Below are 55879 nucleotides of genomic sequence, written 5' to 3' on the forward strand. Positions count from 1 at the left end.
CCAGAGTCGCGCCACCATGGAGGCGGTGAACGCCAAGGCCACGGAGGGAGGCCTTGCCACGCCCACCCGGCCCCCGACCGCCCCGGACGATTCCATCCCCAGCGCCAGTCAGTTCAATGAGGGCTATGTCAACCAGTTTGCGTTTGCCACCAACAACGACGGCAAGACCTACATCTGGCGCTGGGACGAATCCGCCGGACGCTACTGCGCGGTCGGTGAAAGCCAGCCCGAAGAGGGTCACTTCTATTGGTACAACACCAGCGAATACCAGACCAAGAACAGCGGACCGAATGCGCTCGTGATGAGCGGCTCGCCGATGCGCGCACCGGTGGCGGATCCTGCCCATCCCGAGGCGGTGGAGACCGGCAACACCGAGATCCGCTTTGTGCAGGACGACAAGGCCGGTGAGTACGGCAACGGAGCCGAGAAATGGGGCAAGCCCATCTACATCATTGACCGCGATACCGGCCACAAGGTCTACATCGGCGTGCAGGTCACCAAGGACGGCAAGACCTCGGAGTACTACTTCGACAACGTCCACATGAACCTCTACAACGATACCGAGACGATCAACGGCAAGACCTACTTCAAGGCGAAGGATCTGAGCACCGTCGACGACAAATACACGCGCGAGAACGAAGGGCAGCACTGACCGGCGGGGCTCCCGCACCACGGTTCTCTGTCCCGCAAGCTCCCAGGGACCGGCCGCGCGATGGCGCCGCCGGTCTCTCTTTTTTTGTGGACGGTGTCGGCGCGTTCATGGGTGCACGCTGCACGGATCCCAAGTCTCCGTGCAGATTCCCGGCACTTGAATTCCATTCCTTGTGAGGTCGTTCAAGAGGATGCATGGAACGCCATGGATACACGATGAAATCGGACCTCTCGTCGATTCGAAGGGCTGGCACGGCTGTTGCGAATGGACCCTCCATCCGACCGCTTTCGAGGTTGTTCATGGAGTTCCTCATGTCCCTGGAGATCGCCCCCATCGATCGACCACGCGCCCATCCCATGCTGACCGTGCAGGACCTGGAAGCGCTGGTCCATGTGCATGGTCGCCGGCTGCGCAACTTCATCAGGCGTCGTGTGGCCAACGCGGCCGACGTCGAGGACCTGATGCAGGACACCTATCTGGAGGCACTGCGCTGCCTGGGCCGTTATGAAGGCGCGTCCCGTCCGGAGACCTGGCTGTTCGGCATTGCGCTGAATCTGGTGCGCACCCATTACAAGCGCGCCGCCCATCGCCCGCTGCTGGAGGACGAGATCACCCACGATGACCGCGAGCTGGACACCGCCCCATCCCCGCTGGAAACCGTGGAGCGGCTGCAGACCATCCACCACCTGGAGCGTGCGGTGGCGCGGCTGCCGGTGGAGTCCATGTCCGTGCTGACACTGGTGCTGGATGAACACATGACGTATGAGCAGGTGGCCGTGCGGCTGCAGATTCCGGTGGGCACGGTGCGCTCGCGCCTGTCACGGGCACGGGCGCTGCTCAAGGGTGTGGAACAACGCGTGGGAGGACTGTGATGAATCCGACAGCCGTTTCCCGTTCGGCGTCCAGCGTGGCCGCTCGCCCGAGCGCGGGCGCCCTGATGATGGCCGTGCTCCAGAAGGTGCCCTCGCGGGTGGAGGCGATCCTGGCGCTGGCAGTGGTGGGGGTGATCTTCCTGCTGGTGCTGCCGGTGCCCGCACCGGTGATGGACGTGCTCATTGCCATCAACCTTTTCATCTCGGCGCTGCTGATCTCGCTGGCGCTGTATGTGAGCAGCCTGACGGCGTTCTCCACCTTTCCCGTGGTGCTGCTGCTGTCCACGCTCTTTCGCTTGGGCATCAGCGTGGCGACCACGCGCCTGATCCTGCTCGACGGGCATGCCGGCTCCATCGTCGATACCTTCGGGAATTTCGTGGTGCGCGGGGACGTCATCGTCGGTCTGGTGATCTTCACCATCGTGACGGTGGTGCAGTTCCTGGTCGTCACGAAGGGCGCGGAGCGGGTCGCGGAAGTCTCCGCGCGTTTCTGTCTGGACGCGATGCCGGCCAAGCAGCTGGCCATCGAGAACGAACTGCGCTCCAACCTCATCGACCAGGCCGAGGCCAAGCGCCAGCGCAACCTGCTCAACACGGAAAGCCAACTGCTGGGCGCCATGGACGGTGCAATGAAGTTCGTCAAGGGCGATGCCATTGCCGGCATGGTGATCTTCGTCATCAACCTGGTGGGCGGCCTGGCCACCGGCATTCTGGTGCATGGCCTGTCGGCGAAGGAGGCCATTGCGCATTATTCGGTGCAGTCGGTGGGGGATGGGCTGGTGGCCCAGATTCCTGCGCTGCTGACCTGCCTGACCGCGGCCATCCTGGTCACGCGGGTGGATGCGGTGGGCAAGCCGTCCGACAAGAACGGGCCCGCGCGCAGCTTCGGCCGGGACCTGCTCGGTCAGCTGGGCGCGTATCCGCGCGCGCTGTGGGGGTTGAGCGCGGTGATGCTGCTGTTCGCCCTGATCCCTGGCATGCCGCCCCTCGTGTTTGGCTTGCTGGCCGCCGGCGCTGCGGGCCTGGCCCTCATGACCCAGCGCCAGGCCCGCCGTGAGGCAGACAGCAAGGCCGCTGACGTTGGCAAGGGCGAGGTCGCCGATGCCGCCATCGTCCACGAATTCACCCAGATGGAGCCGCTGCTGATCGTGTTGCCGGACGGGGTGCAGGACCTGCCGCAGGTGCGCGCGCTGTGCGCGGAGATCAACGAGGCCCGCAATGAGCTGGTGCGCGGGCTCGGCATGTCGCTGCCTGGCTTTGCGTTCCAGTATGACCCGACCATGGCGAAGGAAGCGCTGGAGCTCCGGGTCTACGAGGTGCCGGTGATGCGCATGCCCATGAAGCCCACGCGTGTGGCCATCACCGGGCGGCACGCACCGCAGGCGGCGCCGCTGTCGCAGGAGGTGGAGGAGGGCGCCGGGCCCGCCGGCACCGCCATCGTCTGGCTGGAACCGGAGCAGCTGGCCGGCCGTGAAGACCTGCAGCAGGTGGCCATGAGCTGGTCCAACTGCCTGCGCGACCGGGTCAAGCGCAAGCTGATGCGCTACGGGCCTCGTTTCACCGGCGTGCAGACCGCGCAGAAGTACATGACCTGGATGGAAGGCTGGATGCCGGAGCTGGCCAAGGAACTGCAGAAATCCCTCACCACCGGCAAGCTCGCGGACATCACTCAGCGGCTGCTGCGGGAAGGGGTCTCGATCCGCAACATGCGGCTGATCATGGAGACGCTGTCGGACGTCGGCCAGCGAGAGCGCGAGCCAGCGCTGCTGGCGGAATTCGTGCGGCATGCGCTGCGTGAGCAGATCTGCCACGAGCTGGCGCCGCGCGGGAAACTCGCGGTCTTCGTGCTGGACCCCGAGCTGGAAGACCTGCTGACGCAGAGCATCCGCCAGGGCGCGGCGGGCAGCTTCCTGGCGCTGAGCCCATTTGAGTCCAGCCGCATTGTCGACGCCATCCGTGAGACGCTGGCCCAGCACCAGGATCGCAACAGCCCGCCGGTCATTGCCTGCGCGCAGGACGTGCGGCGCTTCCTGCGCACGCTGCTGGAGCCTGACCTGCCGGACGTGGTGGTGCTGTCGGTGGGAGAACTCAGCCCCGAGGTGGCGGTGACGGTGCGCGGCACCGTTGAGCGGCCCAAGGACATGGGCTGATGCGGCGGCGCGGCCCCTTCATGACATGGCCGGTCAGCACGATGGAACCGGCACCTGTTTCAGTTCACCTATCAGGCGCCCCTCCGCGCGCCTGAGCGGGACGGATCAACGCAGAGGTCACCATGGTCAATCCAGTAGTCTCCAGCATGCCCTCGGTCACCACCGAGTTGCGCATGGGTCCCCAGCACCCGTACCCGGAGCCGACACCGCAGCCGGTGCGGCCGCACACCGAGCGAAGCACGGCGCCGGTGGTCAATGCCTTGCGGATGAGTGCGCCGCTGAGGGCCTTCAACCAGACGCTGCAGCGGGAGTTGGGCCGCACCTCATCCACCATGGAGCTGCTGCTGGGCCGGACGCTCAGTCCGCGCAAGACGCTGGAGGCCGCGCTCAAGGCCGCGGGCAAGGGCGCGGGAAAAGGCGCGGGAAAAGGCGCGGGAAAGGGCTGCAGCGTGCGCCGCGTCGCCAAGGACAAGGGCCGCGACCTCTACGACACTATCCACGAACACCAGGGGCCGGTGATTCTGCTGGGCGTTCATGGGGGCCCCGAGTTCGTCTTCGAGCGTCACGACGACGGCACCTGGCAGGGCTACCACGCCAATGGCCATGAGCCGCTGCCACCCGGGGTCGGCCCCAAGGAGAAGGTGCTGGAGCAATTCCACCGGCATCACGGCCTGATCTACAGCCTGTTCGCGGTGGGAGGGTGGGAGGGGCGGAGTACGCTGACGTCGCCGTCGGACATCCTCGTGATGCGGCCGGCCACGGATGGACGTAGAGATTGGCCGATGCCGCCCGAAGCCCGGTCCAATCGCCGCTCCGGCGATGGTGATGACGACGGCGATGACGACGGCGGCCTCCGCGCAGGCCGGGATTCCGCGCCGAACGTCCTGCAGCGCCGGGTACGGGCGACGCACTCGATGGATCACACCGACGAGCGGCCCGACCCCATTCCTGCGGATGACCGCGACGATGAGAGCGACAGCTCGTCAGTCGTGCGGCCGGCCTCCGTCCGGAGCCGATCTACGCATCGGGAGGAAGGCCATGACGACGGCGACCATGCAGATGTCGACGCTGCATCGACGCTGTCGATCAACGACGAGCCCGACAGAACCTCTGAAGACCAGCAGCCGCATTAAGGGGGAGCCCCATGTCCAACGCGCTTTTGTCCTCCTTTCGCAGCCCCGCATGCCACAGGCCGTCGGCGGTCCGAGCCGCGCTGGCGTGGAGCCTCTCCTGGCTGGTTCGCAGCATGTGGCTGATGACCCTGCTGCTGGCCGGGCTGGCCATGGCCGCCCCCCCGCCGTCCTGGAAGGACAGCGGTTATGCCTACAACGCCCAGGGCGTTCCGCTGGCCAAGGTGCTGTCCGACTTTGCGCGCAGTCACGGTGTGGAGCTGCGGGCCTCTGCAGGCCTGATGGAACCGGTGAACGGCTCCATCAAGGCGGCCAGCGCCACCGACTTCCTGGACCGGCTGGCCGCCACCTGGCGGTTCCAGTGGTTCGTCTACAACCGCGTGCTGTATGTGAGCCCGGCGGCGGACATGGTCAGTGAACGGCTGGAGATCTCGCGGGACGCGATGTCGGACGCCAAGACGGCCCTGACCGGCATCGGCCTGTTCGAGGCACGCTTCGGCTGGGGCGAGATGCCGGAGAGCTCCGCCGTCATGGTCTCCGGCCCTTATGAATACCTGCGCCTGGTGCGTGAGGCGCTGGCGGAACGGGACCGCGCCAGCGACTATGAAGCCATGGTCTTCCGGCTCAAGAACGCCGCCGTGGATGACCGCACGGTGACCATCCGCAATCAGACGGTGGTGACACCGGGCGCCGCATCGCTGCTCAAGAGCATGATCAGCGGCGGCAACGGCACGGGACGGTCCATCATCGGCGCCTCGGGCCTGATGAACGACATGGCCACCAAGTCCACCGGCGGCATGCCGCCGATGTTCACGGCCACGGGCAGCAGCGGCGATGCGGGGTCCACGGCCACGGTGGGCACCAACCTGCCGCAGCGCTCCAACGGGTCACGCTCGAACACCGGCGGCAACCGGAGTGTCTCGCTGGAAGGGGACGTGCGGACCAATTCCGTGGTCATCTACGACATGGCCAAGCGCCGCCCCTACTACCAGCGGCTGATCGATGCCATCGACGTGCCCCAGCACCTGGTGGAGATCGAGGCCTACATCATCGATGTGAACCGAGACCGGGTGTCCGAGCTCGGCTTCGGGCTGGATGCCAAGGGCGACCATGTGCACGCCATCATCGATCCGGCCGGCGTGCTGGCGGCGCCGCTTACCGGGGGCAGCTCGCTGGTGGTGTCCAACGTCGACCGGTTCTTCTCGCGGCTCAGCCTGATGGAGCGTGATGGAGAGGCCAAGGTGCTGGCCAAGCCCAGCGTGCTGACCCTGGAAAACCTGGTGGCGGTGCTGGACCTGAGCCAGACGGTCTACATCCGTGCCACTGGAGAACGGGTGGCGAGCATCGAGCCGGTGACGGCCGGCATGCTGCTGCGCGTGACGCCCCGCGTGGTGAAGGACCGAAAGTCCACCCAGGTCAGCCTCACCGTGGATATTGAGGACGGCAAGGTGCTGGCCGCTGCCTCCAGCGAAGAGACGCCGGAGGTGCAGCGCAGCACCATCAGCACGCAGGCGATGCTGCTGGACCGCCAGTCGCTGGTGATCGGGGGCTACAACACCGACAGCACCAGCAACAAGGACGCGTCGGTCCCCGGACTCTCCAGGATTCCGCTGATCGGCAAGCTGTTCTCCGGCACCCGCAAGGAGAGCCAGAGCCGCCAGCGCCTGTTCATCATCACGCCCCGACTGGTGAAGGTCGGCGGCGCTTCGTCGACCTGAAGTTTCGCGCCCTGGGAGCAACATCATGCAACTCCGAGTACTTACCGGCCTTCACCGCGGGGCCGTTCTGGATCTGGACGAGGAAGCGGGCTCGCTGACCCTGGGCCAGTCGCCCATGGCCGATGCGCCCATGGCGGATGCCGGCCTGGCGGACCTGCATTGCCGATTGCAGCTGCAGGACCGGCAGTGGAGCCTGGCGCCAGCGGATGGTCAGGTCCTGGATGCGCGCGGTCAGGCGCTGCGGGGGCCGGTGGTCCTGGCGCAAGGGGACTGCTTTCAGCTGGGAGACGTGTGGATGGCTTTTCAGGCCGCGGAAGATGCCTGGATGGAGGCGCCGACGCGCACGATGGGCAAGCGCACGGGAGGCGCCCGGGGCGATGCGCGGGGCAAGGGCGGGGCGCCTGGCCAGCACGCCAGCGTGGGGAAGGGCCGCAAGGGCGGCGGTCGCGGCCTGCTGGGGAGCCTGGGGCTGGGCGGCGAGGCGGCAGCAGCCTCGGCCTCGGCTGCGGCCCAGACTCACGGGCGGGCCCCCGGCGCCGCCACCTATCCCCGCATGCGGGCGTCACTTGCCAGCGGTGCACTGGTCGTGGTGATGCTGCCGTTTGCCGCCTGGTTCGTGTCTTCCGCGTGGGGACGCGCAGAGCAGCGCGCGCCCGGGCTGCCGCCGGCGGGCGCACCCGCGCTGTCTGCCCTTGCCGCGTCCACGCCAGCAGGGACGCAGGGGACGTCCTCCGTCTCCGCCGCCGATCTGGCCGAGGAATTCACGCACGGGCTTGCCGAGCGCGAGCTGGTCGACAAGCTGGACCTGACCCTGAAGCCGGACCGCTGGGAGATCCGCGGCAGCCTGGACGCCGAGGAACAGCGGCGTTTCGAGCGCCTGCTGGTGCGCTTCACCGAGCACCGGAAACCCGCCTTCCCGATCGACGTGGCCCTGGTCACGCCGGCCGAGCTGCTGCCGTTCAAGGTGGTGGAGATCGTCAGCGGCAAGAACGCGGTGATCGTGACGGACGGTGGCGCCCGGCTGTCGGTGGGTGATACGGTCGAGGGCTACAAGCTGGCCACGGTGGAACCCGGCAAGGCGGTCTTCAGCGGCAAGCGTCGCATCGAGGTGCTGCTGTGACCGGGTGGCCGACGCCGCCCGCCCTGCGCTCTGCCGATGGCCTGGCCGCCGCGCTGGAGCGCCAACGACAGGCGGTGGGCCGCGCGGCGCTGGTCAGGGCCAGCGGGCATGTGCTGAAGGTCAGCGGGCCGCTCATCCAGGCGGCGCTGCCCAGCGTGCGCATGGGCGAGATGTGCAGCATCGGGCCGCTGCCGCAGAGCGGGGCACGTCTGTCCGCCGAGGTGATCGGCTTCCAGGACCATCATGCGCTGTTGTCGCCGTTCGGCGCCACGGACGGCGTTGGACCGGGGACACCCGTGCAGCCCCTGGGGCGCCCGCAGGCGCTGAGGGTGGGGCGGCACCTGCTGGGCCAGCTGCTGGACGGTTTCGGGCAGCCGGTCGCCGGTGCGCTGGTGAGCGGACCTGATACGGTGGAGGTGCCCGTGCGTGCGCCGGCACCGGCCGTGCTGGAGCGCCAGCCCGTCACCGAGCCGCTGCCCACCGGCGTGCGCGTCATTGACGGACTGTTGACCCTGGGACGCGGCCAGCGCATGGGCGTGTTTGCCGGACCGGGCTGCGGCAAGACCACGCTGATGAAATCGATCGGTGCGGCGGTGCAGTGCGATGTGGTGGTGTATGCCCTCATCGGCGAGCGCGGCCGCGAGCTGGCGGAAATGGCCGACATGCTGCATGACCCCGCCCTGCGGGAGCGCGTGGTCATCGTCGGCGCCACGTCGGACCGCTCCGCCGGCGAGCGCATGCGCGCCGCCTACACGGCCACGGCCATTGCCGAGGGCTTCCGGGCCCAGGGCAAGAATGTGCTGCTGCTGGTGGACTCGTTGACCCGCTATGTGCGGGCGGTACGGGAGACCAGCATCGCGGCGGGTGAACCTACCGGCCGCACCGGCCTGCCTGCATCGGTCTACGCGGAGCTGCCGAGGCTGGTGGAGCGGGCAGGCAATACGCGCCAGGGGTCGATCTCCGCGCTCTACATGGTGCTGGCGGAAGGGGCCGTGCGCGACGATCCGGTGGCGGACGAAGTGAGGTCCTTGGTGGATGGGCACATCGTCCTCAGCGCTGCGCTGGCGGAGAAAGGCATCTTCCCCGCCGTGAAGGTGCTGGAGAGCCTGAGCCGGCTGATGCCGGACATCGTTTCTGCGGAGCATCAGCAGGCGGCGCGGGAGGTGCGTCGGCTGATGTCACGCTATGAGGACATGGAGCTGCTGATCCGGCTGGGTGAAGTCAAGCCCGGCGCCGACCCGGAGACCGACCGGGCAGTGGCCGCCCATGACGACATCCTGGCCTACCAGCAACAGCGCCTGAAGGCGCCGGGCGGGTTCGAGGCGGCAGTCCGGCAGTTGTCGGACATCGCGCGGCGCTACGCCGCCTGAGGAGCGCCGCTTGGCCTGGTCCCCCCTCATGATGAAGCGGATGTCGCAGGTGCGCGACCTGCGCATGCGCATGGCGGAAGTCCATCTGCTGCGGGAAGAGCGTGCGCTGGAAGAGCGGCGCAGCGAGCAGGCCCAGCGGCGGCAGGACCTGGCCCGCACGGAGACCGACGCACGCGATGCCGCCCGCAAGGCCAACGAGACGCTGGTGGGCCGCACCACTGGGGGCCGCAGCGGCATCACGCAGTGGGCACTGGACCGGCAGCAGGCGCGGCGGGACGTGGCGCAGGCCCATGCCCTGGTGGAGGACGCGGTGGCGGCGCAGGCGCGACAGCAGCGTGTGTGTGAGGACGCCCGCCAGCGGTGGCGCGGCACCCGCTTTGACGTGGAGCGACTGCGACTGCTGACCGAAGCGACCCCGGACGACTCGCGGGACTGACCCGCAGCTGATCCCGCCGCGGCGGGTGGAGACACGTGACATGGTGGAGAGCCTTGATGGTGGGCGGTTCCTCGCGGGACGTGAAGCAGGCGGAGGCATGCCGAACATGCCGCCCGGCGCCTTTCCTGGCAGGGCGTTCCCGGCGAGGGATCGCACAGGTGCCGATCGTGCCGACGGCGGAACTCGCCTGGCACGGGATGATGCACCGGGCCCAAACGGTCGAGGCAGGGATGCTGACCCACAGGCAGCGGAAGCCGAGGGCAGCGGCCCGGGTCGCGCCGAGCCTGCCGACCGCCATGAACGCCAACCCGCCGTCGACCGGGCCGAACGGGCCGACCCGCAGGCCCGAGTAGACGCGATCGACGAGCGGCCGCCGTTCGACCCCTCGGATCCGTTCGACCAGGCGGTTCCACTCCTGTCCCCCGACGTCCAATTGCCCTCCAGCTGGTGTCCTGAGGACACCGCCGACCTGGGGGACGCCGTTCGCGAGTTCCGCGCGGCGCTGGAGTCGCCGCTGAGCGCCGACATGCCGCTGCAACACCTGGCGGGCGAGATCGGCGGGCATCTGGACAGCTCCATGGAAGAAGCCCGCTGGCTGCAGGGTCTGCAGGCGTCGCCCACCGGTCAGGGCCTGCAGTTCGAGTTCTCGGTGGACGTTCCCGGCATGGGGCCGCTCACCGGACGGATGGTGATCGGCAAGGGCCGCGCAGAGCTGGAGCTGCAGGCCCACCGGCCCGCCACGGCTGCGGCCCTGCGGGCGCAGGCCCCGCAATTGCGGCAACTGGTGCAGCGGCACTCCGAAGGTGATGTGGAGCTGTGGGTGCTGTGAGCCCCCGGCCAGAACTGACAAGGAATTCAGGCATGACAAACACCGGCACACTGACCGATACGCGCGGCCACGCGGGCGGCGGCGCACGCGCGAGTGGGCAGCCGTCCCGACGCGGCGAATCATCCACCCAACCGCTCCCGCTGCACCAACCACACCAACCGCGCACGGTGGACGCCGCAACGGCCCGACTGGCAAGCCTGCTCGGCGCGGGCCGACGCGGATGGCTGCGGCTGGCGCAGACCCGTCTCTCGCTCACGCTGTCCGGCATGACGCCGTCGACGCCCAGCCTGCCCGCCAGCCTGGACGCACAGGTGGACGGCCTGCGCATGCAGACCGCGTCGGGTGTGCTGGTGGTGTCGCCGGCACAGCCGCTGCTGCGCGTGCTGACCCAGATCGACGTCCCCGAAAGCGGGCCGCTGCAACGCCTGCTGCTGGACCTGGCGGTCCAGACCCTGCCACCTGGCTGGATGAGCCTTTTTGGGGACCCCGTGCTGTCGATCACGCACGGGCGGGAAGCCAGCGGGCATGAGCCCGGGATGTTCACGCTGTCGCTGGTGCTGAGTGACGGCCACATGCGCCTGCCGCTGACCCTGCGCGGCACGACGCCGGCCCTGTTGGCGGTCCTGTCCCGAACCGGCTGGTCAGCCGTGCCCGTGGACCCTCCGATGCTGTCGCACCACCAGCGCCTCAAGGTGCCGCTGCGGCTGGGAGAGAGCCTGGTGACTGCCGTCGCCCTGCGCGACCTGGCGCCCGGCGACGTGGTGCTGATCGAGCAGCCCCTGTTCGACCGGCATGGACAAGGTCAGCTTCGGTTGGGCCGACGCGTTGCACTTTGTGAGCTTTCCCTCGGGAACCGGGTCGAGTGCCGGTTCACCAACTGGGCGTATGGGTCACACGACGGGCCGACCGCGGCGCCGGTCGCGCTGCCCCCGGGTCTTGTCTCCAACCCTTCACCCCCCCACGCCATGGATGCAGACGCCCTCAAACCGTATCACCTCCAGCAGGACGCCGATGAGCCGTCGCCCCAGCGGGGCGAGGACGTCCCCCCCGCCTCGCCCCGGGAGGATGTCGAGCCCGCGGACAGCCCCAACACGGCGCCGCTGCTGGACGATCTGCCCGTGCGCCTGAGCTTTGACCTTGGCACGCTGGAGCTGCGCCTCGGCGAGATCCAGGCGCTGGTCCCGGGCACCGTGCTGCCGCTGGCCGCGGGCCTGCCGGCGATGGTGCAGGTGCGCTGTGAAGGGCGTCTGGTGGCCACGGGTGAGCTGGTGGAGGTGGATGGCCGCCTCGGCGTGGAACTCGCCCACCTGGGAGCACGGGCTTGAGCGCTCAAATGGACGGCCTGAGCGTCACGCTCCTGCTGGCGGCGCTGTCGCTGCTGCCGCTGCTGATCGTGTCGACCACCGCCTTTCTGAAGATCGTCATCGTGCTGATGATCACCCGCAACGCTATCGGCGTGCAGCAGGTGCCGCCCAGCATCGCGGTCTACGGCATCGCGATGATGATGACCGCCTTCGTCATGGCGCCAACCCTGCAGACGGTGGCGGGCTCCATCACCCAGGCCCTTCAGGAGCGACCCCAGCAGCAGTGGCAACAGACAGCGTCCCGCACGGTGGAGCCGCTGCGCCAGTTCATGCTCAAGTACGCCAAGCCGGAGGACCGCGAGCAGTTCCTGGACAAGGCCCGCAAGCTGTGGCCGCCCGAGCAGGCGGCGCAGGCCAAGAGCGACGATTTCTTCATCCTGGTCCCCGCATTCATGATCTCGGAGATCCAGGCGGGCTTCGAGATGGGCTTCCTCATCTACATCCCTTTCCTGGTCATTGACCTGATCGTCTCCAACCTGCTGCTGGCCCTGGGCATGCAGATGGTTTCCCCCATGACGATTTCGCTGCCGCTCAAACTCTTCCTCTTCGTGGCTGTGGACGGCTGGGGCAAACTGTTGCGGGCCCTGCTGGACTCCTACCTGTGAGCGGCGGCCAGGGATGACCGACATCACGCAGACCGGCCTGGTGGAGTTCGCCAATGCCGCCCTGAGGGCGGCTGTGCTCGGCGTGCCACGATTGTTCGTCTGCATGGCCTTGCTGCCGCTGTTCCCGTCCAGCGTGTTTCCTCGGCTGCTCAAGGTGGGGGTGGCCATGGGCCTGGGCGCGCCGGTCTGCCTGGGGGTGTACTGGCAGATGCAGGAGGCGCAGGCGGTGAACATCGGCGCGCTGGTGGCCAAGGAATGTGTGCTGGGGCTGCTGCTCGGGCTGATGCTGGCGGCGCCCCTGTGGGCCATTGAAGCGGTGGGCACCTTGACGGACAACCAGCGCGGCGCCAATGCCGCTCAGCAGGTAACGCCCTTCGCCCAGGCGGATGCCTCGGTCATCGGCTCCGCGTTGCTGCAGGCCATGGTGGTGGTGCTGGCGGCCAGCGGGGCCTTTGCGCTGGTCTATCGCTTTTTGCTCTTCAGCTTCGAAGCCTGGCCGGTGCTGCAACCCTTGCCGGATCTCACCGTGTTCAGCCTCGATCACAGCCTGCGACGCTTTGGGGAGTTCGTGATGAAGGCGGTGCTGTTTGCCGCGCCGATGCTGACCATCGTCCTGTTGATCGACTTTGTGTTTGCATTGATGGGCGTTTTTGCGCCCCAGCTCCAGACCTACTTTGCCGCGTTCCCGATGAAGAGCCTGTGCGCCATCCTGGTGCTGGCGCTCTACCTGACCGTGCTGCTGGGACATGGAGAGCGGTATCTGCTGCAGACGCTGGATCAGGAGACGCGCCTGCTGGAGCAGCAAAGCGGCCAGCAGGAGTGATCCGGACCCCCTCGACCGCCCTCCGGAGCCGACCATGTCCGAAAAGAACAAGCCGCCCACCCGAAAACGCCTGCAGGAGTCGCGCGAAGAAGGGCAAGTGGCCCAGACGCCGTCCATCCCCCACTTCCTCGCGGCCGTCGGCTGCTTCGAGCTGATCGTGGGAACCAGCCACTTGTGGCTGCAGCAGGCCGCCGAAATCCTCGGCTCCTATGTGGGCCGTGTGGGCCAGCATCAGCCGATGGCGCCCATCGGGGTGAAGGACCTGCTGGTGCCGCTGGCCGGCGTGGGGCTGGGTGCGGCGCTGATGGTGCTGCTGCTGGCGGCCCTGCTGGGCCTGATCGGCAACATCGCGCAGACGGGCATCGTGATTGCGACCAACAGTTTTCTGAAGTTTGAACGCCTCAATCCCGTGGAACACGCGCAGCAGCTGTTCTCGTCCGAGCAACTGGGCAAGCTGCTGATGGACGTGCTCAAGGTGTCAGCCATTTTCGGCTGCGGGGTGCTGGCGGTGCTGATGTCCATGGACAGCCTGTTGCGGCTGGCCGACGGCACCCTGATCCAGGGTGTTCAAGTCGTCCTGGCGATGCTGCTGCTGTGTGAGCGGCTGGCGCTCATCGTGCTGGTGATCTGCGTGGTGATGGACTGGGCCCTGCGTCGGCATGCCCACAACAAGTCGCTGATGATGACCCGTGAAGAGGTGGAGCGGGAGCAGAAAGACCAGTTCGGCGACCGCCATGTGCGCGCGCAGCGCAATGAGTTCCGACGGGACGTGCTGGCGGGCGAACTGACCGAAAACACCCGCAAGGCCAATGCGGTGGTCACCAACCCCACCCACTTCGCCGTGGCGCTGCTCTACGACCCCAAGCGCTTCCCGCTGCCCGTGGTGGTGGCGCGGGGCAGCGACGAGGCGGCGGCGCACATGCGGCGGGTGGCCAAGGCCCATGGCATTCCGATTGTGCGATCGCCCCCACTGGCGCGGCTGCTCTATCGCACCGGCAAGGAATGGCGGCCGGTGCCGCGGCTCGCCTTGAAATCCGTGGCGGCGGTGTACCGGGTGGTGGCGCAGATCCAGGCGGGCGAGCGCCGCGTGGACGAGGATTTGCACGTCGATGACGACACGCCGGAACACGGACCCTCCGCGTGAAAAAGATGGAACAAAGGCCACGCCCCCGCCACCCAATCCATACAAGTCATCCGCTGGGGTTCGCCCCGCATTCATCCACCCTCCCAAGGAGCCGCAATGGCAGCAGACGTTGAACTCGGCAGCAGTGAGCGGGACATGCTCAATGAAATGGTGTTGAACCAGGTCATGGACATGGCCAGCGACCCCAGCAAATACAGCAAGGCCGTCAAGTACGACAAGGAGGCGTGGCGCGGGGAAGACCAGGACGATGAGGAAGAGCAGCACATCGCCAAGCCGATCGACCTCTCGTTCTGAGGCGCGCCGACTTTCATCCACCCGCCCAGGAGCATCGAATGATTCCACTCTTGATCGGTGTCATGGTGGCCTCGACCGCGGCCACCGTTGGTACCACCATCTACGCCACTGAGGAGCAGAAGAAGCAGACCAAGGAGACGATCAAGAACCAGAAGGAGAACACCCTGCTGGCTGCCATCGTCGACTATGGCGGCTCCTTGAACACCGCGCCCGGATCCATTCCGACGGCGTAGCGGCTGGCGCGGTCACGAATCCGTTCCCCCAACCGGTCCATTGACCTGCATTGAAAGGATCCCCCATGGCTTCGGAATCCACCGATTACGTTTCAGAGATCAAGGGCATTGCCGAGGAGGCCCGCCGGTTCTCCTTCGAGATGTACAAGTACAACACCGAGCAGGCCATGCATGGCCAGGCCGTTGATGGGGCCACCAAGGTCACCAACAACTGGATCAACAAGCCGGACAAGGTGCAGACCACGCAGTGAGCCTGTCGCGGCACTGCCCGTTCTTGCCAACCCTGGCATTCGTTCCATTCCCCCATCCCCGCCATTTCGCCGCAGAAAGGACGGAACCATGAGCAACATCACTCCCACCAGCGGAAATCCTCCCGATCCCAAGATGGAGGAAAAGCTCACGCTCAACGAGGACGACTCCGAAGAGCTGCAGTCCGCGAAACTGAAGTACCAGGCCACCATCGATTCGCAAGTGGTGCAAGGATGCGTCAACAGCTGCCGGGTCTACCAGGACGGTGCCCGCGGCGTAGGAGTCCAGACATGAATCCCGCCGTTGTCGCTGACCCGCTGATGAAGACGATGATCACCACCACAGTGCTCTCCACGGCTTCGGGCGCTGCCTCCACCTCGACCAGCAACATCGCGCAGGTGAATCAGGGCTGGCTGAACGTGGACCTGAAGGAGGCCGACATGGTCGCCCAGATCCCCGGCCACATCACGCCGCCACCGATCCAGCGTCCCTGACGGTCCGGCCGGACATTCCTGGGAACGCCCCCCGGCGAAACGCCACACAAGGAATGTTCCAACCCCCTGGCGCGCAGCTCCCGCGGGCTGTCGCCTCTTCACCCTGGAATGCCGCCTGCGTGTGCACGCGGCATTCTTCCATCCAGACAAGGAAGCGCGCATGAGCCACGTGTCTTACGCATCAAAGGTGTGGAGCTCGGACGGAGAAGGCGAGGCGCTGGCCGATGCCCACTCGCCCGCCAGCCAGGACGTGATGCAATTCCAGCAGTGGTTGCAGACGGATCCGGCCTCTGCGGTGGACCGGTCCGCCGGCGCGGCCCACGGCCCTTCCACCGCCACGGCGCGAGGTGCCGGCCTGGAGGGAGGGCTCAGCAGCGCACTGCATCATGTGGGCGAGATCCTGCACCAGCGCGAGCAGGACTACTTCAAGACGCTGGAGCGCGCCGCCCGTACCGGCGACCCGGTCGAGGGCCTGGCGGTGCAGCGCCGCCTCTCCGAGCTCTACCTGGACCACGGCCTGGCTGTGAAGGTCATCGCCAAGACGGCGCAGGCCGCCGAGAGCCTGATGAGGCTGCAATGAAAACGCTGTGGATCCGGGACCTGCTGCCGTCCGCACGGGGGCTGGTGACCCTGCTGATGGTGCTGCCCCTGGTGCTGCTGACCGGGTGCCGCACCGAGGTCGACCTGCACAGTGGCCTGGCGGACAGCGAAGCCAACCGCGTGGTCACCGCGCTGCGCGACGACGGCATCGCAGCCCAGAAGCGCAGCACCAAGGAAGGCGTGGTGGTGAGCGTGCCCGAAAGCGATCTGGCGCGGGCGACCGCCGTGCTGCAGGCGCGAGGGCTGCCCCACCGCGCCGCCGCACGCATGGGTGATGTGTTCAAGAAGGAGGGCCTGATCAGCAGCCCGCTGGAGGAGCGCGCCCGCTATGTCTATGCACTGTCGCAGGAACTGGAGGCCACGCTCGCCGAGATCGACGGCGTGGTGGTGGCCCGCGTGCACGTGGTGCTGCCGGAGAAGGTGGCGCCCGGCGAACCGGTGCAGCCTCCCACCGCAGCCGTCTTCATCAAGCATCTGCCCAGCCTGGAGCCGGATGTGATTGGCCTGCGGGTGCGGCAGCTGGTGGCGCGCAGCATCCCCGGCATGGGCGCGCAGGCGGTAGACCGGGTGTCGGCCGTCTTTGTCGTCTCCGACGGCGTGCCCAAACGCCCGCTACCCCCTCCTACGTCCACGAGCTGGGTCTGGACCGCGCTGGGAGGCTTGATGGCGCTGCTGGTGCTGGTGGGCGCAGGCCTGGTGCTGCGGGAAGCCCGGCGGCGCCGGGACGCGGCCCTGGAGGACGAGGGCAACGACGACGACGTCGATGACGCGCCCGTCAGCGAGGCCCCATCGCCGCAGCCCGGCGACGGCCCATCCCCTTCGACCCAACTGTCGGGAGCTTGAGTCATGGACCCCACGGACACCCTGTCCCGCAACCAGGTCTGGCAGGTGCGCGCCTGGCACCACTGGCACCGCCCCTGGTCGGTGATGCATGCGAGCTGGGCAGAGCTGGGCCATGACCGGCTGGTGGCCAGTGGTGCCACCGAGGCGTGGCTGCGGCAAAAGTACCCCGCATGGTGCAACCTGTATGGCCTGGAGCGCACGCCGGCGGACCTGTCGCCCACGGTGGCCTGGCGCCTGTCGAGCCTCTCCATCGCGGACTTCGAGCGCGCGCTGCGCCTGGTCGGCTGGACGCTGCGGTTCGCGCAGATGCCCACCAGTCGGCTGATGCGCGGGGGCCCCGGCCTCCCGGCCCAGGACCTGCGCTGGGCACTGTCGCGCTCGCACTTCCTGCCGCGCTCCGTGCCCGATCGGCTAGACAGCGCCGCCGGCTTGACCGGTGCGCCCGCAGCGACGGAGGAACGGGTGCGGCGCCTGGCCGCCGCAGCGCTGCGGCTTTTTGTGCAGGATGATCTGCCGCCGGTGTGGCCGCGGCTGCGGCTGCGATGTGACCGTGCCGTCATCGAGGCGCAGCCCCTGCACGACGGACGGTCCAGCGACCAGGCGTTGCTGGACAGCGCCATGCTGGGCCAACTGTCCCGCCTGTGGAGTGCCGCCGTCAAGGAGATCCTGCCGATGCCGTCGGCATCCGCGGCGACCGGAGGTGACGAGCCGGTGTCCAGCCGGACGGCCCCGCTGACGGTGGAACGGTCGCTCACGGAGACACCCACGGTGATGGCCGCCACCGGACGGCCTGCAGCAATGCCAGTGCCGGGGCAAGGCCGGCGCCACATGCCCGCTGGCCAGGAGCTTCCGTTGTCGGTCATCCTGCCCGAGGAGGTTCGGGCATGAGCGCCTGGCTGTCCGACGCGGCGGGACCGGCATCCGCTTCAATCGCCTCTACCGACCACACCTTTGCTGGCGCTCCGCCCGCTGAAGGCCCGGCTGCCGACTTCGCTCCTGACGTCGTGGGGGCCGCTGAATCCGGGTCGAAGCCCGGCCGCAGCTGGCCGCCTCGGCAGCTGGACAGCCGGCTGCTCCAGCGGCCTGCCATGCACGGGCCGGTGCTCAAGGGCTCCACGCTGCAGGCGCTGTCCACCGCCCGCGAGGTGGTGGAAGCCGCCGAACGCGAGGCGGCGGCCCTGGTCGAAGCTGGCCTAAAGGAGGGCACCCGCGTGGCCGACGAACTCCTGCAGAGCCGGCAGGCAGAGCTGGCGCGGCGGGAATCGCAGCTGGCCACGGAGATGTGGCAACGCATGGCCCGCTTCAGTGAGGCGGTGTCGCGGGACTGGGACCTGGCGCTGGGCCGCCTGGAGGACCAGGCCCACCTCCTGGTGAGTGATGCACTCGCCCGGCTGACGGCCGAGCAGCCGCATGAGGCCCGGGTGCGGGCCTGCGTGCGTGAGCTGGCCCGGCAGGGCGTGCGGCCCGACGCGGGCGTGCTGCATGTGAGTGCCGAGGATGCCGAGATCGTGGCGGCCATCACCGCCCTGGAAGGCGTCCCCTGGCCGGTGGAGGTGGATGCTGACCTGCGCGCCGGCTTCCTGCGCCTGGCCTCGGCAAACGGACGCTGGGAACTGGACGTGGAAGGCACCCTCACCGATCTGCGAAACGCGCTTGAATCCCCTCAGGCCGCCGCCTTCCCCGGCGCCGCGCCCCCCTCAGACGGCTGACGTCAAGGAGCTGCCATGCTGCCTGTATCGCCTGCACATCGTCCCACCAACACCACCAACGTGGAACGGCAGCGTCCGCTTTCACCGCCGACCTCCCCAACTGCGGAGCGCACAGGCCGGACGGGCACGCCCTCGGTGATCTCCACCCGGGAGGGGTCCAGGACGCCCATCAACAGTAATACGGAGGGCCGCTCCGGTCGCGTGGGAACCCTCTCGCGCCGACGGCCGTCACGAAGCGCCAGCGGCGTCGGCCTGGGCGAGTCCGAGACCGCGCCGGAAGCGTCCCGGGATCGGGAGACGGAGCCGCTGGTGGTGCACGCCACCGATCCCCATCAGCAGTACACCCGCTCCAACATCTGGCAGCAGATCTTCTCCATGCTGCACGATGCCGTCTCCAAGATCTTCGACATGGGCCAGAAGGTGGTGGATCTGGCGCACCGGGGCATGGAGATCATCACCACCCGCATCAGCTGACCCGCATGAACTTCCCTTGCACCGGCTGCGGCGCCTGCTGCCGCGCCTTGCCCGCCGCCTCGGCCCTGAACCGCGGCGATGGGGTCTGCCGTCACCATGATGCGGTGACACAGCGATGCACCATCTATGCCGAGCGACCCCTCATCTGCCGGGTCGACGACCTCTACCGCGAGCGCCTGGCCGGCCAAGTGACCCGCCGGGTCTACTACCTGCTGCAGGCGCAAGCCTGCGTGGCCCTGGATGCGTCCAACAGCGGGATGCCGCTAGAGATGGCCCGTCAACTGGTGATGGAGGAGGGCACGGCGCTGTCCCCGGTGGATCCAGATTCTGACCTCGAGGCGATGGCCAGCCTGCCGCCAGAAGAAGCCGCTCAAGGCCTGGAGCAGGTCATGACGGCGGTGCAACCGCTGCTTTAAAGCCTCGAGCGTTGGGGGGTGCGCTCAAGCACCCGTTCCGCAGCCCGCACGGCGGGTGGTGGACCCTGCAGGCGGGCAGGGCTGATCCACCGCCCCTCGGCCTGATGATAGGTGGCGACCGCGCGACCAACCGCCGGCAGGCTGCTGGCGGCCCGCCGCCAGGGCTCGCCGCTTTGCAGCAAGCGCTCGGCGTCCAGGCTCAGCACGCCGGTCGCCGGGTCGTAGCCCACCGACGGCTGAAGCACGCCGACCTGGATGGCGGCGCGGATTGCGGGCGGGACCGAGGCCTGCAGATGGGCGTGCTCGGCGCCCCGGCCCGCATCACCTGCGCACGCCTCCATGAGGTGGCCGAAGCTGACGATGTCCGGCTCCGTGCCCTGCGCCGCCATGACACGGAACACGTCCAGCGCCACCGCGGCATTGCCCACCCGCGCGCAGGCGCCGAGCACCGCATTGCACACGGCCAGGTGAGGCGGTGCTGCGGCCGCCAGGAGCGGCTGGAAGAGGGCCAGGGTGCGGTCCAGCCGACCCGCGCGCGCATGCGCCATCACCCGCGTGCCGGTGATCCGGGCGTCCGGGGTGAGACCGCGGGCGGGCAGCGCCGCATGCAGTTGCTCGACCTGGGCCAGCGCCTCGGGGGTGTCCCGGCGGGCGAAGACTGCCATCACCGCGTCGTAGAGCCGCAGGTCGGGTTGCGCCGTGGTTTCCAGCTCGCGCAGCAGCGCCAGCGCCTCCTCTGCGCGATCCAGTTGCCCCAGCGCCGAGACGGCCGGCATGCAGAGGATGGGATTGAGCGGTACCTGCTGCCGGCGGGCCCGCGCGAAGAGGGACAGGGCCTCTTCCGGCCGACGCTCCTGCATGGCGCGCGTCAGCAGTGCGCCGTAGGTGTGCGCATTGGGCTGGATGCCGGCGGCTTCGATCCTGGCCACGAACTGAAGGACGTCCGGCCATGCGCAGCGGCTGCCGATCAAGGAGGTCGTCAAGCGCAGGACGTCCTGCTGCTGCTCCGGGTTCAGATGGGCGAGCTCGATGCGCCCGCTGAGCAGGGCATGCCCGGTCCTGGCCCGTTCACGGTCGGCGCTGGAGGCGTGGGCGGACGGGCCCTTGCTGTGGATGGTTCCGCGACGGGGCGAGCGTGGCGGGACCGCGGAGCCTCCAACGCCAACGCCACCATGGCCGACATTGCCGGCTTGGTCACCGGGCCCCCGTGACAGCTGCTGCGGTCCGCCCGGCAGCACCTGCGCCCCCGGCCCGTGCGCGCCAGGGCGCAGGGAAGGGCCCACCGACGGGCGGATCTGCACAGCCGCTCTGGCCGGGGACAGGGGCTCGGCCGCACGCGCAGCCCGGCCGACACCGCCAGCGGCGGCGCCAGGCACCTGGTCGTCCGGCAGCTTGTGGATCAAGGGGCACTCCTGGCGTGGGGAAGGCTGCACAAGAACGCGCGCCCTCGTGCAGCTAGGTGGCGCGAGAAGGCGGCGAGTTCCACCACAAATCGCTGGAACTCTCGAAAGAGCGCCGACACAGAAACAGGCGGACCGACTCCAGCACCTGCCAGGGTGGGTCCGTCAGACGCGGCGCCGTCACGGTGCCGTTGTTCCACTCATAAGGACCCATCATGCTACCTTCCAATATCACCCCAGGTGAGGGCGCATCGCGCCTCTCCTCACAGGCTCAACCCCTCCCGGCCCGCAACACTGCGGGGGATGTCCGCAGCGGGCAGGGCCCCGGCATCCATCCCACCGGCGGGCCTACCAGCACGTCCGGGACCCAGCGCTCACGCGGATCCGGATTTGCCGCGCCGTTTCGCGGCCTCATCGGTTCGGGCCGTGGCAACGAGTCGGCACCGTCCGCCGATGGGCAGGTCCACGAGTTCCCCGTGGTGGGCAAGCCGCCCACTGCATCGTCGTTTCCCGCGACCATCAATCTGAAAGGCCATGTGAAGCTGCCGCTGTCCAGCACCTTGCGTCGGCTCACCAGCCCTCGTTCCCTGTCGGACCTCAACACCAACGGGCGCGCGCTGCCCCGAATCACCCCGCAGACCCTGGGGCGCTACATCAGCGGCGTGGTGGGCGAGTGGGATGGCCTGCGGGCCGACCTGGTCTCCCGGATCGTGACCAACCTGGGCGAACTGGACCGCACCACGGACAACCAGGTGGCCCGTCAGCTCCACATGGAGATCGCCCTGCATTTCAACTGCCTGTGCGAGCCGGAGAAGGTGGAGCTCTTCAACACCCTGGTGGAGAGCCATCGCGGGCTGTTGACCGACAACGGCCGCGTGACGCGGCTGGTGGAACACATGCTGCTGGCCACGCCGGCGCCGAACGCAGCGGCGATGCGGGCCGCGTGCCGAGGGGAAACCCAGGGGGTCCTGAGCCGGTTGTTCGACAAGGCCGGCAATGTTGCCCTGCTGGAGAAGGATTTCGCCGAATTCAGCATGACGCAACCGCTGGATCACATGTTCGACTATGGCGGCTTCATGGAGGCCACCCAGCGTGTCTACGGGACACTGCCCGAAGGGGTGGCGGCGCGGCATCGCGTCTGCGTGGTGGGCGCCGGACCGGCTGGCATCATGGCCGCCGATGGGCTCAACCGGCTGGGGGTGAAGGTGCATGTCTTCGAGCAGGGTGATCAGATTGGCGGGCGGCTCAAGACCGTGCGGCTGCCGCCGTCGGGCAGGGCAGTGGAGCCGGACCGTCCGCCTTCACCGACCCCGATGGAAATGGGCGGCATGCGCTTTGCGCCGTTCGAGGGCAACAGCTTCTACCGCCTGATCCAGCTGTACCAGCTGCCCAATGCGCCGTTCCCCAACCCCTCACGGGTCCATGGGTCGCTGGTCATCGGCCAGGAGGTGGTCGAGACGCGACCGGGCGAGAAGCCCGACCATCCGCTGCTGGCGGAAGTGACACGCGAATACGAGAAGGCCATGGAGCCGCTGCTGGGCCCGATCCGGGCAGCACGGGCCGCCGGCGACACGCTGAAGTTCCGGGAGCTGTGCGAGGCCGCCATCGAGCGCTTCGACCCGATGAACTTCCAGGTGGGCCTGCGCGCGCTGTTGAAGGACCAGGGCATCGAATGGAGCCCGGAGAAGTGGGAGCTGTACGGCGCAGTGGGCATCGGCGTGGGCGGCTATGAGGGCTATTACGGCACGGGCTTCCTGGAGGAGTTCAAGTTCCTCGCGGACAAGCGCCTGGAAAACCATGTTTTCCTGCCCGGCGGCGCCAACTCGGTCCTGGAGGCGGTGGCCAGCGACGAGAACATTCCCAGCGGCAGGCCGTCCCTGGACGCGCAACAGGCCATCGAGCTCAACACGGCCGTGGAGCAGATCCTCAAGAAGACCGACCCGGACACCGGCGAGGCGTTTTATGAGGTCACCGTCCAGCACACGGAAAACGGCGTGGAGACGAAGCGCACGGAGCGGTTCACCGAGGTGATCTTCGCGGCCGGTCCGAGCGAGGCCATCCGTCTGGGCCTGACCGGGCCGCAGGCCGACTCGGACGCGCTGATGACGCCGGAACTGGGCAAGGCCCTGCGTCACGCCAACCTCGTGGGCGCCACCAAGCTGGCCGTCAAGGTGCCCCGGGAGATGCTGGACCAGTATGAAAAGGACTACGGCATTCCTGGCAACATCCAGTCCAGCCATCCGTTCCAGCAGGTCTATGTGCTGCCGGCCATCAGCAAAACGGCCACCTCACGGGTGATCTTCCTGAGCTATCAGTTGGGCGACAACGCCACGAAGACGGCGAGCATGGGCGGCGAAGAACAGTTCCGGCTGTTCACCAGCATCCTGCGCAATACGGCGCTGGCACAGCCTGACAACCCGGCCTACCAGAAGCTTGAGCGTTTCGCGGAGCTGGTGGAGGCGGGCAAGGACCGCATGGCCTTCGAGCCCTGGTCGCTGGAGCGGCACTTCGGCGGCGCCTTCAAGATGGACCGGCCGATGGAGCAGGGCAACACCCAGCGCATGTGGGAGAGCACGCTGGACAGGTCGTCCACCGGCGCCATCTTCGTCAACGAGATGATGACGGCGGAAGGCGGCTTCGCCAGTGGTGCCGTGAGCGCGGCGATCAATGGGGTGCAGCAGTTCATCGTCCGCAATGACGGTGAACTGGCGCCGAATTCGCCGCTGGATCAGGAACGGCTCTATCCGATGAGCTGAGCCTGAATCGCGCCCCGGGGCCGGACCCCGGGGCGTTCCCCCCAGCCTTCATCAGGACCCATCATGGAACCCAATGCGTCAACCCCCGTCCATTCCTTGACGATCCAGCCACTGGCCGTCAGCCAGCCTTTGCCCTCCGGCGAAGGGATCCGGTCATCCGCGTCGTCCATCTCGATGCAGCCCATCACCAACCAGCGCAGCCGGGTCAATCCACCGAACGAGGTGCCGCAGAGTTCGTCGTCCCGCGGCAGCACCGTGTCGGTGTCGGTGCGCCGCCGCCAGGCCGTGCACGCGCAGGAACAGGGCCAGCAGCAGGCCCCCGACACGATCGGCCATGAGGACACCCCCCAGCCGCCCGGGCAGATCCGGACTTCCGGCGAGGGGCGGCCCCCGGCGGGGCTGCGGGCCGACGCAGCACCGCGACAGGCCTTCCTCCAGGTCCTCGGCGCGGGCGATGTGGAGGAGGACGTGTACGTCGCCCACGACGTGCTGGCGCGCATCGGCGAGAACCTGCCCATCTTCGCCAAGCATGGGGTCACGACCCTGGAAGGCCTGGAGCACGAGCTGCACAAGGCGTTGATCCATGACACGGTGCTCACCATCCTGAAGACCGGCCTGGGCAACCTGGGCTATACCGTCGGTCTGCCCGCCTATGCGCTGAAGCACGCGCCGCAGGTCTCCGACGTGGTCTCGCGTCGAAGTGCCACCACCGGCGGACTCACCGTCACGACCAATGTCGCGACCAATACGGTGGCGGCGGAAATGCTGCGACATGCCTTCGCCGCCGGGTCCGAAGATTCATTGCCGCCGTCGCTCACGCAGCCCGTCAACGGGCTGGAGCGGACGCTGCGCACCGCCACCTGGATCGCCGTCCACGACGCTGTACGGCAAACCGTTCCGGTGGGGATTGCGCTGAATGACTGGCGTATCGGCCAGCCGGTGGATACCGCCGTGGTCAATCCTCAAGCCGTCTGGGCCGATGCAGGGTCCCGCAATATTGCCGCGCTGATGACGGAGCTGCGCCTCATGAACGGGCTGCCCGGCATGCGGGGTGTCGGGGCCCATGAACCGACGTTCAGCGAGCGCTTCCTGCTCCAGTCCCCCAGGACCCTGGACAAGTGGCTGACGCAGACGGCCGGTGGCTCGGTGGCGGGCAGTCTGATGCCCACCCTGGCAGGCACCGCCAAGACCGCCCTGCGACTGCCGCTGGGCATTGCGCGGGTGCTGGTGAATCTGCCGGGTACGGCGCCGCTGTCCCTGATGGGCGCGTGGATGATCGCGCAGGGTCTGCTGGCGGCATCGGCCCGTTCGGCGGAATATCCCAGCAACCAGCATCTGTCACCCGGCTTGGAGGATCCCCAGGCGACTGTCGATCGACGGGCCATCTTTGGCTGGGGCTGCGAAACGCCGCTGGAGTTTGGGCTGGCGGTGCTGGCTCCGGTGCTGGACCAGGTCCTGGCGCAGGGACGGCTCGGTGGCTTGCTCCGTCACGGCAATGCGCTGATTGACCGGGCCGCGCAAGCCGTGGACGCAGGGGTGGATCAGTTCTTCGCGACCTCGGTCACTGGAGAACCCGCCCGGGCCGCCCCGCGTCAGGGCGACCGGGGCTGATCGCTGGACGGCCGCTGGAGGGCGCTGGACGGCCGCCGACCGACGGACCTCCGCTGACCCGATCGCCAATGGGTCAGCGTGGCGGCGCCGCAGGTCGGCCCAGGCCCAGCTTGTCCATGGCCTCCTGGGCCTCGATCAGCATCGAGGCAACCTCCGCCACGGTGATGCGCAGGCTGGTGGCGCGCGCGCGGATGTGCTCGTAGGCCTGCGCTTCGCTCATGTGCTGGTGGTCCACCAGCGTGCGGATGGCCTTCTCGAGCTGGCGGCGCGATTTGATCGTGGCCTCCAGCTTGTCGATCTTGCCTTGCTGGCGCTGCTGGAAGCCATAGGAAGAACGTGCCAGCACCAGGGTGCTCAGGATGCCGGAGGAGCGGAACGGCTTGGTGATGACGCCATGCGCATGGGTGTCCAGCAGCAGCTTGAGCGTGGTGGGGCTTTCATAGTCCGACAGGGCCACCAGCGTGGCATTCACCGCGCTGGCCGTCCAGGTGGTGCCCTCCAGCTCCTGGGACACCCAGAAGAAGATCACGTCTGCGTCCTTGGGCGGCTCCGAGGGGAAGGGCCACAGCACCTTCAGCCGGCAGCCGATGCGCTGCAGCTGCTGCACCACCACATCGCGTTCTTCCCCAGGCGGATAGACCACGGCCACGCAGATCTTGCGCAGGTCTTCATAGAGGCGACGAAGGCTGGAACTCACCGCAGGTCCTCCCCTCATCGCAGCCAGAACTCTGAGAAACCAAAGCTGGAGAGGTAGGGGTCCGGCTTGACCGGCTCCGCACTCTCCCAGACCACGTTGAACTGCCCGTCGCTGCGGCAGATGCCGATCCGCGGCGTGAGCACGCAGTGGTTGTTGTCCGCATCGATGCTGACGGGCCCCTCCGGGGATTCGAAATGCAGGCCATGGGCGGCCTCCACCAGGCGACGGCTGTCCAGGCTGCCGGTGCGCTCCAACGCGCGAGCGAACAGATGCACCTGGGTATAGGCCATTTCCGACCAGGTGCTGGTCGGCCGGTCCCCGAAACGCTCACGCCACAGGCGGGTGAAGTGGAGGTTGCTCTCATTCTTCAGCGACCCGAAGTAGGTGGCGGCGGTGATGTGCCCCGCGCACAGCGACGGCCCGATGAGCCGGATTTCCTCTTCCGCCATCGAGAGGCTGGCGATCGGCATGCGCTGCGGGTCCAGGCCGTGCTCACGATAGAGGCTGTAGAACTGCCGCGCTGATTGGCCGACCAGCGTGGAGAAGATGACATTGGGCTGGCTGGCGGCGATCTCGCGCAGCACCTCGTCCAGCTCGGCCCGGCCGGCCTCAATGGGCAGGTAGACCTCTTCAACGATCTCGCCGCCGTGCTCCTCCACCACATCCCGCACCACCCGGTTGGATTCGCGAGGGTAGATGTAGTCGCTGCCGACCAGGAAAAAGCGGGGGCCGTGATGCTGAAGGAGGTAGGCGGCCAGCTGCATGCTGTTCTGGTTGGGCACCGCCCCGGTGTAGATGATGTTGGGCGAGTATTCGAAGCCTTCGTAGAAGGAGCAATACCAGAGCAGCGCATTGTTGCGCTCCACCACCGGCAGCACCGCCTTGCGGCTGGAGGAGCGCGAACAGCCGAAGATGACGTTGATCTCATCCTCGATCAGCAGCTTGGTGGCCAGCCGACGGTATTCGTCCGAATCGCCCTTGGGGTCGTAGGCTTGCGGTACCAGCGGGCGGTCCAGCACACCGCCCAGGGCATTGATTTCTTCCACCGCCAGTGTGGTGCCGAAAAAATGCTCCGACTCGGTGACGCTGGTGGCGCCGGAGCGGGAATACAGGATGCCGATGCGCCAGCCATTGTCGGCAGGGCCGCCCGGATGGCCGCCCGAGTGGCCGCCCGAGTGGCCGCCCGCGCCAGGACGCGTGGCCGTGGAATGTAGAGGGTCCGACTGCATGCGGTGATTCACTCCCTGAAGCTCTGTGCGCGCGTTGCCATGGTGCTGCAATCGTGCTGTGCAATAGCGGTGTTGCGGTGTTGCGGTGTTGCGTTGGCATGGCCCGCCCGGCGACCGGTGCCAATTTGCCCTATCGAAGAAACAACTCCTGAATGATGTCCGGACCGTGTCCCGCCTGCAGCGCAAGCATAAGCAGGATCCGCGTCTTCTGGGGGCTGAGGTCGTCCGAAAACACAGCGCCCGCCCCTTGCAGGGTGCGGCCGCCGCCCACGAAACCGTACAGTGGCAGCGTGCGTCCCTGCGGACACCGCGACGCAATGACCACCACCACGCCCCGCGTGAGGGCCTCCCGCACGGCCTCGTGAAGTTCAGGGTTCACGTTGCCGTAGCCCAGCGCCTGCACCACCACGCCCCGGGCGCCGGCGGCCAGCGCGGCCCGCAGCAGGGCCCCGTCCGCGCCGGCATACATGGGCACGATGTCGACGCGGGGCAGTGGCTGCCCCGTCAAGGCCACGTGCTGACGCCGCAGGGGCGAGCGGGCCCACTGCACCCGGTCTTCCTCCACCACGCCCAGCAGGCCAAAGGGGCCGGACTGAAAGGCGCCAACGTCGCTGGTATGGGTCTTGGACACCTCCCGGGCGGCATTGATCTGCCCGTTCAGCGCGACCAGCACGCCCTTGTGATGCGCCTGGGGACACAGGCAGATGCGCACCGCATGACGCAGATTGCGGGGGCCGTCGAAATCCGGTTCCGAGGCGTTGCGCTGGGCGCCGACCATCACGACCGGCTTGGTGCTGGCGAGCGTGAGGTCAAGGAACCAGGCGGTCTCCTCCAGCGTGTCGGTGCCGTGCGACACAACGGCGCCCGCCACTTCGTCCCGCGCCAGGGCCCGGCTGATGGCCGCGTGCAGCGCCAGCCAGCGCGGGGGATCCATGTAGTCGGACGGCACGTTGGCCACCTCATGGACCTCCAGCTGAGCCAGCTCGTTCAAACCCGGCACTGCGGCGACCAGCGCTTCTCCGGTGAGCGCCGGCACGGGCGCATGGGTGCGCGGGTCCAGCTTCATGGCAATGGTGCCGCCGGTGGCAAAAAGGGGAACCGTCGGCCGCATGTTCAGACCCGCAGATGGTTGAAGATGGTGGCGATGGCCTGCGGGTCCCGGGCATCGCCCTGATCCACGATCTCCCCCTGCTTGAGGACCAGGTAGCGGTCCGCCACCTGGAGTGCAAAGGCCACGTTCTGCTCGATCAGCAGCAGTGTGGTGCCGCGCTGTGCGCGCTCCCACAGCAGGGCTTCAGCGATGCGGTCGATCACCGACGGTTGCAGGCCTTCGGTGATTTCGTCCAGCAGGATGAGCGCAGGCTGCATCATCAGCGCGCGGGCCACCAGCAGCATCTTCTGTTCCCCGCCGGAGAGGGTGCCGGCATACTGCCGCAACCGGTCCCGGAACACCGGAAACAAGGGCGCGATCGGCGCGAAACGGTCTTCGAACTCACGGTCATGCGGCAGACCCAGCCGCAGGTTGTCGCGGATGCTGAGCTCGGAGAAGATGGCGTGCTCCTGCGCCGCATAGGCCACACCCAGCCGCGCGATGCGATGCGGTGCCCACCGCGTCACGTCCGTGCCGTTCACCAGCACCGACCCGTTGCGCTTGGGCAGGTAGCCCATGACGGTTTTCAGCAGCGTGCTCTTGCCCATGCCGTTCTTGCCCAGCAGGGCCACGGCTTCACCGGGTTGAAGGGCCAGCGTGGCGTCGCGCAGCACCACCGCGTTTTTGTAGCCGCTGGTGACGGTGCGCATCTGCAGGGTCGCCGTGCCGGGCGGCAGGGGACGGGCCGGGCCCGATGGGGCGGTGGAGTGAGGGAGGGCGCTCATGCTGCCTCCTTGCCATTGGAGTCTGGGTGGGAGCCTGGGCGGGGCGCTGGGCGCGCCGCTGACACCGGATCTGGCGACGGACCCGCCGGCGCCGCCTGTGCGCTGCCCGCGTAGATGGTGCGGACCAGCTCGGACTCGGTCACGTCCTTGAACGTTCCCTGCATCGCGATGCGGCCCTGATGCATCACCACGATGCGGGTGGCGATCTCCTGGACGAAGTCCAGATCGTGCTCCACCAGCAGGCAGCACAGCCGATGCCGATGGGCCAGCGAGGCCAGTACGCCTGCAATCTGCGAGCGCTCGGTCTTGGTCAGGCCCGCCGTCGGCTCGTCCAGCAGCACGATGCGTGGGGCCAGCGAGAGCACCATGGCCAGCTCCAGCGCCTGCTGCTGCCCATGGGACAGGTCGCGGGCGATGGTGCCGAGATGGCGGTCCAGCCCGGTGGTTCTCACCACGTCCAGCGCATAGGCCGGTAGCGCGAGGGTGGTGTCGCGGCTGAACAGGCGGGGGCGCTGGCGGGTCCCGGTGGCCATTCGCAGGCATTCGGCGACGCTGAGCGACTCGAAGATGTTGGCGTTCTGGAACTTGCGGCCCAGGCCCAGGCGGACGCAATCTTCGGGGGGGCGCTGCCGGATGTCCGCGCCACCCATGCGGATGTCGCCGCTGGTGCGCTCGGCGCCGTCGCTGATGCATCGCATCAGGGTGGTCTTGCCGGCGCCGTTGGGGCCAATCAGGCCGATGAGCTCACCGGCGCGGCCCTCCAGGTCCACGCCTTCCAGCACCTTGAGCGAGCCGAACTGCCGGGTGACGCCACGCATCTCCAGCAGGGCGGGCTCCAGGCCCGCAGGCCGCTCCTGCGGTGGAGCGCCGGGAGCCGCCAGCGGCTCCTCGACCAGTGCGGGCACGTCCGGTGCACGGCGTCCCGCTCCCAGCGGCTTCAGGAGCAGCGGCACCAGGCCTTGTGGCAACAGCACGATGACCGCCACGAAGGCACTGCCCAGGATCAACTGCCACGCAAACGGCATGCTGGCACTGAGGTAGGCCGTCGCCACATTGATCAGCAGCGCGCCGATCAGGGGCCCCCACAGGGTGCCCCGGCCGCCCAGCGCCACCCAGATGATCAGCTCCGTGCCCAGCACGAAACCGGTCAGCTCCGGGGCCACCACGCCACTGAAGGCCCCATAGCCGAAGCCCGCAAAACCCGCCACCCCGGCCGTGACCACCAGCAGCAGGATCTTGATCAGCGGCACGCGCAGGCCCAGGTAGGCGCAGCGGGATTCGTTGTCTCGGATGGCGGCCAGCACGCGGCCTGAATCGCTTTGCACCAGCAGCCAGGCGAGCACGCCCACGGCCAGCAGGGCCGCCCCGGCCAGCCAGAACCAGGTCTCCAGCGAGAAGTCGAAGCTTGTATAGCCGGTCAGGCCCGAGCTGGAACCGGTCCATTCGCCGCCTGACAGCAGCAGCTGCGTGGCCACGATCGGCAGGACCAGCGAGATGACGGTGGCGAAGAAGGGTGATGCCCCGCGATAGAACGACAGCCACCCCACCAGCCCGGCCAGCGCCATGGCCCCGACCACGGCCACCGCGATGGCCAGCACCACCGTGCCGCCGGAGAAACCCTGATGGGTGAACACCAGGCCGGCTGCATAGGCGCCGAGACCGAAGAAGGCGGACTGGCCGAAGGTCAGGTAGCCGGTGTAGCCCCACAACACGTCGACCGTGATGGCCACGATGGCAAAGAAAAAGGCCTTGATCAGGATGTTGACCAGATAGCTGTCGAACACAAAGGGTCCGAGGGCGATCAGCGCGGCGCCGGCCAGGCTGACGCCGACCAGCCGTTGCAGCGAGCGGCTGCGATTCATGGCGTGAGCACCTTCCTGAGACGACAGGGGACGGGCCTGCGCAGCCGACGCGGCACGCAGGCCAGGGTCGGGCGCAGAAGCATGAGGGGAGGGAGGTCGCAGGGTCTCATCCACGGGCAAACCCCTTGGGCCGCAGGCGCAGCGTGACGGCCGCCAGCACCGGAATGGTGAGGCCGCCCAGGACGGCGCTGGAATAGCTGCTTACCAGCACCTGGCAGGCACCGAAGACCAGGCAGGTCAGCATCAGGCTGGGCATGGAATGGCCGGAGACCATCACCAGCATGAAGGCGCTGACCAGCCACGGCAGGCCCATGCCCGGGTCGACGCTGGACAGCGGGGTGATGAGCGTGCCGGCCAATGTGCCCAGGGCAGCGCCCAGGCTGAAGGTGATGAAGCGGATGCGGTCGGCGGGGATGCCGAGCCCGCTGGCCAGATCCTCGTTCATGATCACCGCACGGGTGTTGACGCCAAAGCGGGTGGCATTGAGCAGCAGGGTGAGCCCGGCACCCAGGCCCAGGGCCACCGGGACCAACAGCAGCCGATAGGCGGAATACTCGGCGCCGGCAATGCGCCAGGCGCCTTGAACCGGCGTCTCCACGAACTGCACCTCGCGGCCAAAGGCGGCCACGATGAGCTGCCCGATCACAATGCCCAGGCCCCAGGTGGCCAGGATGGCATCCAGCGGGCGCCGATACAGCGGACGCACGATGCAGCGCTCGATGGCCATGCCCACCACCACGCCGGCCACGATGGCCAGCGGCAGGCCCACCCAGGGGCTCAGCTTGAGCTGCGTCACCACCAGGCTCGCATAGGCGCCGACCGTCAGCAGCGCTCCGTGCGCGAAGTTGACGATCTTCATGACCCCGAAGACCACCATCAGCCCGGCCGTCACGATGAACAGCACGGCCGCGGTCGTCAGGATGTCCAGCAGCAGGATCATCTTGTCTCCTTGTTGTTGTCGCGGGGAAGGCGGGTCCGCCTCAGTTCAGCTTGGGGCACTGCGCGCCGGGATCCACCGCTTCAAAGGTCTGCAGGATGCGGATCTGGCCCCCATTCTGGATCTGGCCCAGACGCATGGACAGCGGCGTGTGACGCTGCTTGTTCATCCGCACCTGACCGCGCGGGCCGACATAGGCCACTTCGCCCAGCGCCTTGATGACCTTCTCCGGGTCGACGCTGCCGGCCTTCTCCACGGCGGCCTTGTACAGGTGGAAGGCCTCGTACTGCGGCACCGAGAGCTCATTGGGCGTCTTCAGGTCGTTGCCGAACTGCTGCTTCATCGCCGCCAGGAACTTCTGGTTTTCGGGCATGTCGATGGTCGTGAGATAGGAGGCCGACAGGTACATGCCGTTGGCAACATCGCCCATGTTGCGGGCGGTGGCCTCGTCAATGGCCAGGTTGCCATAGGGCAGCTTCATGCCGGAGCCTTGCAGTTGCTTGGCCAGCGACACGTTGGGGGCACCCCCGGCGGTGGCGCTGATCAGCGCATCCGGCTTGGCCGCGCGGATCTTGCTCAGCACCGGTGTCCAGTCCGAGCCGTCGATGGGCAGGTATTCCTCGCCGACCACCTTGCCGCCGGTCTTTTCGATGTACTTGCGGGTGAAGTCCAGCATGCCGCGACCAAAGGCGTAGTCGTTGCCTACCAGGAAGAAATTACGGGCATTCAGGCTTTTGCTGAAGTAGTCCACCACCGGCGCCACCTGCTGCTCGGGCACCCAGGCGTTGACATGCATCCAGGGGTTGCAGGAGCGGCCTTCATAGAACGAGGTGTAGATGTAGGGCACCTTGCCCCGCGAAATGATGGGCAGGGCGGCATTGCGGGCGGCACTGGTTTCCATGGCGATGATGGCCTGCACCTTTTTCTGGAACACCAGCGTGTCGAAGGCCTTCTGGGCGCCAACCGCGCCGGAGGCGTCGTCCACGATCTCCAGCTGAATCGGCCGGCCCAGAATGCCGCCAGCGGCATTGATCTCTTCAACGGCGCGTTGTGATGATTGCACCACGGCAGGCGCAATGACGCTGTTGGCGCCGGACAGGCCAACAGCCACGCCGATCTTGATCGGCTCGGCAGCACTGGCCGACTGGCACAGCAGCGGGCAGGCCAGGGCCAGGGTCAGCGCAGCGGCAGCGCGGACGGGACGGGAAGGGCCGGTGGCCTGGAGGGAGGAACGCAGGAAGGGAGTCATGGTGGGGGCTTTCCTGGTGGGGGAGGTGGAAGGAAGGTTGAAGGGCGGTCGGATGGAATCGAATGGAATGGAATCGATGGAAAGGTGTTGAGACAGCGTCCTGACCGGGCGTCCTGAAGGTTGGGGCCGCCGCGCGCTCACAGGGCGGGCCGCGGCCAGCCCGTGCCCAGCATCGGGTCATACAGGTCGGTGCGTCGGTCGCGCAGCACATGGTTGAAAGCGTTGAGTTGCCGGGCGCTGCGGCTGTGCTTGAGGTTGACGCTGGCCACCAGCACCGCTTCGCCCTCGGCAGCGGCCGGACCCGCCAGCGGCCATCCCTGCGCGCCCACGATCAGACTCTGTCCGATGAACGGCTGGCCGCGCTCGGTGCCGACCCGGTTGGCACAGACGACGGCCATGCCATTGCTGTGGGCGGCGGCCATGGCCAGGGTGTTGGCCATGGCCGGCATGTGGGCGGGTTGCTGCGGCATGGGCACCCAGTTGGTGGGCATGCAGACGAGGTCGGCGCCCTGCATGGCCAGCAGGCGGTAGACCTCGGGGAACCAGCCGTCATAGCAGATGACGGCGGAGAGGCGGCCCACCTCCGTATGAAAGACGGGCAAGCCGAGGTTGCCCGGCTCGAAGAATAAATGTTCGTCGCCCCACAGATGGAGCTTGCGATAACGACCGATGAGGCCCCGCGGACCCATCACCACGGCGGTGTTGTAGAGGCGGTCCCCGTCGCGCTCGGTCAGGCCCGCGACCAGATGAAGCCCCAGGCGCGCGGCCACGGCCTGCCAGGCGCGGGTGGTGGGGCCTTCGGTGGCGGATTCCCCCAGCGCAAAGGCCTCGTCGCGGCTGCTGAAGACATAGCCCGTGTTCGCCAGTTCCGGCAGCACGACCACCGAGGCGCCTTGCGCGGCGGCCTGTTCAATGAACCGCACCGAGCGGGCCACGTTGTCGGCGACCTGGCCGATGCGCGGTTCCATCTGGACGGCGGCGACCTTGAGGTCCGGAAAGACAGACGCGCCATCGCCCTGAGGGGCGGAAGACGGCGATACAGGCAATGGCGGCAACTGCGGTGAGGACATCGTGAACCAGTCTCCAGAAAGCAAAAAGCCCCTGACTGCGCACAGGCGCGGTTCAGGGGCTGTATAGCCGGAATGTGAGTCAGCAATGCTGCTGAGGCAGTCGGGCGCGCACTGGGTGGGCGTCAACTGCTGGGCGAAGAATAGGAAGATCAGCGGGGCCTGTCAACCGGGTGTCACGAGAGGGTGTTCCTGGCTCCGCCACCAAGGACTCCCACGGATTGACGGACCTCATTTCGCCAGGGGCAGCCCTTTGGCAGGGCCCCTGGCGAGTCAGGCCGTCAAGGCGTAATTCACCACCACGATCAACTCCTTGAGCTTGCCGGGCTGCGCCATGCCGATCGTCAGCGGACTGCTGAACGACACCCCTGCAATGCTGGTGGCCAGAAGCCCCGCCAGTGCTGGCTCGGGCGGTGTAGCGCAGATGCAGCACCACGTCCGAAATGGACTGGTAATCAAAGGGCCGCAGCGAAGGGGGCTGCAGGCCGAGGCAGGATCGGTAGCCCTGCTCGGGGTGCGGCCGGTGCTCCATCTGCCAGCGCACCACGGCGGCAGTGGCCACGCCGATGCGCGCCCCCCAGGCCAGGAGCTTGGCCGGCGTCCATTCCCGGTGGGCGCGGTGCGAAGCCGGCATGTGCTCCGGTGCCGTGGTATGGGCGCCATGCCGCTGGCTGTAGGCGTGCACGGCCACGCGTTGCTGACTGCTGAGGATCTCCACTGTGGTCGAGGTGATGCGCAGCTCGACCTGCTCGCGCACCAGCCGGTGCGGCACGCTGTAGTCATGGCCATCGAGCTCGACGTGGTAGTCGATATTGACGCGTGCGCGCTTGAAGCGGGCGATGGGCATGCGGGCTGCCGGCAGCGGCTTCAGCACAAGTCGGTCCAGGGCCGCGAAGGCGCTGGCCACGGCGTGGCCCCCCTCCGCAGTCAGCACCACATTGTTGGACGACAACCAACCTCGTTCCAACACGCGGATACCAGCTCGAAGTTGCACCGCCACCGCCCCGGCTTCGTTCAATGCTGCCGCAGCTCCCGCCGCAAGATCTTGCCCACATTGGTTTTGGGCAGCTCATCGCGGAACTCGATGTACTTCGGTCGCTTGTAGCCCGTGAACTGCGCATGGCAGAAGGCGCTGAGGTCTTCTTCGGCAAGCGCTGGGTCCTTCTTGATCACAAACAGCTTCACCGCCTCACCCGAATGCACATCGGGCACGCCCACGGCTGCGCACTCCAGCACGCCCGGATGCATGTTCACCACTTGCTCGATCTCGGTCGGATAGACATTGAACCCACTGACCAAAATCATGTCCTTCTTCCGATCCACGATGCGGGTGAAGCCCTGCGCATCCATCACGCCGATATCCCCGGTCTTGAAGAATCCATCCGGGCCAATCGCCTGGGCCGTCTCCTCAGGCCGATTCCAGTAGCCCGCCATCACCTGTGGCCCACGGATGCAGATTTCTCCGCGCTCTCCCAGCGGCACATCGTTCCCCTGATCGTCGCGAATGGCGATCTCGGTATTGGGGACCGGAAGCCCGATGGATCCGTTGAATCCCTCGATATCCAGCCGGTTGATGGTGGCCACCGGCGCGGTTTCCGACAGGCCATAACCTTCCACCACTGCGCAGCCGGTCAGGCGTTGCCACTTCTCAGCGGTGGCCTGCTGGACTGCCATCCCGCCACCATTGGAGATCACCAGTTCGCTGAAATCCAGCTTTGAGAAGCCCGGGTCGTTGGCCAACGCATTGAAGAGCGTATTCACCGCCGGGAACATGTTGACCTTGTAGTTGCGCAAGGTGGCTACAAAGCCGGGAATGTCGCGAGGGTTCGGAATCAGCAGGTTCATCATTCCGAGGCGGGCGCCCAGCATGTAGCAGGCCGTCAGCGCAAAGATGTGATACAGAGGCAAGGCACACACGATGGTGCTTGGCTTATTACCCAACTTGTTCAGCATGGGCTTGAACCAAGCCTCGCTTTGCAAAATATTGGCCACCACATTGCGATGCAGCAGCGTGGCTCCCTTGGACAAGCCGGTCGTCCCACCCGTGTATTGCAGGAAGGCCGGGTCGTCCGCGTTCAACGACACCGGCTGCAGCCGCAGGTCGGCACCCTGTGCCAGCGCGGTCCGATAACGTGTGACCGTCCGCCCCTGGGTCAACGGCAGCCGGAACTCGGGCACCATCTTCTTGAGATGCCGAACCGCGAAGTTGATCAGCGGCCCTTTCCACCAACTCAGCATGTCTCCCAGCCCGGTGACCACGACATGCTTCACCTGCGTCCGTTCAATCACCTCCGACAACGTCTTCGCGAAGTTCTCCAGAACAATGATCGCTTCGGCGCCCGAATCCTTGAGCTGATGTTCCAACTCGCGTGGTGTGTAGAGCGGATTCACATTCACCACGACATAACCCGCGCGCAGGATGGCCGCGATGGCCACCATGTACTGCAGCACGTTCGGCATCATGATGGCCACCCGCGCACCACGCGCCAGCCCACGTTGCTGCAGCCAGGCCCCCAGGGATTTTGAATACTCATCCACCTGCGCAAAAGTCAGCCGCTGATCCATGCATACCGCAGCGTCCCGCCGCGCATGAAGCCTGAAGGCCTCTTCCAGCAGTGCCACGAGGGACGGGTAAGCGTCCAGGGAAATGTCGGGGGCCACCCCTTGTGGGTAGCTCGCCAGCCAGGGCTTGTCAGCGTAGATAGCAGTCATGTCTCCGTCGCTCGTTGTGCGGCCATGGTGCGGATGCACCACCGGCCAGTGTTGGGGTCCATGCTGGCGCCAGACGCCTGTGTTGGCCTAGGGGAGTTGCCCTAAGCGCGACGTCACCTGGATGACAACGGGGGTCTGCGACGTGCTGCCGCCCAAAGGCCCCGGCCACCTTCTGCGCCAGGACGGGCGGCCACTCAGCCCGCCTACACTGCGCGCTCTCCCTCCGACAACCCTGTTCCCCATGAACGGCCTTCTCCACCGCCTCACCTCCCTGTTTCGCTGCTTCGGCGGTAGCCTGCTGACGGCCTGGGCCACCTATCGCTATGGGCTCGGCGTGGGCGTCGGTGTTCTGGCGCTGTTTGTGGCCGGGCCGGCCTTGGTGATGCTTCCCAGCTTCCTGGCCCTGCGATTTTTTCCGCCGGCGCCCGGCCTTCCGGTGGCCGCTTGGGCAGACCTGTTCCACGCCTGGTGGCGCGAAGTGGTGGTGGTCACCCGGGTATTCAGTTGGGACCAGCCTTGGGCCGAACATCGTTGTCCGGACCACCTGCCCTCCGGCACCACGGCCCCTCGTGGCGTGCTCCTGCTGCATGGGTACAGCTGCAACCGCGGTTTGTGGAATCACTGGATGAAGCGTCTGCGCGAGGACGACATCCCCTTCATCGCGGTGACCCTGGAACCCGCCTTCGGCTCGATCGACAGCTATGCGCCGACCATTGAAGCCGCCATGCGGCAACTTCAAACGCTCTGCGGCCGCCCGCCGCTGATCGTTGCCCATAGCATGGGTGGCTTGAGCGCACGCGCCTGGTGGCGCAGCGTCGGCCACGCGCCGGACCGCATCCATCGCATCCTGAGCTTGGGCACACCGCACCATGGCACTGCGCTGGCGCGCCTGGGTACCACCGTCAACGCCCGACAAATGCGGGGAGATTCACCCTGGTTGCTGCAACTGGCCAGCGAAGAGCCCGACACCCTGGGCGGGCACTTCGAATGCATCTATGGCCACTGCGACCAGATTGTGTTTCCCTCGGAAACCGCCGTGCTGCCCGGGGCGCGCGTGGTGCACCTGGCGGCACGCGGCCACTTGCAGCTGGTGTTCGAACCCGAGGCCTACGACCGCGCGATCTCGCTGATCCACACGGTCGAGGCCGGGCCGGGGGTCAGGCCTCTGCCTTCAGCACACCGCGCCGGATCTGATCCAGCTCGATACTCTCAAACAACGCCTTGAAGTTGCCTTCGCCAAAACCTTCATTCCCCTTGCGCTGGATCAACTCGAAGAAGATCGGGCCGATCACTTCCTTGGTGAAGATCTGCAGCAACAACTCATGAGGCGCACCCTGATGCGCGGCGCCGTCAATCAGGATGCATAGGCGGCGCAGCTCGTCCAGCGGTTCCTGGTGCTCCGGCAAGCGCTTGATCACCAAGTCGTAGTAGGTGTCAATGGTGTCCTGGAACTGCACGCCGGTGGACTTCATACCCTCCACCGTGGCGTAAATGTTGTCCGTGCCCAGCGCCACGTGCTGAATCCCTTCACCGTGATACAGGTCCAGGTATTCCGCAATCTGACTCTTGTCGTCGCTGCTCTCGTTGATGGGGATGCGGATCTTGCCGCAGGGGCTGGTCATGGCCTTGGACTTCAGCCCGGTCAACTTGCCTTCAATATCGAAGTAGCGCACCTCACGGAAGTTGAAGAGGCGCTCATAGAACTCCGCCCACTCCTTCATCCGACCCCGGAACACGTTGTGGGTCAGGTGATCGATATAGGTCAGCCCATGGCCCTTGGGGCGGGACTCGACCGGTTGGCCTTGCGCATCCAGCAGCGGCACGAAATCCACGTCATAGATGCTGATGTTGCCGATCTCCCCCGGTGCCGCGCCGTTTTTGCCCTGCCACCGGTCCACAAAATAGATCAGCGAATCGCCAATGCCCTTGATGGCGGGAATATTCAGCTCCATCGGGCCGGCCTTGTTGTCAAAGCCCCAGGCGCCGAGTTCCAACGCGCGGCGATACGCATAAGCGGCGTCCTTCACCCGGAAGGCGATGGCGCAGATGGAGGGGCCATGCAGGCGCGCAAAGCGCTGGGCGAATGCATCGGTCTCGGCGTTGACGATGAAATTCACCTCGCCCTGCCGATACAGCGTCACATTCTTGTGGCGGTGGCGCGCAACGGCCACAAACCCCATGGAGGTGAACAATTCACCCAGGGCAGCAGGATCAGGGGCAGCGAACTCGATGAACTCGAATCCATCGGTGCCCATCGGGTTGTCCCAAGGGGTGAAGGCCATGCGTGTCTCCAGTCTGTCGAAAATCAATATTCGTCAGACTGTAGGCGTGGCCCGATGCAGTTTTCATGCGATTTGAAGCGCAAAGCCCGACGTGAACGCATGATTCCTGCAAGAATCCCAACATGGACAAGCAGATCGAGCTTGATGCGATCGACCGACGCATCCTCCACGCCCTCCAGGCGGACGGACGCATCACTTTCGACGCCCTGGCAGCGGAGGCCAATCTGTCGGCCTCGGCGGTACTGCGCCGGGTGCGTCGGCTGGAGGAGGCCGGTGTGATCGCGGGTTATGTGGCCCTGGTCAATCCCGAGCGGGTGGGGCTGGGGCTGACGGCCTACATCAATGTGCGGCTTGAAAAGCACACTGAAAGCCACAAACGGAACCCCATGGACCTGTTTCGTGCGGCCGTCCAGACCTGGCCGGAAGTGGTGGAGTGTTCCGCCCTGACGGGGGACATGGACTATCTCTTGCGGGTGCTGGTGGAAGACATGGCGCACTACGCGCGCTTCATTACCGAAACCCTGCTCAAGCATCCCAGCGTGCAGGACTGCAAGACGAGTTTTGTTCTGGACCGCCTGAAAAACACCACCGCCATCCCGGTGTGATGCTCAGACTGGCGTGCCGTCCACCTCGTGCAGGAGTTTGAGCGTGTGAGAAGGCGACAGCGTGAGCATCTCCCCGATCTCGGCGAGGTCGTCCGGAATGGCCGGGTTGTCCCACCCGTTCGCGGTATGGCGGGCGAGGCGCACGGCCAGCATCACGCATCGCACCTGCGGGTCACGCCCCTTCTTGTCGTTGGTGATGTGGGCCAGCAATTCCGGCAGACGCCAAGCCTTCATCAACGCCTGCTCCAGATCGCCCAGCTCGATATTCAACACCTGCTTCTGCGCCACATTGCTGCGCAGTGTCGGGTCGGCCGTCTGCACACGCTGAATCTCCAGCGCCAGGGAAGGGGCCTCGCACCACAGCAGCATCTCCGAAAAATCATGCAGTAGTGCTGCGCTGTGGATCACTTCCGCGTCCGGGTCGGCCCGGTGGGCCGCGAAGCCCAGTGCAAAACGAGCCGCACGCTCGGCGCGCAGCAGCACGCGCTGCAGTCCGGCCATTGCTTCCGGCCGGTCGGCCAGACGCTCCTCCACCGTGGGCTGCGGCCCAAAGGCCTTGAAGAAGGGCGTGATGCCCAGCAGCACCAGCGCGGCTGTGACCGTCTCTGCATCGGTCAGCAGCCGGCTGGACCGCTGTGACGCCGCGTGCGCCAGCAGCTTCAGCGTCATGAGGGGGTCCTTGTTGAGGATCTCCCCCAGCAGATGGGCATCGGCTGCGTCTTCATTGGATCGCCACAGCTCCAGCTGCTCGCTGGTACTCGCCAGGACTGGAATAGTCGTACGGCGAAGGTGGTCGGTCCACGCAGACAGGTCGCGAAGCGGCCGCTCCAGCATGGGCTGGGCCGGGGGAGCCGGCACAGGGACGGGAGTCAGGTCGCTCATGTTGGGGCTGGGCCTTGGGGGCCGTGACGCACGAAGTGCTCTGATCGTATATCGGCTCCGCATCCGCCAGCTTGATGCCCACAAGCACGGCGACGAGCACGATCCAGACGGGCGCCATCACAGCCGCCGAACACCCGCGAGGGTGCCCACCAGTTGACCATTGACATACAGCGCGCCATCGCGCCCGGAGTGACCTTCGATGGGGCAGTACTCCAGCGCGGAGTCCGGCGGCTCCCGATGCGATGCCGGTGCCAGATGCCACGCCCAGCGGATCAGGCGGCCTCCAGCGGTGAGCAAGACTTTTGATAAACGCTCCCGCCATCCGCGGGGGCTGGCCAGACGCCACTCGGGGTCCGGCATCCATGTGATCGAAGGCATGGGGTATCTCCCTGGGCTGCCTCCCTGCAGCCCGGAGATCTACACCGGGCGCCTGGAGGTCAGCAATTCATGGGCTGAGTTCGTGCATGTGCCGCAGCTCGCGCTGTAGCGTCTGTTGGGCCTGCTGGCGTTGCGCGCCTGCCGATGGGCCGTGGCGGCCTGCGGATCGTTTCAGGCTGGGGGCCACATGCGGATTGCGTGGCTTGCGCATCGTCAGCAGTTGCTGAGGACGTGGGGTGGTGAACTTGGCCATGACAGCCTCCTGTGATGACAGCGGTTGATGAAGGGACGAGGGCGGTGGACGGTGCCAGCGAAGCGCTTGGCTGCCCGGGTGAGTCCAAAAGTTGCGCAAATGATAAACAATCGATTATCAAGCGCAAGCGGTTTTTATCTGGTGTTGTCCCTGCCTGACGGGACGGGATGGGGCGGCTTCATCTGGGTTCACAGCACCCGCACCTGGCGGTCTGTGGCAACGATGGTGGGTTGCTCGCCAATGAGCTTCCAGGGGATAGAACAGCGGTCGCGCACTTCCCAGTGGCTTCCGCTGATGACCCACGCCGCTTTGATTCAGTGAGCTCGGGCGTCTGCGTCAGTGGCGCAGTGTGGCCGTGGTGATCAGGCTTCTTGGATGACGGAATTCTTGAGCAGCCCTACGGACGAGATCTCCACCTCCACGCTATCTCCCGGCTGCAACCAGAGGGGAGGATTGCGCTTGACGCCCACCCCTCCCGGCGTGCCAGTGACAATCACATCGCCGGCACGAAGCGTCATGAACGTCGACAAATAGGCGATCAGTGTCGGGATGGGGAAGATCATCTGATCGGTCTTCGCGTATTGAACGACCTTGCCATTCAGGCGCGTTGTCAGCGCCATGACCCGATCGTCAGGAAGCTCATCGATCGTCACCAGCCAGGGACCGAACCCAGCAGTCCCCGCGAAGTTCTTCCCGGGGCCGAACTGGCGCGAATGATGCTGCCAGTCGCGCACACTCCCATCATTGAAGCACGCGAGTCCAGCGACATGCTCCCAGGCGTGGGCTTCCGGGATGCGTCGGCCCGACCGGCCGATCACGACGGCCAGCTCTCCCTCGTAGTCCAACTGGGTGGATTCGATGGGCCGAATCAGCGACTGGCCCGCACCACGCAGGGACTCAGGATGTCGGAAAAAGATCGAAGGATGTTCCGTCGGGTCGCGCTGCGTTTCGATCCGATGCTCTTCATAGTTGTGGCCAATGCATGCAATCGTGCCAGGGTCCGGGATGACCGGAAGCAGAGTGATCTCAGACAGGGGAACATCCGCAGGGGTAGCGGCGTACCGCTGGGCCACCTCCTGAAGCTTGCCCGCTGCGATGAGCGACTTCAGTGTGGAATGCCCGTGTTCGCGTTGGCCCAAGTCAACAATGCCTTCGCCCCGGATGAAGCCATAGGAGTCAGTCCCGGCCTGGCTGAAAGATACGAATTTCATGATCTTGAGATCCTGTTGCTGTGTTGAATTCAGGAAGCCTCGTGTGACGCCTCAACAGACGGCGCTCGATGCAAAAGGGGTTGGGGAATCACGTCAGCCTGTGAAGTGGCCTGTGAAGTGGCTAGTTCGCGCAGGTCGGCGTCGGAGAGAAAGCGATAGGTATAGCGATCCGGGCGAACCACAACGGCCGCTGCGGTGCTGTCCGTCAAGAACCTGCCGAGTTCCCCGCCGCCATCTCTCACTACCGTCATACCCGCTGCGATTGCGGGGGACAGGAAGTCGTCGTCGCGATGGATCAGGCCAATGACAGCGCCCGTTTGTCCGGCCGGCAATGCAAGTCGGGCGGCGGCCCGGAATGTCGGGCTATCGAAACCGATGACCGCAAAACCGGACCCCAGCAGCTCGTCCAGGCGGATGCCTGAATGAATGCCGGAGCGCTGCACCTCCGGTTGAGGCAGTAGTTCAGCGCCCGCGTGGGTCGCCGAGGCCAGGAAGTAGCCCGCTGCATACCGAGGTTTCGGCTTGAACTTCAACTGGAGGATGTAGTTGCGGCAGGTGGGAATGAGGCAGGCCAGACGCAGGGCGGTTTGAGCAAGCACCGCCCCCGCGATCGACTTGGGCTGCATGAAGGCGCCGATCTTGAGCGCCATCTGGATCAACGCAGCCGCGTGCGGCCGCCGCTCGACTTCGTAAGTGTCGAGCAATGAAGCGTCTGCACGCTGATGCAGCACGTCGGCCAGTTTCCAGGCCAGATTGGTGGCGTCCCGGATGCCGCTGTTGAGGCCTTGACCCGCAAACGGTGGCGTGAGGTGGGCGGCATCACCGGCCAGTAGCACCCGTCCAATCTTCCAGCGTGTTGCAACACGAGCATGGAATCCATAGATGGCCTTGCGCACCAGCGGCAGTGACGCGTCCTCAGGCACCCGGTGGGCGATCCAGCGGCGGAACGTGGACTCGTCCAGGACCTGGTCATCGTGGTCCCCGGGCCGAAGCATGAATTCGTAGCGCACCGCGCCGCCCGGTCCGGGCAGTCTGATCGCGGGCCGACGAGGATCGCAATAAGTCTGGGTGTGCCTGAGAGGCACCGTGCGCTGCGCGAGATCGACAATGAGCCACCGCTCGGCAAAAGTGCTGCCGTCCAGTGCGACCTGACATAAGGTCCGCACGGTACTGCGGCCGCCGTCGCAGCCCACCAGCCAGTGGGCGCGGATGGTCTCGGTCGTCCCGCTGGCTGTTTTCACTGTGCAGGCGACTTCGTTGTCCGTCTGTACCAACGAGAGCAACTCGTGTCCGAATCGAACCTCTACCGCATCGAATCGCCGCAACCCCTTTAACAGGGTTGTGACCAGCAGCGGTTGACGGAACGCATTCCGCTTCGGGAATCCGTATTCCTGCCGCGTGGGCAAAATCGAGGCAAGCGGCCGGCTTCTCCAGTCGAAGTATTGGACCCCGTAACCCTGAACCAGGTCCTTCATGACTTCATCAAGCAGACCTGCACCTTGAAAGGTGCGCATGCTCTCGTCGTCAAGCGTGACGGCGCGTGGTTCGGGCTCCAGGCTTGTGTTGCGCTCCAGGACGAGCGTACGGACGCCACGCATGGCGAGCAGGTTGGCCAGGGTCAGGCCTACCGGACCTGCGCCAACGACGATGACGTCCCAGGATGTGAGGGCGGTCATGACAGCACCCCTCAACTGCGCATGATGGCCACGCCCCATTGATTCAAGGTCTGAGGCCGATGCTCCCAGACCCCGGTGGGGCGTTCCGGCCCGCACACCTCAAGATCAGAGGACACCTCCGCCAAGTTCCCCTCTGGATCCTGGACCATCAGGAACGTGTCGTTCCCCGGACCGTGGCGGCCGACGCCCCAGGCCAGATCCACGCCAACCGAAGCCATGTGGTCCGCCCATTCGCGCAGTTCGGTCCAGCCCGCTGTTTCACAGGAGAAGTGATCAAACCTCACCTGCGGCGCACGGAAGATCGCCATGGAATGGTGCTCCGCGTCCGTTCGAAGAAACGCAGCTGTCAGGTCGCCGTTCTTATCGATGACCCGATCGGAGAGCACGAACCCGAGCTTCCCGACATAGAAATCGACCAGTTCCACGGCCGCCGGCGATCTCACGCCAAAGTGCTGCAATCGCGCGGGCGGGAGCGCGTCAGACCGGGGCGCGGCTGGCGGCGCCGGTGCAAGAAACTGAATCTGACGACCCTCCGGATCCATCACCGTGAATGCGCCCGGCTCGTCTTCCAACAAAGCCACTTCGCGCTCGATGACCGCTGTTCGGTGCGCTGAGAAGCTCTTGTCGCTTGCGAACCGGAAGGATGCGCGTCGCAACTGGCCCGAGGGGCCCTTGGAGAACCGCAACGCACGGCCGGGGGCCGAGCAGGCCAGCGCGTGCCCCTCTTTCTCGGGCACCAGTCCGAACGTCGTGCGATAAAACGATGCGGCAGCCTCTGGGTTGCCCACGAGAAGCTCGATGCCTGCGAGTGAAGCGCCAATTTCCATGCTTTGTCTCCGATGGGATGCTCTGAAATAGACCGGATCGAAGCTTCGTGGGAGGCTTGGGCCGCGTCAACGCAAGTTCTCAATAAATGAGAAGATGGAGGCCCATCATTGCTACCTGCTTGCCTGCCGATGGCCAAGACAACGAACGTGCTGGCGGTGCTTCGCTTGTTCTCAGAGCGCCAGCACGTCGTGAGACCGCAGGAGATCGCCTCCATGCTCGATATCTCCGCTGCGACAGCCTATCGGTATGTTGCAGAGTTGGAGCAGGCCGGGCTCATTGAGAGTGTGTCCCGCGGCAGATATGTGCTGGGGCCCGCCATCGTGGAGCTTGATCGTCAGATTCGAGTCAATGACCCCCTCATCGCGGCGGCCAGTGAGGTCATGAGCGCGTTATCGGAGCGGTCCGGTGGAACCTGCATCCTGGCTCGATTGCACGGTCTGAAGGTGGTCTGTGTGGCCCAGGTGCGAGGGCGAAATGGACCGGGGGCCGTGAGCTATGAGCGGGGAAGGGCGATGCCGTTGTATCGAGGGGCGACGTCAACGGTGATATTGGCTCACCTGGAGCAAGCCAGGCTTCGGGAGTTGGCGGAAGGCGACCAGGAGGCGCTCGCATCAGCAGGACTCCCTACAGAAGTCGACGCACTGATTGAGCACCTGAGGGCCATCCGCACACGGGGCGTTGCGGAATCCGCGGGCGCGGTCGATAGCGATGCGATCGCCTGGGGGGCACCGATCTTCCATGGTCGGCGTTTGCTGGGCAGCCTGAGTGTCGTCCTTGCTCGATCCGCCACTGAAAAGGCGTCAGCAAACATGACAGACCTCGTGCGCCGAGCCGCCCTGCGCATTCAAGGTCGGCTGGAAGCGCACGAAGAACGTTCTCAGAGCGGATCAGAAGGGATAACGCCGAGGGGTGCGCTGTAGGGTCACCAGATGCTCTCGGGTGAACTCCGCGACGATCCAGTCCCCATTGAATCGACCGATGCCGCTGTTCTTCTCGCCACCAAACATGATGTTGGGGCTGTCGTTCACGGTGATGTCGTTGATGTGCGTCATGCCAGCTTCAATCTGAAGGGAGAAGCGAAGACCGCGCCCTTCGTCTCGGGTGAAGACAGCACTTGAAAGACCGACGTCGGTCTGATTGGCCATGCGCAAGGCATCGGCTTCGTCTTTGGCTTTGACGATCAATGCGATCGGACCAAACAGCTCCGATTGGGCCAGGGCTGATTGGTTGTCGACATCAATGAACACCTGAGGTGGCAGGACCAAGCCTTCAGGATCCCCTCCGACGACATGGCGCGCCCCTGCGGATCGAGCGGCGTCAATATGCGCCAGCATGCCGTCCAGTTGGCGACGGTTGATGATCGGCCCTACGGCTGTCTCCGGCAGATTCGGGTCGCCATGCTTCAGCGTTCTCACGTGGGCGATGAAGCGCTCGGTGAAGTCGTCATAAACGCTGGCATCGACCACGATGCGATTCGTGCTCATGCAAATCTGTCCCTGATGCAGGAAGCGCCCGAAGACCGCCGCTCGCACCGCTTGATCCACATCCGCATCATCCAGCACGACCAGTGGTGCATTGCCGCCGAGTTCCAGGCCGACGCGTTTGAGTGCAGTTGCCCGCATGGCCAGCTCACCGATGCGGCGCCCCACCTTGGTTGAACCGGTGAACGAGATGAATTTGGGGATGGGGTGCAGCGTGAACTCGTCCCCGACCTCAGCCACATCGCCATTCACGACATTCAGCAAGCCCGGTGGCAAACCGGCCTCTTCGTAGATGCTGGCCAGCAGGAGCCCGCCAGACACCGGCGTTTCATCCGATGGCTTCACCACCACCGCATTACCGAGCGCCAATGCCGGTGCGATGGATCGATTGGAGAGATGCATCGGCCAGTTCCAGGGGCTGATCACCCCGACGACACCCAGTGGAACCCGATAGGTGCGGCTCTCCCTGCCCTCGATATCGATGGGTTGAATGCGTCCACAGGCCCGGGGCGGCAGTGTGGATGCCTCGAACATGCCGCCGCGTACCGCGCTCCACTCCATGGACGCCTTGAGCCGTGTACTGCCAGACTCTCGAATCAGCCAGCTCACGATTTCTTCCTTGCGGGCATCCATAACCTGAATCGCGCGCAAGAAGACCTCGCTCCGTTCGGAAGGAAGCGTCCGGGCCCAGGCGCTCTGAGCCGCCTCGGCCGCTCGATAGGCCTCGTCCAGATCCTGTCGGTTGGCGAGGGTGATGTCGGCCAGAACGCTGCCGTCGTAGGGATTTCGGTCGGCCTGGCACCGACCGGATCGTCCTGCCCGCCAGATGCCATCGATGTACTGGCCCGAGAAATCTGTCGCCTTGTGGGGGGTAGACACTGCGCTGGTCATGATCTTCCTTGGATGAACTGCGGTGGGGACGGCCCTTCTCAGGACCGTCGCTGGACCGGCATACCGGACTTGTCACCGGATGCTGCTGGGCAGCTTAGGCGTGTTCCGTGGCCCTGGCTTGTCTGGTGGCGCCGCAGTTGTCTGGCTGCGCCGGGTGGGGCGTCCCTCCGAACCGATGCCTGAGCACCGGCGCAGCCGACTTCATACGAAAACTCTCAGAACCTGAGAAAGCAGCTTGACCTGGACAGCCCCTCTGCTGCACAAGAGAAGTTCTAAAAAAATGACAGGAGACACACCATGCCGAGCCGATGCAGTCCGTCCATATCGAAGTCCTTCGATGTCATCAGCGACTGGACTGAGGCCATCAGCACCCATGTGGGCCGTATTTCGCCTGCACTGCGCCGATCGGAGTGGATCGGCTGCGAGTCGCTGGACGCCGCACCTTTCAGTGGGTTCATCGAAACCAGCAGCTTGGGCGGCTCCGTGTTGAGCCGGCTGATGTCGAGCCCGAACCGCCTCAGAAGAACACCGCCAAGTGGCACGGACGACCCCAGTCGCCCCTGGATGCTGTGCCTGCAAAGGCAGGGCATCAGTCACTTCCGTCAAAGTGGCATCGGAGGAACCCTCCATCCCGGTGACTGGTGTGTGTTGGACACCAGAGTGTCCTTCGAATGGTGGAGCCCCGGCAAGTCGGAGCAACTGGTTCTATTGCCGTCGCTGGCGGCGGATCACGACTTGCACCACAAGATTGAGCAGGGTGTCGGCCGGCGGTTCGACGGTCGGTCCGGTGTTGCGCGCATCGTCTGCACGATGGTCAACGAGGCCATCAACCAGGTCGCCTGGATGGACGATCAGCGTCGCGGTGTAGTGGCCGAGGCCTTGTCGGCGCTCGCCTGGCAGGCGATGGAGGAGCAGATGCAGTCCCCCTTGCCGCAGGTCCTTCGGGATGCACAGTCGGCGCGCGTGAAGGCGTATATCGAGGAGAGATTGCCGGATGCTGATCTCTCAGTGGAAAGCATCGCTCGCGGCTGCGGGCTGTCGATGCGAAGTCTCCAGCGAATCTTTGCCGATGACCCCGAAGGCCCGGTGTCGGCGTTCATCTGGCGTCGGAGAGTTGAGCGTTGTGCAGTGAGCCTGCGGGACAGCAAGAACGCAGGCCGCTCCATCACCGACATTGCCATGTCGTGGGGATTCGCCAATTCCTCACATTTCAGCCGTTTGTTCCGTGAGACCTTCGGCTTGACCCCTCGGGTGTTCCGTGCGGCGCACTGATAGGGACTGTTTCGCCCGCCGCAGCAAGTCCTGACAGCGGGAACGGCGCCCGTGGAATAGTCCGGCGTCTTCATGCCAGACAAGCGGAAGACAAGCCCGTACGCTTGATGTCAACAGTTGCAGGTGCAACTGTTGATCCAGTCGCCGCAGACCTGTTCGAGCACGCTCGGCCACCCGTGGCGGAAGACGCTTCCATCCCATGAGACGTTAGGGAACATCATGACGACGCAACCCAAGAAATGGATCCGAGCCGAGATTGAGACGCTTGATCCCCATGAAGACTACGTTCGGATCTGGCAACTCGGCGCTTGTTATGGTGCTAACGAATTCATCCAGAACCTCATCTACGCGTTGACCTTCCCGAACTTCGTGGTGACGGAGTGGGGGTCGGAAGTGGTCTGGCGAGAGGATGGCGGGAAGGTCGTGAGCCGGGCCAACTCCCGCGTGGAGCAGACCCAGGCTGCAAACGCCCTATGGTGGTGGTACGGGCCCCACCACGAGAAGACGAAGAAGTCGGTGGAAGGCATCAATCGACTGCATGCATTTTGGGCCAAGAAGTACCCCGGCGCCTTTGCGTACAACGAAGACTATGTCTACGTCTGCGCGTTTACGGCAGTCTCGATGCATCGCTTGCGCTTGCGCATGGGGCTGCCCGGACTATCCGAGAAAGAGCAGATCGCTGCTCACAAGTTCTGGGGAGAAATGCTGAAACTGTTCCGCGCCGAGAATGAAACGCCGCTTTACGGTTATCCCGAGGACTTTGCCGGTCTGATTCGCTTCTGCGAGGCGATGGAGCAAGAGGAACGGCCGAAGCCCGAGCGCGGCAACCTGATTACGTCTGCCATCTTCGAGCAGTTCGTGTCGCGCTTCTTCCCCCCGGAAATGCACTGGCTGGGGCATCAGCTGATTCGAAGCCTGTCACTGCCTTCAACCTTGAATACGATGCAGATCGACCCCCCGTTGCCCATGGCCGCCGAGGTGTTGCCCAAGCTCATGGGCTTGGTGTTCTGGCATGCCGAGATGTATGAAGACGACCCTCCGTTGAGCTATGTGGAACAGCGAGAGTCGATGGGGGCCGAACAGCGTCGCGGGCTCAAGGAAGACATCGAAAAACTCGACCAGGCATTCCCCGCCCACTTCACCGCCCTCTACGGTGGCGACGCGCGCTTTGCTGGGTGCCCTTTCCACACGGCGCTGCGGCAAGGAACTTCGACCCCTTCGGACGATTCGCCCATCGTGAGGGACATTGAGGAGGCTGTTGTCGGGGCCATCGGTGTTGCGAACGCCGGTTAAGTGCTTGGCGGCGCGCACGGCACCCGTTGGCGGTTAACGGCTTCCTGCATCAGGCGCCAATGAGCGCCTCCAGAAGCTCCAGGCAGCTCCGGGCCGTGCGGTCGTCGACATCCTGTTCCGCATGCCAGGCCGAGACGGAGACCGCAACGAGGTCGTGGTGCCCCAGCAGTTTGAAGAGCGCCAGCATGTCCGCCGCATTGGGCCCTTGCTGAACGTGGTATTTCAGGGCCGGCAGGCGGCTGCGGTCGTCGATGACATCCGTATCCCAGTGCACGTAGAGTCGCTCGCGTGCCTGCAACCGCGCCAGCACCTGGTCCATCGAGACGCGCTGGATCCCCGAGGCCAGCAGCGCCTCACGCTCGCCGGGATCGAGGTCACGCGCGTCAGCGAGCACGATCTGCGCCTCTGGATAGGCCTGAACGCCAATCTGGGCCAGGCAGTCGCGCACCGCCTGGTTGCGTGGGTCCGGGCTGGCATCCACCCGGCCGACAAACATCGCCAGCGGCATGCCACCGATGTATTGCGTCTGGCTGGTGGCCCAGGTGTGGAAGTCGCCATGGGCATCGAGCCACAGCACGCGTTCGGGCGAACGCCCGGCCTGCTGCAGTCCGGCCAGCATGCCCAGGCTGGACACGCAGTCACCGGCCAGGCTGACGGGCCGGTGGCCGCTGCGAGCCAGCGCTGAAACGCGCGTGGCCAGCGAGGCGTAAAGATGGCCCATGTGGTGCAACCGCAGTTGGGCATCGTCGATCCGCGTCTCGTGCAGGGGCTCCGGTGCAATGACCTCCCACGGGTGGGCGGCGATATCCAGCACCCGGCGCAGACCGTCACGGCGCTGGCCCATCAGGAAAGGCAGCAGAATCCTTGCATTCATAGCCATGTGTCCGGCTCCATGCTGTAGTTCAGCCTGTCCATCATCTCGCGCACCTCAGCCCGCTGCGCCAGTTGCAGAAGCTGGTCGCCCCGCTTGTGCCAGCGTCTGACACGCGGTGCGTCGGTCGCCATCCTGACCGGCAAGACGCCGGGCAAGGACATGGCCGGTAGCCCCAGGTGGTCGGTCACCGCTCCGAGCACTTCGGAAGGGTTGGCGATGAAATTCTCGAACGACACGCGCAGACTGCAGACATTGCTTTGCAGGATGGCGTCCTGAGCGGAGTACCACTGATTCAAACAGACGTTGTCCAACCGGGCGCGCGTAAACGCTCGCCAATTGCGCGGCAGATCAAACTTCCACCACTTGAGGCCGAATGGCACCTGATCCGAATAGCCCCGGATGGCGAGTTCACAACCCACCTTGCTGAGGTCGTGAGAGAAGAACCCCAGTGGATAGAGCCAGCCGTCCATCAGGCCGTTGACGGACTGGGCGAAACCCCGCGTCAGGTGGATATACGTCACCTTCGCATTCGGAAAGAGTTGCTCGTACATGCCGATCCGATAGGCATCCGACGGCGACTTGAACAGCAGCACCGAATCGGCAATGTCGGCCAGGCGGAAGGGCCGACGCCGGAGCGTTGGCACCACAAAGGGCGGCTCCTCGATCTTCAAGCGCTCGTCGAAATATCGCCCCGCCGCCGGGCCCGCATGGCCGTCGTAGTAGCCGATGCGCCATGGTTCGTCGCGGAACACGGTGTCCAGGATGAGTGTCTGAAGTTCCGCCTCGCTGCGGCGGTCATGACGATCAATCCGGCTCAAGGCCTCCTCCAGCGACTGCTCCAGGCGATGTTCAGCACCCGCGCTCAGGAAGTGCGTGGGGAATTGCAGCAGCAGCCGGTTCTTCCACTTCCTGAGCAGCAGTTCGGTGTCGAGCAGCTCGGATGAGGGGAGGGAGATCTCATCCATGACGTAGCTGCTCAGTACCCCGGCATTGGCCACCCACTCGAGGCCATCGCTGTCGGAGTTCTGGTGAAAGCCATTGCCGGACAAGGTCAGCAGCGGGTCAATCTCACCGTCCAGCGAAGCGATGCGTGGATGCTGGGCCAGTGCGTGCTTGAAGTGAGTGGACCCGCAGCGAGAACTGGACAGAATGACCACCACCCGGCGAACCAACAAATCAAGCTCGGTACTCGGAACGGCGTGGCGCGACTGGATGGCCAGGAGGAAGCTGTCCACGGCAGCCGGCGCGTCAGACCCGGGTCATTTCAAAAACGAAGAACTCCTGGCGACGGGCCTCATCAGTGGCTTCGCGCGCCAGCTCCGTCACCTTCAATCCTGAGGCCTGAGCCAGCCGGTGCATGGTGTCGATTTCCCCGAAATTGGACTGCACGAAATAGATGCGTCCGGCGGGCTTCAGATGCCGCCCCACCCCTTCAAAGAAGCGGGTGTTGGTCTTGAACTCCGTGTCCCATTGGGACATGGCCACCACATCCTGGGCGGGCTTGTTGCGGAAGGGCAGGTTGGCCGTGATGACGTCGAACTGCTGGTCCCCCAAGGCCGTGAACAAGTCGGACTGCAACACCTGCATGGTGTCAGAGAAACCATGCATGCTGGCGTTGTGAGTGGCGCTGCGGACCGCTGCCGGGTTGATGTCCACCCCCACCACGCGCCCGGCACCCCGGTAGCAGGCGAAGATGCCGATCACGCCGGAGCCCGTCCCCACGTCCAGCACATGTTCGCCCGGCGCGACGTGGAAGTTCTTGATCAGCGGCAGGCTGTCGGCAAAGGGCCAGAAGGTGTTGGGAAAGACCAGGAACTCTTTGTCCAGATAACTGACCTTGCGGCCTTCGGGCGGCACCGATTTGAAGAGTTGCTGCCGCTGCATCTGCCACTCATCGGTAAAGCTGCTCAAGTCCATCGGCGACCTCCTTGAAGAGCGCTGTGCATGTTGGCGCTTCACGGCCTTCCGGGCTGGAAGCTGCTGGGCATCGAGCATTGCCGGTTTAATGCGAACTGGCAATAGCTGGCACGGCAATTTCTTCGCAATGCCACAGGCTGCAAGTCACCCTGTTCGCCCTACAGGACGGCAGCGGCGCTGGCTTCCCACAGAAGCAGGACGATGGTCCTTGCAAGACCGCAGGCCCCCCCGTACCATCCAATCGAACGGATGTAGTCAAAACACTCAACACGTAATCAGAGGGTCGAGCAACCTCGGCATGTTGAGTGGGGGAGGATCCATTGAGCGCGTCACCCCTCACGGGCCGCGGCCTGAAACGCCGTCAAGTGACAGGCGTTGCAGCGCTTGCCATCATCGCCGCGTGGTTCGGCCTGAGCCGGCGCTCAGCCGCTCCACCGGCATCGACTGAAACGCTCACCATCGCGTTGCCGCAGGCACCACACGCCGCGCTCATACATCTTGCGGATGCCAAAGGGCTGTTCCAGGCGCACGGCCTCGCGGTGAAGGTATCCTCACAGGCGCATGGCAAAGCCGCATTGGAAGAGGTGCTTCAGGGCGGGGCCGATCTGGCCGCTGCAGCCGATGTGCCCATCGTGATTGAGGTGCTCAAAGGTGCGCCGCTGAGCATCGTGACAACGGTGGCCAGTGCCTCCAATGAGCTGGCAGTGCTCGCGCGACGTGACCGCATGGTCACGTCGCCAGGGGATCTGGCGCGGCATCGGGTTGGCGTGACCTTAGGCACCAGCGCTGAGTATTTTCTATGGGCGTTCATGGTGCGCCACCGCCTGGCGCCGCAGTCGCTTGTGCTGGTGGACCTGCCGCCGAATCGCCTGGTCGCTGCCCTGCGAGAGGGCAGTGTGGATGCAATTGCCGCCTGGCAGCCTGTCCGGCACGATGCTGAACGGGCCCTGGGCAGCGCCATCGTCACGTTCACCGCACCGGATGCGTATGCCCAGAACTATGCGCTCGTCGGTCGTAGCGCATTCCTCGCAAGCCGTGGAGAGGCCTTGCGCCGGCTGATGCTGGGGCTGCTGGATGCAGAGCGCTTTGTGGAGGCCTCTCCTTCACAGGCGAGAAGCTTGCTTGCCACTCGGCTGGCACTGAGCCCCGACGCCTTGGAGCCCGCCTGGCAAGCCTTGGAACTGGAGGTCGACCAGCAACAGGATCAACTGATCACGCTGGAGGACGTGGCGGTGTGGGCCATGGCCCGCGGTTATGTGCCCGCGCAGCCCATGCCGAACTTCCTGTCCCATCTCAGTGTCGATGCGCTGCAGGAATTGCGCCCGAGGCGGGTGACGGTGGTGAGATGAAGATCAGCAGCAAAGCTCGGATCGGCTTGGCATTGATGTTCAGCGCCATGGTGCTGATCGCCGCCAGCATTGGCTGGGCCAACGCCCAGGTGAGCATTGCGGTCCAGCAGCGTCGCCATACCGGGGAGATTGCGAGCGCTCTTAACGACATGCGCCTGGTGTCCTTCGAATACCTGCTCAACCGTCGTGAACGGGCGCGATTGCAGGAGAAGGCGGTCTGGGGGCGCCTTGAGGCCTTGCTTTCCCAGCCCACAGATGGAGACGACACCACAGTGAGGACGCTGGCCGAACTGCGAGCCAACCTCGAGGCCAGCCACCACTTGTTCCTGGAAGTTGATCCCATGCAGGCCTCCGGGGGGGCCAATGACGAGATCCAACGTCGCTTCGAGACGCAATTGTCCAACCGGCTGCTGATCCTTCAGCAGCGCGGCCTGGTGGACGCGGCCCAACTCATCGAAGACGCTGGCGCCCGGATTGACGACACCCAACGACGCGTGGTCGTCGTGACGGCGTGGGGGCTGGCCTTGATGGCGCTGATCACCGGTTCCGCAGTCTGGCTGTTCCGGCGCGACGTGCTCAAGCCGATCTCGCAACTGGAGCAGGCAACCCGTGAGATTGCCGCCGGCAACTGGACCTTCGAGCTGAATGCCAGCGCCAACGATGAACTCGGTGAAATGGCACGATGCTTTGATGCGATGACACGCGCGCTGCGGGATTCCTTCACCCGGATCGAGCGCAGCAATCGCGAGCTTGTCTCACTGAATAGCGAGCTCGAATCCTTCAGCTACTCGGTGTCGCATGATCTGCGCAGTCCGCTGCGAAGCATGGATGGTTTTTCGCTGGCGCTGCTGGAGGACTACGGCGACAAGCTCGACGACGAAGCGCGCGACAGCCTGCAACGCATCCGGGGGGCCAGCCAGCGCATGGGACGCTTGATCGACGAGATTCTCGGCCTGGCCCGGGTGACCCGAGCGGAGCTGCGACTCCAGGAGGTGGACCTCAGCGCGATGGCTCGGGAGATCGCCGCCGACCTCAGCCGCACCCAACCGGAGCGTCACGTGCGCTGGGAGATCGAGGACGGCATCCGGGCCCAGGCGGACCGTGAGCTGATTCGCATCGCGTTGCAGAACCTGCTCGACAACGCCTGGAAATTCACCGGCAAGACGGCGGACGCCCTGATCCAGGTGGGGCAGCGCTACGAAGACGGCCATCGAAACTGCTTTGTCTCCGACAACGGTGCCGGTTTTGACATGGCTTATGCCGAACGCTTGTTTGGGGCATTCCAGCGCCTTCACCACGAAAGCGATTTCCCGGGCACCGGGGTCGGCCTTGCGATCGTGCATCGCGTGTTTCGCCGTCATGGCTGGCCCCTCTGGGCGAAGGCGGCCCTCGGCACCGGCGCCACCTTCTTCTTCCGCATTCAGGAGAACACTGATGAACGACGAGAGCAAAGTCATCCTGCTGGTTGAAGACAACCCGGACGACGTCGCGCTGACGATGCGGGCCTTCAAGCGCAGCCATCTGATGAATCCGGTGGTTGTGGCCCGCGATGGCGTGGAGGCGCTTGATTTCCTCTTCGCACGTGGCGCCCACGCCAATCGTGCGCAGTCACCGCTGCCCACGCTGGCCATTCTCGATTTGAAGCTCCCTCGGCTCGATGGGCTCGGCGTACTCAAGGCACTTCGCGCCGACCCTCGCACGGCGCTGTTGCCGACGGTCATCCTGACCTCGTCGAAGGAGGAGCAGGACGTCGTGTCGGGTTATCAG

56 protein-coding genes and 1 pseudogene (2 of these 57 only partly in view) are annotated in these 55879 nt (G+C 65.8%); 34 read left to right on the forward strand and 23 right to left on the reverse strand.

Annotation, left to right across the window (positions count from 1 at the left end; genetic code table 11):
* The 24 genes from OU995_RS07660 to OU995_RS07775 form a co-directional block, all read left to right on the forward strand.
* Window positions 1–652, forward strand: partial view of a hypothetical protein gene (locus tag OU995_RS07660; RefSeq protein WP_267834932.1) — the 3' portion only. Its footprint begins 569 nt before the window's first position; the window shows 652 of its 1221 coding nt (coding positions 570–1221); its start codon lies beyond the left edge, outside the window; its stop codon occupies window positions 650–652.
* A gap of 311 nt (window positions 653–963) precedes the next feature.
* On the forward strand, window positions 964–1524 hold the full coding sequence (locus tag OU995_RS07665; RefSeq protein WP_267834933.1) for an RNA polymerase sigma factor: 561 nt from the start codon (window positions 964–966) through the stop codon (window positions 1522–1524).
* Window positions 1524–3674: a type III secretion system export apparatus subunit SctV gene (gene sctV, locus OU995_RS07670; RefSeq protein ID WP_267834934.1), complete on the forward strand. Its 2151-nt coding sequence runs from the start codon at window positions 1524–1526 to the stop codon at window positions 3672–3674. The genes OU995_RS07665 and sctV overlap by 1 nt, the downstream gene beginning before the upstream one ends.
* Before the next feature lie 122 nt (window positions 3675–3796).
* Window positions 3797–4807 (forward strand): hypothetical protein, encoded by a 1011-nt coding sequence (locus tag OU995_RS07675; protein WP_267834935.1) that lies wholly within the window; start codon window positions 3797–3799, stop codon window positions 4805–4807.
* A gap of 113 nt (window positions 4808–4920) precedes the next feature.
* Window positions 4921–6522 carry a type III secretion system outer membrane ring subunit SctC gene (sctC, locus tag OU995_RS07680; RefSeq protein ID WP_267834936.1) on the forward strand — a complete coding sequence of 534 codons (1602 nt, stop codon included), beginning with the start codon at window positions 4921–4923 and terminating at the stop codon, window positions 6520–6522.
* Between the two features lie 25 nt (window positions 6523–6547).
* On the forward strand, window positions 6548–7642 hold the full coding sequence (locus tag OU995_RS07685) for an FHA domain-containing protein (RefSeq protein ID WP_267834937.1): 1095 nt from the start codon (window positions 6548–6550) through the stop codon (window positions 7640–7642).
* Entirely contained in the window at window positions 7639–9012 is a 1374-nt protein-coding gene (locus OU995_RS07690; protein WP_267834938.1) for a FliI/YscN family ATPase, read from the forward strand. The genes OU995_RS07685 and OU995_RS07690 overlap by 4 nt, the downstream gene beginning before the upstream one ends.
* Before the next feature lie 10 nt (window positions 9013–9022).
* On the forward strand, window positions 9023–9448 hold the full coding sequence (locus OU995_RS07695) for a hypothetical protein (protein ID WP_267834939.1): 426 nt from the start codon (window positions 9023–9025) through the stop codon (window positions 9446–9448).
* A gap of 97 nt (window positions 9449–9545) precedes the next feature.
* Complete coding sequence (locus OU995_RS07700; protein WP_267834940.1) at window positions 9546–10277, forward strand: flagellar hook-length control protein FliK; 732 nt, start codon at window positions 9546–9548, stop codon at window positions 10275–10277.
* Window positions 10278–10309: 32 nt separating this feature from the next.
* Complete coding sequence (locus tag OU995_RS07705; protein ID WP_267834941.1) at window positions 10310–11602, forward strand: FliM/FliN family flagellar motor switch protein; 1293 nt, start codon at window positions 10310–10312, stop codon at window positions 11600–11602.
* Window positions 11603–11610: 8 nt separating this feature from the next.
* The gene (gene sctR / locus OU995_RS07710) at window positions 11611–12246 is read left to right on the forward strand and encodes a type III secretion system export apparatus subunit SctR (protein WP_267836202.1); all 636 of its coding nucleotides are present in this window, start codon (window positions 11611–11613) and stop codon (window positions 12244–12246) included.
* 13 nt (window positions 12247–12259) lie between these two features.
* Window positions 12260–13069, forward strand: coding sequence for a type III secretion system export apparatus subunit SctT (gene sctT / locus OU995_RS07715; RefSeq protein ID WP_267834942.1), 810 nt, complete (start codon window positions 12260–12262; stop codon window positions 13067–13069).
* 34 nt (window positions 13070–13103) lie between these two features.
* Entirely contained in the window at window positions 13104–14213 is a 1110-nt protein-coding gene (locus OU995_RS07720) for an EscU/YscU/HrcU family type III secretion system export apparatus switch protein (protein WP_267834943.1), read from the forward strand.
* Between the two features lie 96 nt (window positions 14214–14309).
* Window positions 14310–14507: a hypothetical protein gene (locus OU995_RS07725; protein ID WP_267834944.1), complete on the forward strand. Its 198-nt coding sequence runs from the start codon at window positions 14310–14312 to the stop codon at window positions 14505–14507.
* A 38-nt stretch (window positions 14508–14545) separates the two neighbouring features.
* Window positions 14546–14740 carry a hypothetical protein gene (locus tag OU995_RS07730; RefSeq protein WP_267834945.1) on the forward strand — a complete coding sequence of 65 codons (195 nt, stop codon included), beginning with the start codon at window positions 14546–14548 and terminating at the stop codon, window positions 14738–14740.
* A 65-nt stretch (window positions 14741–14805) separates the two neighbouring features.
* Window positions 14806–14991: a hypothetical protein gene (locus OU995_RS07735; RefSeq protein WP_267834946.1), complete on the forward strand. Its 186-nt coding sequence runs from the start codon at window positions 14806–14808 to the stop codon at window positions 14989–14991.
* Between the two features lie 88 nt (window positions 14992–15079).
* Window positions 15080–15283 carry a hypothetical protein gene (locus OU995_RS07740; protein ID WP_267834947.1) on the forward strand — a complete coding sequence of 68 codons (204 nt, stop codon included), beginning with the start codon at window positions 15080–15082 and terminating at the stop codon, window positions 15281–15283.
* The gene (locus OU995_RS07745) at window positions 15280–15483 is read left to right on the forward strand and encodes a hypothetical protein (RefSeq protein WP_267834948.1); all 204 of its coding nucleotides are present in this window, start codon (window positions 15280–15282) and stop codon (window positions 15481–15483) included. Before OU995_RS07740 ends, OU995_RS07745 begins: the two co-directional genes overlap by 4 nt.
* A 160-nt stretch (window positions 15484–15643) precedes the next feature.
* On the forward strand, window positions 15644–16063 hold the full coding sequence (locus tag OU995_RS07750; RefSeq protein ID WP_267834949.1) for an EscI/YscI/HrpB family type III secretion system inner rod protein: 420 nt from the start codon (window positions 15644–15646) through the stop codon (window positions 16061–16063).
* Entirely contained in the window at window positions 16060–16926 is an 867-nt protein-coding gene (sctJ, locus tag OU995_RS07755; protein ID WP_267834950.1) for a type III secretion system inner membrane ring lipoprotein SctJ, read from the forward strand. The genes OU995_RS07750 and sctJ overlap by 4 nt, the downstream gene beginning before the upstream one ends.
* A 3-nt stretch (window positions 16927–16929) precedes the next feature.
* Window positions 16930–17814, forward strand: coding sequence for a hypothetical protein (locus OU995_RS07760; RefSeq protein WP_267834951.1), 885 nt, complete (start codon window positions 16930–16932; stop codon window positions 17812–17814).
* Window positions 17811–18635: an HrpE/YscL family type III secretion apparatus protein gene (locus OU995_RS07765; protein WP_267834952.1), complete on the forward strand. Its 825-nt coding sequence runs from the start codon at window positions 17811–17813 to the stop codon at window positions 18633–18635. Before OU995_RS07760 ends, OU995_RS07765 begins: the two co-directional genes overlap by 4 nt.
* A 15-nt stretch (window positions 18636–18650) precedes the next feature.
* A complete protein-coding gene (locus OU995_RS07770; RefSeq protein ID WP_267834953.1) occupies window positions 18651–19109 on the forward strand; it encodes a hypothetical protein in 459 nt (152 codons plus the stop codon).
* Window positions 19110–19114: 5 nt separating this feature from the next.
* Window positions 19115–19525 (forward strand): YkgJ family cysteine cluster protein, encoded by a 411-nt coding sequence (locus OU995_RS07775; protein WP_267834954.1) that lies wholly within the window; start codon window positions 19115–19117, stop codon window positions 19523–19525.
* On the opposite strand, the gene OU995_RS07780 is transcribed toward OU995_RS07775, so the two are convergent.
* Window positions 19522–20928 carry a hypothetical protein gene (locus tag OU995_RS07780; RefSeq protein ID WP_267834955.1) on the reverse strand — a complete coding sequence of 469 codons (1407 nt, stop codon included), beginning with the start codon at window positions 20926–20928 and terminating at the stop codon, window positions 19522–19524. The genes OU995_RS07775 and OU995_RS07780 overlap by 4 nt on opposite strands.
* A 52-nt stretch (window positions 20929–20980) precedes the next feature.
* Entirely contained in the window at window positions 20981–21142 is a 162-nt protein-coding gene (locus tag OU995_RS07785; protein ID WP_267834956.1) for a hypothetical protein, read from the reverse strand.
* On the opposite strand from OU995_RS07785, the gene OU995_RS07790 reads away from it, so the two are divergent.
* Together OU995_RS07790 and OU995_RS07795 are read left to right on the forward strand one after the other, a co-directional pair.
* On the forward strand, window positions 21141–23681 hold the full coding sequence (locus tag OU995_RS07790; RefSeq protein ID WP_267834957.1) for a flavin monoamine oxidase family protein: 2541 nt from the start codon (window positions 21141–21143) through the stop codon (window positions 23679–23681). The two genes, OU995_RS07785 and OU995_RS07790, sit on opposite strands and share 2 nt — an antisense overlap.
* 63 nt (window positions 23682–23744) lie before the next feature.
* Complete coding sequence (locus OU995_RS07795; protein WP_267834958.1) at window positions 23745–25292, forward strand: hypothetical protein; 1548 nt, start codon at window positions 23745–23747, stop codon at window positions 25290–25292.
* Between the two features lie 73 nt (window positions 25293–25365).
* Here OU995_RS07795 and OU995_RS07800 read toward each other — a convergent pair whose 3' ends face one another.
* The 10 genes and pseudogenes from OU995_RS07800 to OU995_RS07845 form a co-directional block, all read right to left on the reverse strand.
* Complete coding sequence (locus OU995_RS07800; RefSeq protein ID WP_267834959.1) at window positions 25366–25989, reverse strand: ANTAR domain-containing response regulator; 624 nt, start codon at window positions 25987–25989, stop codon at window positions 25366–25368.
* A 14-nt stretch (window positions 25990–26003) separates the two neighbouring features.
* Window positions 26004–27218 (reverse strand): transporter substrate-binding domain-containing protein, encoded by a 1215-nt coding sequence (locus OU995_RS07805; protein WP_267834960.1) that lies wholly within the window; start codon window positions 27216–27218, stop codon window positions 26004–26006.
* 130 nt (window positions 27219–27348) lie between these two features.
* Window positions 27349–28329, reverse strand: coding sequence for an asparaginase (locus tag OU995_RS07810; RefSeq protein WP_267834961.1), 981 nt, complete (start codon window positions 28327–28329; stop codon window positions 27349–27351).
* A 2-nt stretch (window positions 28330–28331) separates the two neighbouring features.
* Window positions 28332–29018: an ABC transporter ATP-binding protein gene (locus OU995_RS07815; protein WP_267836203.1), complete on the reverse strand. Its 687-nt coding sequence runs from the start codon at window positions 29016–29018 to the stop codon at window positions 28332–28334.
* 71 nt (window positions 29019–29089) lie between these two features.
* The gene (locus tag OU995_RS07820) at window positions 29090–30955 is read right to left on the reverse strand and encodes an ABC transporter permease subunit (RefSeq protein ID WP_267834962.1); all 1866 of its coding nucleotides are present in this window, start codon (window positions 30953–30955) and stop codon (window positions 29090–29092) included.
* Window positions 30956–31061: 106 nt separating this feature from the next.
* Complete coding sequence (locus tag OU995_RS07825) at window positions 31062–31895, reverse strand: branched-chain amino acid ABC transporter permease (RefSeq protein ID WP_267834963.1); 834 nt, start codon at window positions 31893–31895, stop codon at window positions 31062–31064.
* Window positions 31896–31935: 40 nt separating this feature from the next.
* Window positions 31936–33141, reverse strand: a complete 1206-nt coding sequence (locus tag OU995_RS07830) for a substrate-binding protein (protein WP_267834964.1) — start codon at window positions 33139–33141, stop codon at window positions 31936–31938.
* 137 nt (window positions 33142–33278) lie between these two features.
* Window positions 33279–34211, reverse strand: coding sequence for a nitrilase family protein (locus tag OU995_RS07835; protein ID WP_267834965.1), 933 nt, complete (start codon window positions 34209–34211; stop codon window positions 33279–33281).
* Between the two features lie 478 nt (window positions 34212–34689).
* Window positions 34690–35106, reverse strand: a pseudogene (locus tag OU995_RS07840) (Mu transposase domain-containing protein); the annotation flags it as partial.
* Between the two features lie 116 nt (window positions 35107–35222).
* Complete coding sequence (locus OU995_RS07845; protein WP_267834966.1) at window positions 35223–36920, reverse strand: long-chain-fatty-acid--CoA ligase; 1698 nt, start codon at window positions 36918–36920, stop codon at window positions 35223–35225.
* Window positions 36921–37161: 241 nt separating this feature from the next.
* On the opposite strand from OU995_RS07845, the gene OU995_RS07850 reads away from it, so the two are divergent.
* Window positions 37162–38145, forward strand: a complete 984-nt coding sequence (locus OU995_RS07850) for an esterase/lipase family protein (RefSeq protein WP_267834967.1) — start codon at window positions 37162–37164, stop codon at window positions 38143–38145.
* Here the strand turns inward: OU995_RS07850 and hppD are convergent.
* Window positions 38078–39202, reverse strand: coding sequence for a 4-hydroxyphenylpyruvate dioxygenase (gene hppD / locus OU995_RS07855; protein ID WP_267834968.1), 1125 nt, complete (start codon window positions 39200–39202; stop codon window positions 38078–38080). The genes OU995_RS07850 and hppD overlap by 68 nt on opposite strands.
* 122 nt (window positions 39203–39324) lie before the next feature.
* On the opposite strand from hppD, the gene OU995_RS07860 reads away from it, so the two are divergent.
* Entirely contained in the window at window positions 39325–39807 is a 483-nt protein-coding gene (locus tag OU995_RS07860) for an Lrp/AsnC family transcriptional regulator (protein ID WP_267834969.1), read from the forward strand.
* A 3-nt stretch (window positions 39808–39810) separates the two neighbouring features.
* Here the strand turns inward: OU995_RS07860 and OU995_RS07865 are convergent, their stop codons facing one another.
* From OU995_RS07865 to OU995_RS07890, 6 genes are all read right to left on the reverse strand, one after another.
* A complete protein-coding gene (locus OU995_RS07865) occupies window positions 39811–40689 on the reverse strand; it encodes an HDOD domain-containing protein (protein ID WP_267834970.1) in 879 nt (292 codons plus the stop codon).
* Window positions 40690–40806: 117 nt separating this feature from the next.
* On the reverse strand, window positions 40807–41067 hold the full coding sequence (locus OU995_RS07870) for a hypothetical protein (RefSeq protein ID WP_267834971.1): 261 nt from the start codon (window positions 41065–41067) through the stop codon (window positions 40807–40809).
* Between the two features lie 67 nt (window positions 41068–41134).
* Entirely contained in the window at window positions 41135–41320 is a 186-nt protein-coding gene (locus tag OU995_RS07875) for a hypothetical protein (RefSeq protein WP_267834972.1), read from the reverse strand.
* Between the two features lie 362 nt (window positions 41321–41682).
* On the reverse strand, window positions 41683–42531 hold the full coding sequence (locus OU995_RS07880; protein ID WP_267834973.1) for a fumarylacetoacetate hydrolase family protein: 849 nt from the start codon (window positions 42529–42531) through the stop codon (window positions 41683–41685).
* Window positions 42532–42560: 29 nt separating this feature from the next.
* Window positions 42561–44246 carry a bifunctional 3-(3-hydroxy-phenyl)propionate/3-hydroxycinnamic acid hydroxylase gene (locus OU995_RS07885; RefSeq protein ID WP_420714831.1) on the reverse strand — a complete coding sequence of 562 codons (1686 nt, stop codon included), beginning with the start codon at window positions 44244–44246 and terminating at the stop codon, window positions 42561–42563.
* On the reverse strand, window positions 44219–45034 hold the full coding sequence (locus tag OU995_RS07890; RefSeq protein WP_267834975.1) for a VOC family protein: 816 nt from the start codon (window positions 45032–45034) through the stop codon (window positions 44219–44221). Before OU995_RS07890 ends, OU995_RS07885 begins: the two co-directional genes overlap by 28 nt.
* Before the next feature lie 129 nt (window positions 45035–45163).
* Between OU995_RS07890 and OU995_RS07895 the strand changes: the two genes are divergently transcribed.
* A complete protein-coding gene (locus tag OU995_RS07895) occupies window positions 45164–45955 on the forward strand; it encodes an IclR family transcriptional regulator (RefSeq protein ID WP_267834976.1) in 792 nt (263 codons plus the stop codon).
* Here OU995_RS07895 and OU995_RS07900 read toward each other — a convergent pair.
* Entirely contained in the window at window positions 45923–47407 is a 1485-nt protein-coding gene (locus tag OU995_RS07900; RefSeq protein ID WP_267834977.1) for an aldehyde dehydrogenase family protein, read from the reverse strand. The two genes, OU995_RS07895 and OU995_RS07900, sit on opposite strands and share 33 nt — an antisense overlap.
* 297 nt (window positions 47408–47704) lie before the next feature.
* On the opposite strand from OU995_RS07900, the gene OU995_RS07905 reads away from it, so the two are divergent.
* Together OU995_RS07905 and OU995_RS07910 are read left to right on the forward strand one after the other, a co-directional pair.
* Complete coding sequence (locus OU995_RS07905; protein ID WP_267834978.1) at window positions 47705–48679, forward strand: helix-turn-helix domain-containing protein; 975 nt, start codon at window positions 47705–47707, stop codon at window positions 48677–48679.
* 123 nt (window positions 48680–48802) lie between these two features.
* Entirely contained in the window at window positions 48803–49972 is a 1170-nt protein-coding gene (locus tag OU995_RS07910; protein WP_267834979.1) for a hypothetical protein, read from the forward strand.
* 49 nt (window positions 49973–50021) lie between these two features.
* On the opposite strand, the gene OU995_RS07915 is transcribed toward OU995_RS07910, so the two are convergent.
* From OU995_RS07915 to OU995_RS07925, 3 genes are read right to left on the reverse strand one after another with little or no spacing between them, the layout of a single operon-like run.
* On the reverse strand, window positions 50022–50846 hold the full coding sequence (locus tag OU995_RS07915) for an arginase family protein (RefSeq protein ID WP_267834980.1): 825 nt from the start codon (window positions 50844–50846) through the stop codon (window positions 50022–50024).
* Entirely contained in the window at window positions 50843–52081 is a 1239-nt protein-coding gene (locus OU995_RS07920) for a hypothetical protein (RefSeq protein WP_267834981.1), read from the reverse strand. Before OU995_RS07920 ends, OU995_RS07915 begins: the two co-directional genes overlap by 4 nt.
* Window positions 52082–52094: 13 nt before the next feature.
* Window positions 52095–52763, reverse strand: coding sequence for a methyltransferase (locus tag OU995_RS07925; protein WP_267834982.1), 669 nt, complete (start codon window positions 52761–52763; stop codon window positions 52095–52097).
* Between the two features lie 365 nt (window positions 52764–53128).
* On the opposite strand from OU995_RS07925, the gene OU995_RS07930 reads away from it, so the two are divergent.
* The 3 genes in view from OU995_RS07930 to OU995_RS07940 are tightly spaced (each overlapping or abutting the next) and all read left to right on the forward strand, a layout consistent with a single transcriptional unit that may run on beyond the window.
* The gene (locus OU995_RS07930) at window positions 53129–54112 is read left to right on the forward strand and encodes an ABC transporter substrate-binding protein (RefSeq protein ID WP_267834983.1); all 984 of its coding nucleotides are present in this window, start codon (window positions 53129–53131) and stop codon (window positions 54110–54112) included.
* A complete protein-coding gene (locus OU995_RS07935; protein WP_267834984.1) occupies window positions 54109–55581 on the forward strand; it encodes a sensor histidine kinase in 1473 nt (490 codons plus the stop codon). Before OU995_RS07930 ends, OU995_RS07935 begins: the two co-directional genes overlap by 4 nt.
* Window positions 55547–55879, forward strand: partial view of a response regulator gene (locus OU995_RS07940; protein WP_267834985.1) — the 5' portion only. 123 nt of this gene lie beyond the right edge of the window; only the first 333 of its 456 coding nucleotides appear in the window; it begins with the start codon at window positions 55547–55549; the stop codon falls past the right edge of the window. The genes OU995_RS07935 and OU995_RS07940 overlap by 35 nt, the downstream gene beginning before the upstream one ends.

It is taken from the genome of Roseateles sp. SL47, assembly GCF_026625885.1.
Lineage (GTDB): Bacteria > Pseudomonadota > Gammaproteobacteria > Burkholderiales > Burkholderiaceae_C > Roseateles.

Bases quoted from the DNA above. Each gene is read 5' to 3' on its own strand.
- OU995_RS07665 (WP_267834933.1), top strand. From the start codon at position 964: ATGTCCCTGGAGATCGCCCCCATCGATCGACCACGCGCCCATCCCATG.
- sctV (WP_267834934.1), top strand. From the start codon at position 1,524: ATGAATCCGACAGCCGTTTCCCGTTCGGCGTCCAGCGTGGCCGCTCGC.
- OU995_RS07675 (WP_267834935.1), top strand. From the start codon at position 3,797: ATGGTCAATCCAGTAGTCTCCAGCATGCCCTCGGTCACCACCGAGTTG.
- sctC (WP_267834936.1), top strand. From the start codon at position 4,921: ATGTGGCTGATGACCCTGCTGCTGGCCGGGCTGGCCATGGCCGCCCCC.
- OU995_RS07685 (WP_267834937.1), top strand. From the start codon at position 6,548: ATGCAACTCCGAGTACTTACCGGCCTTCACCGCGGGGCCGTTCTGGAT.
- OU995_RS07700 (WP_267834940.1), top strand. From the start codon at position 9,546: ATGCCGAACATGCCGCCCGGCGCCTTTCCTGGCAGGGCGTTCCCGGCG.
- OU995_RS07705 (WP_267834941.1), top strand. From the start codon at position 10,310: ATGACAAACACCGGCACACTGACCGATACGCGCGGCCACGCGGGCGGC.
- sctR (WP_267836202.1), top strand. From the start codon at position 11,611: ATGGACGGCCTGAGCGTCACGCTCCTGCTGGCGGCGCTGTCGCTGCTG.
- sctT (WP_267834942.1), top strand. From the start codon at position 12,260: ATGACCGACATCACGCAGACCGGCCTGGTGGAGTTCGCCAATGCCGCC.
- OU995_RS07720 (WP_267834943.1), top strand. From the start codon at position 13,104: ATGTCCGAAAAGAACAAGCCGCCCACCCGAAAACGCCTGCAGGAGTCG.
- OU995_RS07725 (WP_267834944.1), top strand. From the start codon at position 14,310: ATGGCAGCAGACGTTGAACTCGGCAGCAGTGAGCGGGACATGCTCAAT.
- OU995_RS07730 (WP_267834945.1), top strand. From the start codon at position 14,546: ATGATTCCACTCTTGATCGGTGTCATGGTGGCCTCGACCGCGGCCACC.
- OU995_RS07735 (WP_267834946.1), top strand. From the start codon at position 14,806: ATGGCTTCGGAATCCACCGATTACGTTTCAGAGATCAAGGGCATTGCC.
- OU995_RS07740 (WP_267834947.1), top strand. From the start codon at position 15,080: ATGAGCAACATCACTCCCACCAGCGGAAATCCTCCCGATCCCAAGATG.
- OU995_RS07745 (WP_267834948.1), top strand. From the start codon at position 15,280: ATGAATCCCGCCGTTGTCGCTGACCCGCTGATGAAGACGATGATCACC.
- OU995_RS07750 (WP_267834949.1), top strand. From the start codon at position 15,644: ATGAGCCACGTGTCTTACGCATCAAAGGTGTGGAGCTCGGACGGAGAA.
- sctJ (WP_267834950.1), top strand. From the start codon at position 16,060: ATGAAAACGCTGTGGATCCGGGACCTGCTGCCGTCCGCACGGGGGCTG.
- OU995_RS07760 (WP_267834951.1), top strand. From the start codon at position 16,930: ATGGACCCCACGGACACCCTGTCCCGCAACCAGGTCTGGCAGGTGCGC.
- OU995_RS07765 (WP_267834952.1), top strand. From the start codon at position 17,811: ATGAGCGCCTGGCTGTCCGACGCGGCGGGACCGGCATCCGCTTCAATC.
- OU995_RS07770 (WP_267834953.1), top strand. From the start codon at position 18,651: ATGCTGCCTGTATCGCCTGCACATCGTCCCACCAACACCACCAACGTG.
- OU995_RS07775 (WP_267834954.1), top strand. From the start codon at position 19,115: ATGAACTTCCCTTGCACCGGCTGCGGCGCCTGCTGCCGCGCCTTGCCC.
- OU995_RS07790 (WP_267834957.1), top strand. From the start codon at position 21,141: ATGCTACCTTCCAATATCACCCCAGGTGAGGGCGCATCGCGCCTCTCC.
- OU995_RS07785 (WP_267834956.1), bottom strand. From the start codon at position 21,142: ATGATGGGTCCTTATGAGTGGAACAACGGCACCGTGACGGCGCCGCGT.
- OU995_RS07795 (WP_267834958.1), top strand. From the start codon at position 23,745: ATGGAACCCAATGCGTCAACCCCCGTCCATTCCTTGACGATCCAGCCA.
- OU995_RS07805 (WP_267834960.1), bottom strand. From the start codon at position 27,218: ATGCAGTCGGACCCTCTACATTCCACGGCCACGCGTCCTGGCGCGGGC.
- OU995_RS07810 (WP_267834961.1), bottom strand. From the start codon at position 28,329: ATGCGGCCGACGGTTCCCCTTTTTGCCACCGGCGGCACCATTGCCATG.
- OU995_RS07815 (WP_267836203.1), bottom strand. From the start codon at position 29,018: ATGCGCACCGTCACCAGCGGCTACAAAAACGCGGTGGTGCTGCGCGAC.
- OU995_RS07820 (WP_267834962.1), bottom strand. From the start codon at position 30,955: ATGAATCGCAGCCGCTCGCTGCAACGGCTGGTCGGCGTCAGCCTGGCC.
- OU995_RS07825 (WP_267834963.1), bottom strand. From the start codon at position 31,895: ATGATCCTGCTGCTGGACATCCTGACGACCGCGGCCGTGCTGTTCATC.
- OU995_RS07830 (WP_267834964.1), bottom strand. From the start codon at position 33,141: ATGACTCCCTTCCTGCGTTCCTCCCTCCAGGCCACCGGCCCTTCCCGT.
- OU995_RS07835 (WP_267834965.1), bottom strand. From the start codon at position 34,211: ATGTCCTCACCGCAGTTGCCGCCATTGCCTGTATCGCCGTCTTCCGCC.
- OU995_RS07845 (WP_267834966.1), bottom strand. From the start codon at position 36,920: ATGACTGCTATCTACGCTGACAAGCCCTGGCTGGCGAGCTACCCACAA.
- OU995_RS07850 (WP_267834967.1), top strand. From the start codon at position 37,162: ATGAACGGCCTTCTCCACCGCCTCACCTCCCTGTTTCGCTGCTTCGGC.
- hppD (WP_267834968.1), bottom strand. From the start codon at position 39,202: ATGGCCTTCACCCCTTGGGACAACCCGATGGGCACCGATGGATTCGAG.
- OU995_RS07860 (WP_267834969.1), top strand. From the start codon at position 39,325: ATGGACAAGCAGATCGAGCTTGATGCGATCGACCGACGCATCCTCCAC.
- OU995_RS07865 (WP_267834970.1), bottom strand. From the start codon at position 40,689: ATGAGCGACCTGACTCCCGTCCCTGTGCCGGCTCCCCCGGCCCAGCCC.
- OU995_RS07870 (WP_267834971.1), bottom strand. From the start codon at position 41,067: ATGCCTTCGATCACATGGATGCCGGACCCCGAGTGGCGTCTGGCCAGC.
- OU995_RS07875 (WP_267834972.1), bottom strand. From the start codon at position 41,320: ATGGCCAAGTTCACCACCCCACGTCCTCAGCAACTGCTGACGATGCGC.
- OU995_RS07880 (WP_267834973.1), bottom strand. From the start codon at position 42,531: ATGAAATTCGTATCTTTCAGCCAGGCCGGGACTGACTCCTATGGCTTC.
- OU995_RS07885 (WP_420714831.1), bottom strand. From the start codon at position 44,246: ATGGGGCGTGGCCATCATGCGCAGTTGAGGGGTGCTGTCATGACCGCC.
- OU995_RS07890 (WP_267834975.1), bottom strand. From the start codon at position 45,034: ATGGAAATTGGCGCTTCACTCGCAGGCATCGAGCTTCTCGTGGGCAAC.
- OU995_RS07895 (WP_267834976.1), top strand. From the start codon at position 45,164: ATGGCCAAGACAACGAACGTGCTGGCGGTGCTTCGCTTGTTCTCAGAG.
- OU995_RS07900 (WP_267834977.1), bottom strand. From the start codon at position 47,407: ATGACCAGCGCAGTGTCTACCCCCCACAAGGCGACAGATTTCTCGGGC.
- OU995_RS07905 (WP_267834978.1), top strand. From the start codon at position 47,705: ATGCCGAGCCGATGCAGTCCGTCCATATCGAAGTCCTTCGATGTCATC.
- OU995_RS07915 (WP_267834980.1), bottom strand. From the start codon at position 50,846: ATGAATGCAAGGATTCTGCTGCCTTTCCTGATGGGCCAGCGCCGTGAC.
- OU995_RS07925 (WP_267834982.1), bottom strand. From the start codon at position 52,763: ATGGACTTGAGCAGCTTTACCGATGAGTGGCAGATGCAGCGGCAGCAA.
- OU995_RS07935 (WP_267834984.1), top strand. From the start codon at position 54,109: ATGAAGATCAGCAGCAAAGCTCGGATCGGCTTGGCATTGATGTTCAGC.